This is a genomic window from Lyngbya sp. CCY1209 (assembly GCF_055795065.1).
The window spans coordinates 1-57,112 of the sequence record NZ_JAYFER010000548.1; the positions used below are offsets into that span (position 1 = coordinate 1).

The following is a 57,112-nucleotide window of genomic DNA, read 5'->3' on the forward strand; positions in this document are numbered from 1 at the left end:
TTGGTGTTCCAAGCCGAGCACAACATCCTGATGCACCCCTTCCATATGCTGGGAGTTGCCGGTGTCTTCGGCGGTGCGCTGTTCTCCGCGATGCACGGTTCTCTGGTGACGTCTTCTCTGGTGCGTGAAACCACCGAAACCGAATCTCAAAACTACGGTTACAAATTCGGTCAAGAAGAAGAAACCTACAACATCGTGGCGGCTCACGGCTACTTCGGTCGCCTGATCTTCCAATATGCTTCGTTCAACAACAGCCGCGCCCTGCACTTTTTCTTGGGTGCCTGGCCGGTGATCGGCATCTGGTTCACCGCTTTGGGCGTGTCCACGATGGCCTTCAACCTGAACGGATTCAACTTCAACCAGTCCATCCTGGACTCCAGCGGTCGGGTGGTCAACACCTGGGCTGACGTGATCAACCGCGCCAACCTGGGTATGGAAGTGATGCACGAGCGCAACGCTCACAACTTCCCCCTCGACTTGGCTGCAACTGAAGCCACTCCCGTGGCGCTGGTTGCCCCCGAAATTGGCTAATTGAGAGCCACCACTCAAAAAACGCTCCCCGAATGGGGGGCGTTTTTTTTGGTTTCCCGTTCGTCCCGATCCGCTGGAAGTCCCGACGAACAGTGAGAGAGAGTCAAGTCGCTTCGGGCAAGGCGATTCGGTCTCGGGCTACGGGGCTGGACTCCGACCGAAAAACGTAATACAATCCACATCGGTTTGTGAGGATGGCGGGTTTGGCTGTCGGGATTGGGGTTGTCAAAACCGATCCGGTTAACTTGGCATTGCATTCTCCTGTTGCGGGGGAAATGTGCAAAACTGCTAGGAAGTCTTCTTAGCGAGATTAACTGTGTCGCAATCAAACGTCAACCCAATTGAGTAAATGATTGGTTTGGATTTCCAACCGGGGTGCAAGTTTGGCCCGGTTGCAGACAGCCCGAAAGCGGCAGCGCGTTTTTTTCAAATTGTGATTTAGCATTCAAGTGTGGGGGCGTAAACACCAGTGGGCTTTTTTAATCGCTTTTCCTTATCGCGGGACATGGGTATCGACTTGGGTACGGCCAACACCCTCGTCTATGTTTCGGGAAAGGGGATCGTTTTGCAAGAACCGTCCGTCGTGGCGATCGACCAGCAAGACAAGACCCCCCTGGCGGTCGGAAACGATGCGAAGAAAATGTTGGGGCGCACGCCAGATAATGTAATCGCCCTGCGGCCGTTGCGGGACGGGGTGATCGCCGATGTGGACGCGGCCGAGCAGATGCTCAAACTGTTTATCCGCAGGGTTCACGACGGTCAGACCCTGATCGCCCCCCGGATCGTGATCGGGATTCCGAGCGGGGTGACGGGGGTCGAGCGGCGGGCGGTGATCGAGGCGGCGACCCGCGCCGGGGCCCGGGACGTGCGGCTGATCGACGAACCGATCGCCGCGGCAATTGGGGCCGGACTGCCGGTGGCGGATCCGACGGGGAACATGATCGTCGATATCGGGGGTGGGACGACGGAGGTGGCGGTGCTGAGTTTGGAAGGAACCGTGTTGAGCGAATCCGTGCGGGTGGCGGGGGACGAACTCAGCGAGGCGATCGTCGGGTACATGAAAAAAGTGCACAACCTGGTGATCGGAGAGCAGACGGCTGAGGAGATCAAAATACAGATGGGTTCGGCTTATCCCGGCGACGAGGATGAGGAGATGATCATGGAGGTGCGGGGGATTCACCTGCTCTCGGGGTTGCCCCGCACCGTCTCGATCAAAAGTTCGGAAGTCCGCGAGAGTATGTCGGAGCCGCTGACGGCGATCGTGGACGCGGTAAAAAGGACCCTGGCGCGGACGCCGCCGGAGTTGGCGGCGGATATCATCGATCGCGGAATCATGTTGGCCGGGGGCGGGGCTCTGATGCGGGGGTTGGACTCCCTAATCAGCCACGAAACGGGGATCGTCACTCACATCGCCGCCGACCCCCTCTCCTGCGTGGTGCTGGGAACCGGGCGGGTTTTGGAGAATTTCAAACAGTTCGAGCGGGTGTTCACGGTGCGATCGCGCAATTTCTAGCCCGCTCCGTTTAAATATAAGGGGAGCCGCGCCGGGATGATATCCCGTCGGCTTCCCGTCCGACGATCGCGAAACTTATGGGAATGGATACAAGAAGCTGGTGGAATCGATACGGTTCGCAACTCGCCCTGCTGGCCCTGGCCATTGTGACGGCGCTGTGGGTGCGGCAGACCCGAGGTGCCGCCCTATTTGAGGTTTATTATTGGCTACACCGCCCCTTTCAAGTCGCCCCCGAAGAATTCGTCGAACGGCAAACCCAAATTGAGGCAGCCGAGCCGCGGATTCAAAAGCTCGAAGCCGAAATCGAAGAGTTACAGCGAGAAAATGAAACCCTGCGGGAGCTGCTGGGCTACGTCTCCTCCAAACCCGACCGCACCGCGATCGTCGCTCCCGTCATCGCCCGCGGCGCGGACCACTGGTGGCAGCAGGTGACGTTGGGGCGGGGAGCCGACGCCGGCATCCGCCAAAATGCGCTGGTGGTGGGGCCGGGGGGGTTGGTCGGCCGCATCGTGGCTGTCACCCCCCACACCAGCAAGGTGCTGCTGTTGAGCGACCCCAGCAGCCAGATCGGCGTGGCGGTGACGCGATCGCGCCAGATGGGTTACTTGCGGGGCGACGAAAGCAATCAAGGGGTGCTGGCCCTGTTCAACACCGTCCCCGACGTGAAACCGGGGGACGTGGTGGCGACTTCGGCCTTCAGCCAGATCCTGCCGCCGGGGTGGCCGGTGGGCAAGGTGGTGTCGGTGGACATCAACAAGGCGACCGGACCCGAGGCGATCGTGGAATTTTTCACGCCCCTCGACACCCTGGAATGGGTGGCGATCTACCCCAACGAACAACAGGCTCCGGAGTCCCCCGACGGGACTTCAGACTGATTTTTTCTAGATGCTCTCCCCACGCCAATTCTCATGTATATCAACACCCGTCAACTTCTCAACTGGATGGTCACCGTCACCTCCGCGATCGCCTGCCTGTTGCTGACCCTCGTCCCCATCCCCGGCATGGAGCTGTTCGGCATCGGCCCCAACTGGCCGTTGATCTGGCTGGTGGCTTGGAGTTTGCGGCGGTCGCTATGGGAAGCGATCGCGGCCGGGTCGGCGATCGGCCTGCTTCTGGACAGCCTCACCGCCCCCGACCCCAGCCACGTTTTCCCCTACGTCGGATCGGCGGTTCTGACGGTGTTCCTGTCCCAATTGGTGATGAAAAATATTCAGGAAGATTTCATCTCCGTGGCGCTGATCGTCTTCGGGATGGCGATCTGGGTGGAACTGTTCCGGGCGCTGCAATTCGGGGGGGGGAATTGGCAAACCCTCCAGACCGACTTGGCCGAAATTTGGAGCGATCGCCAGCGCATCGCCCTCAGTTGTGCCCTGCTCAGTAGTTTGTGGGCGCCCGTCATCTATTTTCCCCTGAGCCGGTGGTGGAAATTTCAGAATTCCTCCGAGCGGAGTTTTGATAATTGATAATTGATAATTTTCAATTGCGATCGCATTTCGACGATTGACCTCAAACATCTTCCTCTGCCCCCACTGCCCTCTGTGCGCTAAAGCGCAACAACGAATCACGGTTGTCGGGCTTTAGCCCCCCACTGCCCTCTGGTGCGATCAATTGATGAATGGTGTGGGAACGCACCGCAAATTGACCACTACAATTGTAGAATATATTGCTTCAATATCGATGACATCACATAAACTTTGTCAGTTTTTTCCAGCCAGCAACGACGGCAGAGCGATTGTAGTGCATCGAGTAAATCTGACAAGGGCATTTGTGTCGTTTCTAATAACTTGACGAGAGCGATCGCATCATCTTCTCTTGCCAATTGAGAAAGCAACTCTGTTTCTGTTTCCGATAGATAAGCAAATGATTGTCGCAGAATACCTTTCAAATCCTGGGGTAACACCGGCTGTTTGTGGAACAAATCTGTGACATTTAATCCCAACTCAAGGATAAAATGAGCTACAATTTTCAACCATAACGGATTGCCCTGATAAAAGTCAATTAAATTTTTCCATCGGTTGTCAATTTCCAATCCTTGATCTGCTAGAACACGACTAGCAGAGGAGGAGTCCAAACCGGCGATCGTGAAGTGGGGTATATTCTTTTGTTGAATTTGAGCAATGTCTCGCGGTGCTTCCCAACCCACGAGGAGAAAGCAGCTTTGGTGGGATAAATCAATAATTTTTTTAAAAAAACTGCGATAATCTTCATAACACAGTTGATACTGACCTGCTAATTCTTCCCGCATAAACAGATTATGGATATTATCTAAAATAATTAAACATCGATGTTTTTGTAAATATTTAATTGCCGACATCTGTGATAATTTCTTGTTGTCATTATGGGCAAATAAATTTATGATATCTGTCTTTAAATTGCTGGCAGCATAACCGGTTTCCAGGTTGCGCCAAACCACACATTCAAATTCATGCTTAATTTCTTGTACCAGTTTTATAGCCAGTGCCGTTTTGCCGCTCCCGATGATACCCGTAATAGTGAGGAGTTGTACTTTGTCTGTTAGGATTACTGTTTTGATGCGTTCCAGTTCATCAACACGATTATAAAAGTTGCCGAGTCGTGGCATTTCACTCAAATCGTGATTGAAGGCTGGGTTAGATCTAGCTTGTGTTTCTTGATGGGGTTGAGATGAATGAGGCGGATGTCGGCTTTCTCCACAATAATTAATGCAACCAATTTGAACCGAATCTTGTCGTGCAAAATATTGTGAATCAATCGAAAATTGCAATCTCTCCATTGTCGGTCTAAAATTTGATTTGGTGACTTTTTCTCCCAACTCGTCTGAAAGAGTCTGCCATAATTCCATTCCCACCTCTCTAACACGAGCTTCCGACAGATTAACCTGCTTGGCAATTTCCTTGTAATCCTGATGTTGCCATGTTCCGCGCAGAATAGTATCTTGCACGTCACTGAGATGCTGACCTGTCCGAGCAAACACCAGTTCGTCTGCGAGTTTCACCACTTCCTGAAGGTTCATAGAGCCGGGTAGATGTCAGGGATTCTCGCATTTTACCAAAAATTTCCCAATAGTTCCCGACATTTCCCAACATTTCCGGCTTTTCCATTCAGTCTTCAACTGAAAAAAGCCCAACAATGACCCCATATTTTGTAAAGGCAAAACGAAAAAATTTTGTTATTCTGAACAAAGAACAAATATTTTACTCTACAGTCATCAGGTGTTCTTATGCGACGCCCCAAAATTATCGGTTTACTTGTAGTCCCCTTATTTTCTTTCGGCTTGGCTTGTTGCCTTCCCCAAAAAGCAACTGCTGAGGAGGTCAGGTTGATAATTGGCCGAATACCAGTTTTGTGTAATACTGTTTCCCAAAGATGTTACACTCCCAGTCCTACTCCCGACGGAAATGTTGTCTGGCTCTATTTCAGCCCCATAAGTGATATACCTGAGCATCAAGGGAACGCTAGGAGGTGTCAAAATTTAGTAGGAGACTTGGCACCGGCAGCAGCAGCTTACTACCGTTGTAGTCTTTACGGATATTCTGAAGAGCCTTATGATAGAATATCATGAGAAGAATTGATCGATTCTTTCCGTAATTTAGGGCAATAGTAATTAGTCTCGTAGAGTGCGTTCCCCGCGTCACTGACTTCACCGCCGATGAATGGCGTGGGAACGCACCGATTTGACGGTGAACTTCCCGGCGGGCGATCCTGCAACACGCGGTTATCTCTCGCAGGAGAAACTAATTAAGAGGAAATCAAATGTCACTAATAGTCATGCTCAAAACAGCTCCAACGATCTGGGTTGCAAGTTGTGTGGCACCCGGTCCCGTACAATGGATGGCAATTATTGCATTGATCTGTGGTTCTGGTGTCTTGATTGTATTTGCTAGTACATCGCTCCTTGGTGTAGCCACGACCTTTGCTTCTGTCGTAGTACCAATGATTCTAGCTGGTGCGACGATATCAGAAATCATAGCCGTGATCACGGGAAGTGATTTATTTATTCTCAGTGGTAGTATAGAGGCATTGACAGGTTTAATTGCTGCCATTCAGAGTCTCTTGAGCTGCTAACAATAATTTTGGCTAGAAAAAATCTGACCCTGCTACGGGTACGAAGGTGAATCACCCAATCAATACTGAAAAATTGAGGTTGATTCACCTCCGCATTGGATCAATAAAATTTCCCCGATCATTTCCCATATTGGGCAATTGTAATGACCGAGAACTCGGCCGGGTGGGAACGCACCGAAAATTGACTCATGTCAATCAGCCTGCGATCGCCGCTACAATTATCGAGGCTTGGTGTCTCCGATCAGGCTATGCGGCTGGTTTGTTATCAAAGTCTTTGACTCCCAAGGCTCATCAATGGTGGTATTTCCTCGACCCTCCCCAAGTTCCACCCGATAACAATCGGGCGGAACGAGCATTGCCTCTGGCGGTGACTCGGCGCCAAGTGGCGGGTGGCGACTCTGCTCCCTCCGCCTCCTGGTGCCCTCTGTGCGATCGGCAATTTGCAGCTAAAATCTAAAAGCGAGATTCTAACATCGAACGCCCATGCTCAAACACAGCGATTTTGCCCGCTCCGACGAAACCAATCGAGTCAAGATCCTCAGCGAGGCCCTCCCCTACATCCAAAAATTCGCCAACCGCACTATCGTCGTCAAATACGGCGGCGCGGCGATGAAAGACAGTTCCCTCAAAGAAACCGTCATGCGAGACATCGTGCTGCTGTCCTGCGTGGGAATTCGCCCGGTGGTGGTACACGGCGGGGGGCCAGAAATCAACACCTGGCTGGGAAAACTGGGCATCGAACCCCAATTCAAAAACGGCCTGCGGGTCACGGACGCCCCCACGATGGACGTGGTGGAAATGGTTCTCGTGGGCCGGGTCAACAAGGAAATCGTTTCCCTGATCAATCAGGTGGGGGGGTCGGCGGTGGGGTTGTGCGGCAAGGATGCCAACCTGATCCGCGCCCGTCCCCAGGGAGACGAGGGGATCGGCTTCGTGGGAGAAGTCACCAGCATCGACACCAAACTGGTGGAGGCCCTGGTCGATGACGGCTACATCCCCGTGGTTTCCAGCGTTGCGGCGGACGAAACGGGGCAGGCTTACAACATCAACGCCGATACGGTCGCGGGCGAAATTGCGGCGGCGTTGGGCGCCGAAAAATTGATTTTGCTGACCGATACCCCCGGAATTTTGGAAGATTACAAAAATCCCGACACCCTGATCGCCAAATTGGACATTGGGGAAGCCCGAGCGTTGATCGAAAAAGGTATCGTGGCGGGGGGGATGATTCCCAAAGTGACCTGCTGCGTGCGGAGTTTGGCCCAGGGAGTCCGCGGTGCCCATATTATCGACGGCCGCCTCCCCCACGCCTTGCTCCAGGAAATCTTCACTGATGCTGGGATCGGGACGATGTTGGTGGCGTCCGAGTTCATGAGTTAGATGGGGAATGGGGAATGGGGAATGGGGAATGGGGAATGGGGAATAAATTCCCGACACCCGACACCCGACACCCAAAATTTCCTGATATCATGCTCCCAGGTTCGCGTGTGGTGAGGAGAGAGGATGGTTCGACTTTGGCCGGGGAATCGGAAATCGGGTTTCTCGAAAACGGTTCGGGCGTCAAATCGGTTTTTGGCGACGATCGCGATCGCGGCGGGGATCGGTTTGACCCAAACGTTGCCCATGCTCGGGTCATCGTCCGAGTTGTACGGGGCCGGTTCCCTGAACGAGTTGGTCGCATTGCGCGATCGCCTGGTGGAAAGCCTGGAAAATCCCCCGGAATCCCGTCAAGTTCCCCAGTTTATCCCGATCTTCTCCAATCGCCCCCCGGAACCTCGAAAGGATGTCCTGGAAAAGCTGCGGGCTGTGGAACTGCAAATTCTGATCGAACGGCGGGCCAACGACAGTTGGAAGCAGGGGATCAGTTTGGCGACCCAGGCCGTGGAGACGGGCAAGGTGTCGGAGATCTCCTGGGAAACCCGGGAACAGATGGCCCTGCTGTGGGAGCGGGCGATCGCCAATTTGCAGGAAATTCCCGAAGAATCGTTCCTGAAACGGCAGGCGACGGAGAAAATCGGGCAGTATCGGGATAATCTCAACCGTTTAAAGCAAGACCTGCAAAATGTCCAGGCGGAAATTTTGGAGGAAATTCGCCAGGACAGCGGCCTGTCCCGACAGGCGACGATCAGCGTCTGTAACTTCAACCGCCACTGTGCCAGCCTGCGGGGGGACGTGCCTCCCGCGAGTCCGGCGAGTCTGATCAAGGTTCCGGTGGCGATCGCACTATTGCACAAAGCCAACGCGGATAAAGTCAGCTTCGAGGAATCCGTTTATGTGGAGGGGGGAAACTTCACTGAAGATGCCTCCGACATCCGCGCCCGCAAGTCTTACCCCCTGAAGATCCTGATGGGCCAGATGATCGACCACAGCAGCAATATCGCCACCAACCAACTGATCGACTATCTGGGCCACGATTACATCAATTCGTTCCTGGAAGGGCAGGGGTTCACACAAACCCGGGTGCGGTTCAAACTCATGGGCGATCGGATCATGCCCTTCCGACCGGGCAAGGGCCGAAATCGCCTCACCAGCGACGAACTCACGGAAATGATGGTGAAAATCTACAATTACGAATACCCGGACTCGGAATTGCTGATCGAGGCTTTGAGCCAGCAGTACGATCGCGAAATCGGTTACATGGCGTTGGATGGATTAAATGCCCAGTGGCTGGGGGAAAAAACGGGCCAAAATTCCAAAATGATCGGCACCACGGTCGCGGCCAGCATCGACGGCGAACGCTACGTCATCACGATCACTGATAACTACAGCGGCCACATCCCCCAAATTCGGCGGGCGATCGCGGGAATCGTCGATCACGTTATCCGCAACGGTCAGATTTAATTGGGGGAGTCGGTATTAGGGGAATGTCATTTTTTGGGAAGGGGAAGGCAACAGATTGGCCCAATTTTTTTTAATTTTTGCCGCGATCAAAGCCGGGGAGGGGTTGACAGGGGCGGCGATTTCCGGTAAACTATTGACATAATGCTTCATAATCGGGTGGTTGCAAAAATTTTATTTCCGTCACCACTCCCATTATATAAAATAATACCGGAAGTCAAGCGAAAAAGCAACGATCCTGGAAAAAAAGTCGAAATTTTTAACATTTCTTAATTTTTTTAATTTTTGCCGCGATCGAAGCCGGGGAGGGGTTGACAGGGGTGGCGATTTCCAGTAAACTATTGACATAATGCTTCATAATCGGGTGGTTGCAAAAATTTTATTTCCGTCACCACTCCCATTATCTAAAATAATACTGGAAGTCAAGCGAAAAAGCAACGATCCTGGAAAAAAAGTCGAAATTTTTAACATTTCTTAATTTTTTTTTAAAAAATGATTAATTCTTGGCGCTAATTTGATGCAACTTCACCACTCGATTGGGGGAACCGGATTTCCGATCCTGTGCCTTCACGGCCATCCGGGGTCTGGGGGATGTATGTCGGTGTTTTCGGAGCATTTATCCCAGCGATTTCGGACGATCGCGCCGGATTTGCGGGGATACGGGAAAAGCCGGGTGAGTGGGACGTTCGAGATGTCGGATCACCTCCTCGACCTGGAATCATTGTTGGATCGCCTGGGGATTGATCGCACTCTAGTGTTGGGGTGGTCGTTGGGGGGAATTTTGGCGATGGAATTAGCCCTGCGATCGCCGTGGCGGGTGACGGGCCTGATCCTGGTCGCCACCGCCGCCCGTCCCCGGGGCAGCCATCCGCCGATTTCCTGGCAAGACAACCTGTTCACCGGACTCGCCGGGGTCGTGAATTGGGTCAAACCCGGATGTCGGTGGAATATCGACACCTTGGGACGGCGATCGCTATTTCGATACTTGCTGGGACGGCAGAGCCCGGAAGCCTACCGATACATCGCCCGGGAGGCCACCCCCGCCTACTTGCGGACTTCCCCGACGGCGACCCGAGCCCTGCGTCAGGCATTGCGGGCCGGATACGATCGCCTGGGGGAATTGGAAACCCTGACCTGTCCGGCGTTAGTTTTGGCGGGGGAACGGGATCGGCACATTACCGCCGCATCGAGTCGGGAAACGGCCGGCCGCCTCCCGAACGCGGAATTTTACTGCTATCCCGACACGGCCCATTTGTTACCGTGGGAGATCAGCGATCGCATCCGGGCCGATATCGACCGCTGGCTCGACGCCCATCCCGAAGTCCTGCGGCCCTAAGCCCATTTGAGTGGGTTGTCAAAATTCGGGCCGAGATCCTCAGCCACGGTGAGATATTCCGGTTGGCAGCGTTTGACGGCGACGTGCAATCCCTCGGCGCCCTCGCCTTCAATATCTTCGATGTAGCCCGGTTCCGCTTCCTGAGCTTCATCTTCGGTGAGGAACGGTCCAAAGTAGTAGGTGCACCGGGGGATTTCAGTCATAATTTCTACCCAAAATGCCAGCCCGAGGGAATTAAATTGATTGATGACAAATTCTTTCATCTTGATCTGTTCCATTGGGGGGTGTGATGTCAACAAGGGGCGGAGTCCTCAACGTCCAACTCTGCGATCGCGATCGCGCCTAAAATCGTTCTGAATTTTTACACTTTGTTATACTCTGTCGCACTTGATTTTTCAACGACCCAAACCCATTTTGTTGTCGGGGGCGATCGTCGAGATTTTCGTCACGATCAAAAAAACCCCTTCCTCGCGGATGGGTTGGACTAAGTACCGATCCCCCAGGTCGAAGTCAACTCGGCGTACAAAGACCCTTCGGAATTGACCTCAATTTTAGCTCGAATCGCCAGATGTCGCAGCGTAAAGCTATACCAATTCACTTGGATGGGTGTGCTAATCTGGCAGATTTTTCCCGAGCCGTCCCGTCGGGAATCAGAACAACTCCGGAGCGACCAAAAACTGGCTCACCACTTCGGGTTGGCGGCCGATCACTTGTGCGGGAACCGTTTCCACGTCGATTTGAGAATAGGGTTCGACGCCGTAAGTCGTCACGAGAAGCTCTCGGGTATTCTCATCGACCACAAACTCCGTCCATCCGAAGGTGTGAACCGCCACATAAGGAGCCGGGATCACCTCTCGAACGTCAATTCCCGACCCCTGCAACCCGACGGGATCGTACCCCAAAGCCACGAGGCGCGAGTCGAGAACATCTCGGATCAACTCATCCCGCAGCGATCGCGTTTCCAAGGAATCATAAACCGCCTTCGCCTCCCGCGTCAGCACGTCTTCCGGCGTATTTGCCACCGTCGCCGGACCCAAGGGGGCGCCCGTCAATCCGTCGCCCAAATCTTCCTGAACCGCCACCGGACCGACGGTAATTTCCATCGCATCGACCGGAATTTGTCGCCCCCCAAACCGTTCCTGATAGGTCAAATTGTTGACCACCGTCCCATCCAACCCCGCCGACACAAACACCACGTTATCAATATCATTTTCATCGATAAACTTGAGGATCTCGCCACGTTCCGCCGCGTATCCTTCCCAGCGGTCTGCCGCCCCCGGAATCCCCAAATTTTGCATCGGGACCGGAGAAAAAATGAACTTCCAGGTCAGTCCCGCCGCCTCGGACGCCAACAAATCCCCCCGCAACCGCTCCAACTGGGCCGATCCCAACATCGTGCGATTGCGATCGAAACTGGCGGCCAAAAACCCATCGATCTGCTGTTGAGGTGCCGCTTCCGACACCTGCGGCAGGGGGGCGTCCCGGAACGATCGCACGTCCAACAGAAACGCCGCCGCGTCATCCCCGAACGTGACGGCCCGGTACAGTTCCTCCTCCCCCGCCGTGCGGGGATCGCCCGTCTCCCCGTAGACCTCCCGGCGGCGGGGGTTGTAGTCCGAAAACGCCTCCAGCGCCGCCTCGAAGACGGGGGTATCATTCACAAAACCCCCCCCCATCCCGAACAATCCCGGCGTCTGGGGAGACAAAGCCGGCGCCGTCCCCCCGGCAAAATTCTCCGTCAGTTCGCGATCATTCCAGGTCGAGAACACCGAAGTCGAAGCCCGCAAATTCCCCCAGGGATTGAAATCGAGCCGTGGGGAATAGATCTCGTTGTGCTTGGTGCGAAATTCCTCCCAACTCGCCGCCTGTTGCACTCCCGGCACATCCGGAGACTCGGTATCCGCCGAAATGCTATTGCCCAATTCCACAAAAAAATCCAGGTTCCGTTCCGGCACATTGCCCACGGCTACATGGGGCATCAGTTCCCCCTGGCCGTCACCGGTGGCCCCGAATCGCAAGCCCCCCCGAATTCCCGGCGGTTCCGGCGTGCGGAAACTGCCCAGGTCCGACTCTCCCCGGGCATTCGTGACCCGGTAAAAATATTGCGTCCCCGGCGTCAGCCCCGACAGGGACACCTGGGACGGGAGGGTGGGGTCGAGGGCGATCGTCGTCACCGACGAGACGATATTGGTAAAATTGGGATCGGTCGCCGTTTCAAAGGTCAGGGGGCCGGCGACGGTGCTGCGGGCCATCAGGGTCGTGCCGGTTTGGGTGGTGTCCCCGCTGGCGACCCGGTTGGGAAAATTCGACCCGTCCGGTTCCAGAAACGGGCTGAAATCCCGACCCTGGGCCGCCCCGATTTCGAGATAGTGTTCGATCCCCGTCACCTCGCCCCGGGCGACATTGGCGGCGACATCCGGATTTCGGGCCAGATAATAGTCGGGGTTGTAGACCGGACTGGGGCGGAAATCTGCAAATTGTCCGAATTTGACGAAATGCTCGATCGCGGTCACATCCCCCGCCAAAACCGCCGGTTCCAGAAACGGATATTCTTCGAGATAGAACGCCGTATTAAATAAGATGCTGGGATCGCGCCCTTCAAATTGACCGGCGTTGATAAAGTGTTGGAACCCGCTCGCCATCGCCCCGCTGTTGACGGCTTGGGCGACGTCGGGGTTGGTGGCGAGATAATAAAATTCGTCGTAGAGCGGCGTGGGCTGGCGGACCTGAAACTGACCCGTTTCGATGAAATGCTCGAACCCACTTTCAATAATGCCGGCCTCGACAGCGAGCTCGACATCCGGGTTGTTGGCGAGGTAAAACGACTCGCTGTAAAGGTCTTCGGCGCTTAACATAAATTGGGGTGTGCGGGCGTGGGGTGTGGGGAAAATTGATCATTGACAATTGATAATGATCAATTCATACCCCTGCCCCCCTAATACCGACTCTCGACTGCCGACTCCCTCACTTCACTCGTGCGATCGCGGTCCGGAATAATTAATTGTCAATTATTAATGATTAATGATTGATCATTCCACCTGTGCGATCGCGGTTCGGTGGCGGGGGCTGTTGCAGGTGACGGCGGGGGTTTGGAAACCCGCGTCTTTGAAGGTTTCCGCCAAATCCAGGCTCATGTACTCGTCGAGATAGGGTTCGGTACTCTTGAGTAACGTCAGGACGAAGGGGGGCATTTGGGCCAAGACCTCGGATTGGGGGTTCATGTCCATCACCGCCAGGTGTCCGCCGGGACGCAGCAGGCGCCGGGCTTCCCGGAAGATGTCGCGGGTGGCCCGTTGGGGGAGTTCGTGGCAGACCAGGCACAGGGACACCAGGTCGAAACTGGCGTCGGGCAAACCCGTGGCTTCGGCCGCGGCGTGCACCCAGGTGGGGGGGTTGGCGGTCTGTTTTTGGGCGGTATTGTAAGCCGCGATCGCCAAAAAGTAGGGGGACAGGTCCAGGCCCGTCATCGAGGCCCGGGGGTAAATCTCCTGGAGGGTGAACGTACTCAACCCGACGCTGCAGCCGAGGTCGAGAATATTTTCGGGATCTTTAGGCAACCGGGCTTTCAGGACGTCGTGGTAACTCTGCCGCAGCCGGCTATCTCCGGCGACCCCCGCCTCGGGCCAGATTTTGGCGTGGACGGCTTTGGCCGCCACTTCCACTTCGACTGCGGCCCGCCAGCTCATGTTCCCGCTGTCGTAGGCGTGGAAGGGTTTCAAGTAATAGTCGGGGTAGGTGAGGTGGGGATCGTTGACCTGCTCGAATTCCCGGGTCCAGTCGCGGGAGAGGAGTTCGTCGGCGTGGCGGCGCCAGGGAACGCCCATGTCTTCGGCGCGATCGATCATCATCTGGCGGGCGCGATTTTTGGCCCAGTCGGCCAGAGGTTTGATAGAAAGGACGCCATTCACCAGTCGGGAGGCGAGTCCGGCGGGAGCATTTGCGGTTGCTGTCATGGTTTGTTTGGGGAGCAGGGAGTAGGGAGTAGGGAATAGGGAATAGGGAATAGGGAATAGGGAATAGGGAATAGGGAATCGACCCGAATCGGTCATCTGTGAAATCCGGCTCATCCGCGATCGGGAGTCGGGGATCATGAATTGATAATTATTAATGATCAATGATCAATGATCAATGATCAATTATTCCCACACAGGCCGAGTCTTTTGTCGCGCGATCAAGGTCGGGATCGCGGTCTTTGACGATCGCGTACAGGTTGACGTCGGTTTCCAACAGGCAGGCGTGGCCGCTGTCGGGGAGGACGACCATCTCGGCGTCGGGCAGTTCCCGAGTCAGGAATTGAGCTTCCGTTACCGAGGGTAGCAGCCGGTCGGACCCGCTGGCAATGATGAGAGCGGGCAAACTGAGTTGGCGGAGTTGCCGGGGTTCGACGTGGAACGATCGCAGCAGTTCCAGGCGCCAGATCGAGGTCGGTTGGGGGACGGACTGCATGGCGTCCAGAAGGGCGCGGCGATCGCTTTGGGTGATGCGTCTCAACGCCGCGAGAAAGGGCAACATTCCCGTCACCGAAACGGGGTAGAACCAACTCGGCAGCCAGTGGGTGAGGTAGGAGCCCCACTGCACCCAGGGCCTCTGTTTAAAGGAGGAGGCGGGGTTGACCAAAATCAGGCGTTTGAGGCGGTGGGGAATTTTGAGGGCGACTTTCAGGGCCAGACAGCCGCCGAAGGACTCGCCGCACAGGAAGAGGTCGCGATGTCGGTTGCGTTCGAGTTCGGCTTCGATCAGGCCGACGGTGCGATCGACCAAGATCTCCCAACCGGAGAGATCTTCCGGGGGGATGCTCAGACAGCGCAGGTCGAAGCTGCGGGCGAGTTGGGGCTGTTGAGTCCGCAGCAGGCGGCCCGTGCCGTCCATGCCGGGGAGAAAGCAAAATAAAGGTCGGTTCGGTTGGGGGGAAGTGGGGCTAAAAAAATGCATGGGGGTTTTGAATGCGGTTAATTCTATCTGGAGATGGATTCGGAAATGTTGTCTGTCGGGCTGTTTTTTTGATATAAAGCAAAGTCTGCTCAGAAGCATCCCCCGCGCAGCAGGTCGGCGATTTCGGCTTCGCAGTAGCCGGTGAGGTCGGCGACGGCCGCTTTGGCGGTTCGACCCCGGTATTGACCTTGCAGTTGCGGTTTCACCCAGTAGGGGCGGCCGACGAGGACGTTGACCTGGCGGTAAACGAGGGCCGGATGGGAACCGGGCTGGTCGAACTGGGGTTCGTCCGGGTCGAACCAACCGAGGACTTTGATAGGGATGCCGGAGGAGATGTACTCTTCCTCCACGCTCGCGATCGCCACCGGCAACAGGGCCAACTCCCGCACGGGCGCCCGCAGGGCCAGGTGGGCGAATCCCCGGTGAAACGAACCGACCCGGTCTGGGAGGGTAGGCCGCAACATCGGGGCGGCCCCTTCCGGGAAGATCCCCACCATTTCCCGGGCCCGCAGCAGTCCGGCGGCCCGTTGAAAAAACGGTTTGGGACGGTGGTCGAGGGGAAAGGCGCCGACGGCGGCGATGGTTTCCCGCAGCAGGGGGACCCGGCCCATGAACGGGTGACAGGCGAAGCGGATCGGCCGGTCGAGGGTGGCCATCAGGACGATCGGATCGAGGAAACTGCGGTGGTTGCTGACCATTAGGACGGCGCACTCTGGGGGGATGCGATCGCCGTAGTGCAGGAAAATGCGAGTTCCCAATCCGGCGAGAAGCCCGCGAGAGGTGAGCTGAATTCTGTTGGAAACCATAGGTCACAATAGAGAGCGAGTGGTTTTTCGCGCCGTCGGGTTCGCGATCGAGAGTCGCTTAACATTACTTTACCTTATCGGTGAAGTGACCGGGATCAATCGATCGGGGCACTTCGACGACCGGGATCGGAAACGGAGGCGGTCCGACATTTTTGACGCGATCGCCCGAAATCTTCCCCCCATGCCGTCCGTCGCCTTCAGAGCCGCCATGAAAACTTAAGACTTCGTTGAGAATTTTTGAGATTTTTTAAAAAAGCCTTATGATTTATAAGCTCGGTTTCAAATTTTTAAAACGGTATCAAATGGGTACTGTTTTGGACGGCGGGGGACTCGTACCCGGCAGTCAAAACGGCGAATTTCCGACGTACCATTAAGTTAAGATCGACACCAGTTTAAGTCAAAACAATCTAGATCGTCATGGATGTGACAGAAACAACTCAAAAGACATTCGCTTTAACGACTCCCCTGTATTACGTCAATGATGTCCCCCACATCGGCAGCGCCTACACGACGATCGCGGCCGACGCGATCGCCCGCTTCAAACGCCTGCAGGGAAATTCGGTCTTGCTGATCACCGGAACCGACGAACACGGCCAAAAAATTCAGCGCACCGCCGAGGCAGCCCGGTGCGAGCCCCAAGTCCACTGCGATCGGATCGTCTCGAGTTTTGAAGATTTGTGGAAGCAGCTCCAGATCCAGTACGATCGCTTCAGCCGGACGACCGCTCCCCGCCACGAAGGGGTAGTCAAAGACTTTTTTCAGAGAGTGTGGGACAACCGGGACATTTACCTGAACCAACAGCAGGGATGGTACTGCGTCTCCTGCGAAGAGTTCAAAGAAAAACGGGAACTCGTCGATGAAAAATACTGTCCAATCCACTCGAACAAAGAAGTGGAATGGCGGGACGAGCAGAACTATTTTTTCCGCCTGTCTCGATATCAAAAGCAGTTGGAGAAGCTGTACCGCGATCGCCCGGACTTCATCCGGCCGGAAAGCCGCCGCAACGAAGTGATAGCCTTTGTCGGGCAAGGATTGCAGGATTTCTCCATTTCTCGCGTCAATCTCGACTGGGGATTCCCCGTGCCCATCGATCCCAGCCAAACCCTCTACGTCTGGTTCGACGCCCTGTTAGGGTACGTCAGCGCCCTCCTCGGTGCGGACGAAGAACCCACCTTGGAGAATGCGATCGCCAAGTGGTGGCCCATCGACCTGCACCTGATCGGCAAGGATATCCTGCGGTTCCACGCCGTTTACTGGCCGGCGATGCTGATGTCGGCCAATTTGCCGTTGCCCGGCCGTATCTTCGGACACGGTTTTTTGACCAAAGATGGGAAAAAGATGGGGAAGAGCTTGGGAAATACCCTCGATCCGGTGGCATTGGTCAACCAATTCAGCCCCGACGCCGTCCGCTATTATTTCTTAAAAGAGATAGAATTTGGACAGGACGGCGATTACAATCAGACGCGATTTATTAATATCCTCAATGCCGACCTCGCCAACGATCTGGGCAACCTGCTCAACCGGACGGTCAAAATGGCTCACAAATACTTCGACGGAACCGTTCCGGCGATCGCGGCCGAGGCAATTTCCCCGGACAACCCCTTAAAATCCATCGGCGATTCCCTCACCGACAGCGTAGCTCAGTCCTACGACGCCCTGGCATTCAGCCAGGTGTGCGAAGCGATCCTCACTCTCATGCGGGCGGGAAATAAGTACGTAGACGAAAAAGCGCCGTGGGCGCTCTACAAACAAGGCGATCTCGAAGCAGTGGGAGAAGTGTTGTATTGCGTCCTCGAATCCGTCAGACAGGCAGCCTACTTGCTCTCACCCATCGTCCCCAACCTCTCTCAGGCGGTTTACGAGCAGCTCGGATACGCGATCGACTTCCACGACCGCCGCGTCGGGGAAACGTCGGCCCCCTTCGACACCCACGGCCGCTGGGGCATCTTGCCCCCAGAGCAACCCCTGGGGAAACCGCAACCGGTCTTTCAAAAGCTGGAAATGCCGGCCTCTACCGAGTCCTAGGGCGATCGCGCCGCCGATTCAATTCGCCGACCCCAGCATCTCAAATTGACGGTTTCATTTTTCAAAATCCGATTTTTCCATCACCCAAATCCGATTTTTCCATCACCATAGATAATAAACGAGGTATAAAAAAATCATGTTGAATCATATCAACAGTGGAGAGATATTTACGCCCGAGCAAATCTTAGAAAATCGAGGTCGGGTGGCGATCTTCATCGACGGGTCGAACCTATTTTACGCCGCCCTGCAGTTGGGGATCGAGATCGACTATACCAAGTTGCTCTGCCGCCTGACGAGCGGTTCGCGGCTGCTGCGATCATTCTTCTACACCGGCGTCGATCGCTCCAACGAAAAGCAGCAGGGGTTCCTGCTGTGGATGCGGCGCAACGGCTACCGGGTGATCGCCAAAGATCTCGTCCAACTGCCCGACGGCTCCAAAAAGGCGAACTTGGACGTCGAAATCGCCGTGGACATGATCGCCCTGGTGGGGGCCTACGACACGGCGGTACTGGTAAGTGGCGACGGGGATCTCGCCTACGCCGTCGATTGCGTCAGCTACCGGGGGGTGAGGGTGGAAGTGGTCAGCCTGCGATCGATGACCAGCGACAGCCTGATCAACGTCGCCGACCGCTACATCGACCTGGAAGCGATCAAAGACGACATCCAAAAAACCCCCCGGGGCCACAACTACAACTACCGCCCCCTGTCGAGCATGAGTTTGCTCGACGGAAAGGCGGAAGGATCGTGAGGGGACATGGCTCGAATCCCGCACTCACCCTGCACGATCCTGTTGCCCCTCGCCCTGCTGGTGGCGGGGTTGGCGGGGTGTCGGCCGGCGACGCCGGAGGATGTCGCCGTGGAAGCGGAAACGGAAACCGAGTCAGAAGAGATCGAAAATACCCTCACCCTCGATGACGTCGTGCTCGAACAGGCGGACGAAGAGGGGCAACTGCTCTGGCGCGTCCGGGCTAAACAGGCGAGTTACAGCCCGGACAACAAGGTAGCCACCGTCATCGAACCCCAGGGAGAATTGTTCGCGGACGGGAAGTTGCGCTATCAAATCGAGGGGGACACCGGCACGCTCCACCAAGACGGCAAGCGGCTGTTTCTGCGGGGTTCGATTGTGGCCGAGGACTTGGAAAATGGCATCGTGTTGCGGGGATCCGAGCTCGAATGGATCGTCGATCAGGAAATTTTGATCGCCCGCAACGGGGTGACGGGGGAACACGAGAAAATGCAGGCGGTCGCCACCGAAGTTCAGGTTTTCGACGCAGACAAGCGGGTGGAATTTTGGAACCAGGTGGTAGTCAACTTTAAAGAATCCGGGGTGCAGCTACGGAGCGACCACATCATCTGGCGGTGGGAGGAAGAAAAATTTGTCGCCGACCGCCGGGTAGAACTCGATCGCTTTGAAAATCAAACCCTGAGCGATCGGGGCGTGGCCAAGGCGGCGGAATTGGACTTGAAGGCCCAAGTCGCCACGTTGAAGGATAGCGTCCAGGTAGCCCTCTCCGACCCCCCCCTGCAGGTGTCGAGCGACGAGTTGCGCTGGAACTACGAAAAGGAAACCCTGGAGTCCCCCAAACCGATCACGGTCATCGATCGCAAAGACCAACTCACCTTCTCCGGCGACAGCGGTTGGGGAGATCTGAACGCCGAAATTTTTCACCTGATCGGCAACGTCCTGGGGGTCGGCCAGAAGCAGCAGGCCCAAATCAACACCGATCTGCTCACCTGGTACGTCTCCCAACAAAGCTTCAAGGCGGAAGGGGATGTCATCTACCGCCAAGTCGATCCCCCCATGACCCTGCGGGGGGAAAAAGCAACGGGCCGGTTCGACAATCAGACCGTCGTGGTGACGGGAAACACCCCCGGCGATCGGGTCACGACGCAATTCGTACCGTAAAATTCGGGAGTCGGTATTAGGAAGTCGGGAGTCGGGGGACGGAAAATCAATGGTCAGTTGTCAATTGTCAATGATCAATTCTCCCGTCCGGATGGGAAACCGCGATCGGAGAACAAAGGATTGCGACGACCTTCGGACTGACGGGCGATCGCAGCCCTTGTCTTGACGGTATCCGATCCCATATTCTGAATTCTCAACTGAGTTGTGCCTTCAACCCTCGAAACCCGACAGTCCGTTAGAACTGCCATCAACTCTCATCGCGGTCGGGCGCGATCGGGCCGGTTCGTCGAGGCGAACCCCCGATCTGAAAGGTTCTCGATTGGGGTCACGAAACGCAATCAACGGAGCCACAGCCTTGAATTGAGGAGTGAGAATGTGCAACGATCGCCAAAAAGCCTTTTTGAATCGAATTTTTCCCGATTCCATCCCGACCGGCATCGCCCTCGCCCTGATTTTGGCCCCAACGCCCCTGTCCGCCCAAACCCAACCCCAACCGCAACGACCCCTGCCGGACGCCATTCCGACACTGCCGGAACGTCCCGAGCCCGAACCCGACCTCCCCGCGCCGCTGCCCCCCCTCGAGGAGTTGCTGCCATCTCCCCTGCCGGCTCCCACGGACTCCGGAGAACCGCCGGATGAAGCCGTCACCGTCGTGGTGGAACAATTCGCCTTTGAAGGCAACACAGCCTTCAGCGACGAAGAACTCGCCCGAGTCACCGCACCCTTTCTCAACCGCCCCATCACCTTCGCCGAACTGCTGCTGGCCCGCTCCGCCGTCACCGACCTTTACATCCGCAACGGCTACATCACCTCCGGCGCCTTCATCCCCCCCCAGGAACTCGAGGGGGGCACCCTCACCATCCAGATTTTGGAAGGGGAAGTCGCCGAAATCAACGTCGAAGCCGCCGGACGCCTCGATCCCGACTACGTCCTCCGCCGCCTCGCCGCGGCCACGTCCGGTCCCCTCAACCAAAACCGCCTCCTCGAAGCCCTGCAACTGCTGCAACTGAGTCCCCTCATCGAAACCATCCAGGCGGAACTCTCCGCCGGGACCCGTCCGGGGGAGAGCATTTTGGACGTGGAGTTCAAAACCGCCAAAACCTTCGGCGTCAAAATCTTCGCCAACAACTACCGACCCCCCAGCGTCAGCACGTTTCAGCGGGGGGTGGAAGTCACCGAAGCGAACCTCCTCGGACAGGGGGACGCCCTCAGCCTGTTTTACAGCAACACCGATGGCAGCAACGTGGTGGATGTCTTTTACGACTTTCCCATCAACGCCAGCAACGGCACCGTCGGGTTTTACTTCAACTACACCGACAGCAATATCGTCGAACCCCCCTTCGACGAACTCGACATCGAGGCGGAAAGTGTGACGTTTGAACTGCGCTACCGCCAACCCATCATCCAAACTCCGACGGAGGAATTGGCCCTGGGGGTGAGTTTGGCCCGTCGGGAAAGTCAGACCTCGATTTTGGGGGTGGGGTTCCCCCTGGCGCGGGGGGCGGACGACGAGGGGGAAACGCGCCTGTCAATTTTGCGGTTGTCCCAGGAGTACACGAGCCGGGGGACTCGGCAGGTGTTCGCGGCGCGATCGCAATTTAGCATCGGTTTGAATTTCCTCAATTCCACGGTTAACGACTCCGCACCCGACAGCGAATATTTTGCTTGGCGGGGACAGGCGCAGTGGTTGCGGCTCTTGGCGCCGGATACGGTGGTATTGGTGCGATCGGATGTCCAGTTGGCTACGGAGGAACTGGTGCCGCTGGAACAGGTGGGGCTGGGGGGGTTGGACAACGTGCGGGGATACCGCCAAGATGCCCTGCTGCGGGACAATTTTATCTTCGCCTCGGCGGAGTTGCGCTATCCGATCCTCCGCATCGACAATAATAAGGGAATTTTACAACTGACGCCGTTCGTGGATTTCGGCACGGCTTGGAGCAGCAGCCCGGACGAACAATCGCAGTTGTCGTCCGAGACGTTAGTTTCCTTGGGGTTGGGCCTGCGCTGGCAGTACGGGGACAATTTTCGCGCCCGGTTCGACTGGGGAATTCCTCTCACGGATTTGGATTCTCAGGACCGAACCTGGCAAGAACAGGGACTCTATTTTTCGGTGGAGTGGAATCCGTTTTAGGGATGGGGTGTGGGGAGAAAAAACAAGTCAGACAACAGAAGTGAGAAGTGAGGAATATCAATGTCAAATTTTATACCTTTAAAACCCCTGATGTCTCCGGGAATTTACAGAGTTTGGGACACGATTGTTGTCTATAGCGCTGTGCGCTGGCCTAGTTACACGCCGGACGGGTGAGAATTGTCAATCCCTAGGACTGACGACCGACTCCCTAGGACAGACTCCCGTTTCTAGAGCTTGTAACGACACGATCGCGCACTGCTATAAAATGCCCGGACGGGAATCCGGTCTTTTGTCGGTGCGATCGCGGCAGTGTTAACTTGGTGGACAAAGCAGTGTAATCAATATTACAATGAGGGGTGAGACCCCCCAAGAGTCTGCGGTCGAATTTTAAAGCATCCGAAATCTCCAAACTCTCCCCCGTAATCCTTTACTGTGCCGCCGAGACGCGATGATACTGGAGCATCTCAAATTGTGAATGACAAACCGATTCCATCCTTTCAGTCCCAGAACGTGGCGCCGCCGGCCGATCACCATTCACTTTTGGGCGGTTCGGCGTCGGGGGTATCGGGGGAGCAATTATTTCGTCAATTTCTGGAGTCCACGCCGGCCGCGACGGCGATGGTCGATCGCCAAATGCGCTGCGTCGCGGTATCCCGGCGGTGGCGGGACAAGTATCGGGCCATCGGGGACGACCTTTCCCCAGGCGATCGCTTCCCCAACCTGCCGGAACGCTGGTATCGGAATGCGGCGGCATCCCTGGCCGGAGAGCTCGACCGCTGGGAATTGGAAACCTGCCTCCCCCCAGAAAACGGGACGGTGGAATGGGTGAAATGGACGGTGCAGGCCTGGAAAACCGACTCGGGGATCATCGCGGGCCTGATCGTGCAAGTCGATACGATCACGGAATGGAAGCTATTTGAAAATGCCCTGCAACTGACCCAACTGGCGATGGATCGGGCCGGCGATGCGGTGCTGTGGATCACGTTAGAGGGGCGGTTGTGCTACGCCAACGACACTGCCTGTCACCTGTTGGGCTATTCCCGGCCGGAACTGCTGCGGCTGACCATCCACGATATCGATCCCGACCTGCCCCCGGCCATGTGGTCGTCCCACTGCGAGGAGATCAGACACCGGGGTTCCCTGACCTTTGAATCTTGCCACCGCCACAAACTCGGCACCATCGTCCCGGTGGAAGTCAACGTCAACTATTTGGAAGTCGATCCGATCGCGCCGGAGGACGCCGGCCCGGTATCGCGATTGCGCGAAGCGCACCGGCAGAGCCGATCATCCGATTCCCCCAGGTTGCCCCTGCTGTGTTGGTTCGCCCGCAACATCTCCGACCGCAAGGCCGCCTCCTCCGCCATCACCGAGTCCCGGGACCAACTCGAAGCGGTGCTCAACGCCGTACCGGGGTTGGTGTCCTGGATCGGGTCAGACCGGCGCTATTTGGGCGTCAACCAGCACCTCGCCAACGCCTACGGCGTACCCGCCCACCAATTTATCGGCCGGGAAGTGGGGTTCCTGCAGACGAGTCCCGAATTCAACCAATTCGTCTACGCCTTTTTCGACAAAGCCGACTGGACCGACTCCCGGGAAATTATCGCCGATGTCAAAGGCGAGCCCCGCACCTATCTGATCGTCGCCCAAAAGTACCTGCGGGGGGCGGCGGCGGTGTTCGTGGGGTTGGACATTACCGAGCGTCGCAACATGGAAATCGCCCTGCGGGAGAGCGAGGAACATCTGGACCGCCGTCGGGCCGAATTGGAAACCGCTTTGGTGCAGTTGCGGCGCACCCAAACCCAGTTGGTGCAGACGGAGAAAATGTCCTCCCTCGGACAACTGGTGGCGGGGATCGCCCACGAAATCAACAATCCCGTCAATTTTATTTTCGGCAACCTCACCCACGCCCGCAACTACATCGAAGACCTGGTGGGGGTGATGGAACTTTACGCCGAATATTACCCCGAGCCGATCTCCGAAATCGAGGAAGAACTCGAAGAGATGGGGTACGAGTTCATGAAAAAGGACCTGCCCAAAATGCTGGAGTCGATGAAAGTGGGGGCCGAACGCATCCGGGACGTGGTGCGATCGCTGCGATCGTTCACCCGCGTCGATGAGGGCCGGATGAAACCGGTGGATATCCACGACGGACTCGAAAGTACGATCCTGATCGTCCAGAACCGCCTGCAAGCCAAGGGCGGGCGATCGAGCATCGAATTGGTGAAAGACTACGCCGACTTGCCCCGGGTGGACTGCTACCCCGGCCAACTGAACCAGGTGTTCATGAATCTCCTCACCCACGCGATCGACCGCCTGGAAACGGCCATGACGGGGGAAAATCGCCTCGAAAACCCGACGCTGCGGGTGCGAACCCAACTCCTGGAGGGCGATCGCGCCATGATTTCCATCGCCGACAACGGCCCGAGTTTGAGTCCCGAGGACTGTCGCCGGGTGTTTGAACCCCTCCTGGAAGCCCCGACGACGGGCCAGGGGACGAGCCTGGGACTCTCCATCGCCCACCACCTGATCGTGGAAAAACACGGCGGCCAGATCGCCTGCATCTCCGACCCCCCCGAAGGCGTGGAATTTCAAATTCACCTGCCGATCGTTGACAATTAATAACTATCAATTATCAATTATCAATTACAACACCTGGTGGGTGTAGGCGTGTTGTTTGACGTTATCTTCGGTGCTGACGATGTTTTCGGAGTTGAGGAGGCGCTTGCGTTCCGTGGAGAAGTTGAACTCCCGGAATGCGGTTCCGACGGGAATATGAGATTGGGCGACTTCGCGGCGCTTGTAGGTGCGGGCCGAGGCGATCGCCCGTTCGGCAAATTCGTCGCAGAGTTGGGTTTCGGGGGGGAAGCCTTCAGGAAGGGTGACGGACTCGCCGCCGAGCACGGTTCCCAGGGTCGTCCCGCAGGCGAACTCGTAGGAGGTGGGAATGCCCTTGAGGATGGCTTCTAAGGCCGCCGAGGGGATCGGTTCGGCGACCGTCACCGGCAGGAGTTCCCCATCGTCTTTGATGAAGCAGTGGGCCAAACCCACGACGACATAATCATCGGCGGTCAGGTCGGGGGCGTTGGAAAGTGCGGTGGCAGAGGTCATAGTGATTTTTGAGAGTAAATTTTGTGACGGTTATAGCGCTGCGCGCGGGAGTCGAGAATCGGGAGTCGGGAGTCGGAAAAACTCAAAGCCCCTTTAAATCGAGGTTTTAAGTTTTCGTGGTTCCCTCGAGCAAGTGAACACACGAGCGCTCATTGCCGTATCGGAAATTCTGACTGTTGACACTCTCCGCGAAGACAGCGACGGAGATTCTTCTTTCAACGAGCCGACTTACCCTGACAGGCTTTCGCCAGCCAAGATAGAGGTTGATTCTCCAGAAGCGTTGCCTGCATCCAGTGCAGAGGTTCCGACGTGCCCCGTCGTACCCAGTCCTGAGTTAAGGATGTTCAGCGCGGCATTGTGGTCACTATCCAGCCTGCACCCACATTGGCAAATATGCGTCCTTGTGGATAGGGACTTCTTGACCACAGTGCCGCAACTAGAGCATTTCTGGGAGGTGTAAGCAGGATTCACGGCAATGGTATTTTATCAACAGTCGGGGTGGGGAGAGTGTTAAATTTCAGATGGTAGGGGCGCAAGGCTTGCGCCCCGATTTTAGATTCTCGGAAACGCCCCCAATTCCACGCCTCACGGCCTTTTCCGACTGCCGATTCCCGACTCTCGACTCCCGATCCTTCCGGCCCATTTCGTTACAAGATGTCACAAAAATTTAAAGAAGGGGTTGAGTTTGCACACAGGCCTCCAAGTCCAGGCGGGCGAGTCGTTCGTAGGCATCGGCGATCGCGAATTGTCCCCGCAGAGCCCCGATGCTGGCGCCGGGGCAGATCCAGTGCAGAGTTTCCGGGGAAAATTTGTCCAGGAGGGCGCGGATGCTGCGAATTTGTCGGGGCCAGTGGAAGGTTTTGGCGGTTCGCAGGGGGTGGGGGCATCCGTCGCGATCGGGTAGCAGGTGGCGCCCGGAAAACAGTATACCCCCGTGGACGGAAGTGTAGACGCACGACGAGCCCGGCGAATGACCGGGAGTCCAGATCATTGTCGTTTGGGGCGAAATGGAAAATTCCCGTTCAAACGGCGTCACCTCGGCTTCGGGCAACAGGTAGGCTTCCTGTTCCTGGCACAAAATCCGACATCCCTCGTCCTGCTGGATTTTCCGGGCCTTGCCCATCCCCCCCCGGTGGGTGAGGGCCAGCCATTTCACGCCCCCCCGGTCCCGGACGAATTGTTGCTGAGTCTCCGTCCAAGCGGGGGCATCGATCAAGATGTTGCCCGAGTTTTCTACAATAAAGTAAGCCGTGCCGCCGAGGGTATCTCGATTCGGTGAAAATGCGTAGATATTTTCAAGGACCGGTTTGGGTTGTTTGGTTGCAGGATGCTGCTGGGTCATTGAGATCGTTCCACTGTTGTTGCAATCCGCGATTTTTGATTTTATCTCTCAAATCCGATTATTGAATCATGCTATTATTGCTGCTCATTTTGGGACTGGTGACCTATTTGATTTTGCGTCGGGGCGTCACGCGCATCACCCGCACGCCGATTTGGCTGTTGTGGTTGGTGATGATGGCGCCGGCCCTGATTTGGAGCGCCTGGATGCTCGTGCACGGGACCCAGACGCCGATCCCGTCTTGGCTGGTGGTGATTCCGTTTGTCGCCTGTCCCTGCCTGTACTGGGTGCTGGTGCAAATGGGCCGCCAACCCCCCCCGGAAGGGGAAACCGACGATCGCGCCCCATCCCCCACCGCCGATGCCGCGACTCCTCAACCCGCCATTCCCAAACTGCCGGAAAAAGCCGCTCCCCCGCCGCCGCCGATCACCCCCAAGGAGGAGGAAAAGCTGCGGACCTGTTTTCCCTGGGCGGTGTTCCCGTTGCAAAATTTGGAATATCGGCCCCAGGCGGTGATCTGTCGGGGTCAGTTGCGATCGCAACCGGAAGTCGCCTACAAAACCGTCCGGGAGAATATCGAGGCGAATTTCGGCGATCGCTTCCTGATCGTGTTTCAGAAAGATTTCGGCGACAAACCGCTGTTCGCCCTGGTGCAAAATCCCTACCGCCGCACCGCAGGGCCCCCGAAACCCGATCGCGATTTGTTGACCCAACCCCTGCTGGCCCTGGCTTTGCTGGTCATTACTCTATTTACCACGACCGTCGCCGGAACCGTTTTGATGGGGGTGACGAATCAGGATTGGCAGGCTGATCCAGCCCTGCTGGGGACGGGACTGCCCTATGCCCTGGCCCTGATGGCGATCCTGGGGGTGCACGAGGGGGCCCACTACCTGAGCGCCCGATCGCACGGCATCAAGGTCACGCTCCCCTATTTTATCCCGGTGCCCTTTTTCCTGGGGACCTTCGGGGCCTTCATCCAGACGCGATCGCCGATCCCCAACCGGAAGGCCCTGTTCGATGTCAGCATCGCCGGCCCCTGGGCGGGGCTGCTGGTGACGATCCCCCTGCTGATCTGGGGGTTCGCCCATTCCGAGGTGGTCTCGGTTCTGCCTGAAGAGGCGGGTATTTTGACCTTCAATGCCCTCGATCCCAGCTTTTCGATTCTGCTGACGGTTTTGGGCAAAGTCGCCTTGGGGGACGCGCTGACGGCGACCGGGGCGATCGATCTGCACCCGGTGGCGATCGCGGGATATATCGGTCTGGTGGTTTCGGCCTTCAATTTGCTCCCCATCGGCCAGTTGGACGGCGGCCACATGGTCCACGCGATGTTTGGCCAGCGCACCAGTTTGGCGATCGGGCAAATCACCCGGTTTTTGGTGTTATTCTTGGCTCTGGTACAGCAAGAATTCCTGATTTTGGCGGTCCTGCTGTTCTTCTTGCCCCTCAACGACGAACCCGCCCTTAACGATGTCAGCGAACTCGATGACCTGCGGGATTTCATTGGCCTGATCACCTTGGGGGTATTGCTGACGATCCTGTTGCCCCTGCCCAACGCACTAGCCCAGTTCCTGAACTATTGAATGTTTCAGAAACCGGATTTCTACGGCAATTGGGGATGGGAACCCGAGTTCCTATCAGAAACCCGGTTTCTTTGAATTTCCCCCGATCGCACGAACGATTTGGGGGAAGTGAAACTTTTGGCGAGATCTTATCGTTTAAATTATGGGAGGCAAAGCCGATCGCGACCGGTTCCTTTGATCGGATCGGGTTCGGGTGGGCGATCGCCAATTTTTTTCGGATACAAGGAGTGAAACCATGTTAAATTTGATCGGACGGACGGGCTGTTTTTGGGCGCTGACTTGGGCGATCGCAACGCCGTTTGTTACCGCCGGTCAGGCGATCGCGTCTCAACCGCTTTCGGTCATTTCTGTCGATATCCCCGGAGACACTCTCGCCGTGAAACCTGCCCTCGCTGGAACCTCTTGGACGCTTGTATCTTGGGGCGACCCGGATTCCCCCAATGACCGGGTAGCGGACACCGAAATTACCCTCGCATTTGAAGAAAATCGCATCAGCGGAACATCGGGTTGCAATCGTTTCATGGCATCCTATACCGCCGAAAATTCCAAATTGGAAATCGGAGTCGCGGCCGGGACGCGGATGGCTTGTCCGGGAGAGATTATGAATCAAGAATTGCAATTTTTGGCGGCTTTGGAGGGGGCGCGGGAATACGCGATCGCGGATGGTCGATTGACCGTTAATTATACCACAGATGAGGGTTCGGGAGTCTTAATTTTTGCAGCCGACGGGGGAGCCGGTCAGATGCCGACTCAACCCCCCTCGGTCACTTCCGAAATGCCCCTAGCCGGAACCTCTTGGACGCTGGCATCGTGGGGCGACCCGGACTCCCCCAATACTTTGCTTCCGGACACCGAAATTACCCTCGTCTTTGACGAAGACCGTCTCGGCGGTTCTTCCGGCTGCAACAGCTATACCGCACCCTATACCGCCGCTTCATCCGGGTTGGAAATCGGAATCGCCGCAGGGACGATGATGATGTGTCCGGAAGAGATCATGGATCAAGAATTTCAATTTTTGACGGCTTTGCAGGGGGCGCAAAAATACGCGATCGCGGACGGTCGATTGAGCGTCAATTATACCACCGACGAGGGTGCGGGAGTCTTGATTTTTGAGCCGGCAGAAACGGCGCAGGAATCCGAGAATCAGAAAACCATTTATGTCGCCTCTCAGATGGCTGACTGCGTGGGAGTTGGGCCGCAAAAATGCTTGCAAGTTCGGGGAGAATCGGATGCCGATTGGCACTTGCACTACAGCGGCATCGAGGGCTTCGAGTACGAACCGGGCTACACCTACACGTTGAGAATTCGGGAAGAAGCGGTCGAGAATCCGCCCGCCGATGCCCCCTCGATCCGGTGGATTTTGGTGGAGATCGTCGATCAAACGGTCGAGTGACGGGGGCGACGCCAATTTTAAGATTCAATTGCACGGGGACTGGGAGATTCAACCCAGTTCCCGTTTGCGTTTGAATGGGGAAACGCGATCGCATCCGCCAATTCACGGATCGTCAGAACTTCCATCACTTTACAGAGGGGTAAAATTTCGGATGATCGGATAATAGTAATCGATGAGAGGGCCTCCCATTTTTGCAGGTGCATTGATTCACGGACAGTGCGACTCGACTTTCGAGGGTTCACCCCCCGGGGTTTCGGGTCGCGAGTCACGAGGCCGACCTGCATATTTGGGATATTTCAAACCCACTACTCATTTGAGGAAATCCGGTCAACCTCATCGACGATCGCACCGTCGATCCCAGATCGATCGCGCGATCGCGAAATCTGACCGCCGTTTAGAAGACAAGCCAAGCGACAATGAATAATCTGAGTCAATTTACCAAACATTTCCTGGGTGCGAGTGCCATCGGGACGTGCCTTTTACTGGGTGCGACCAATACCGCCCACGCGGCCAGTTTATACTTCGGGGAAGACGATCCCGATGCGGGTACGAATTTCGCCGGAAAAGCCGAACTCGACTTTCTCAGCAACTTTATCGCCGCCGATACGGAGGATTTTGAGGATTTTGATGCGGGAACGACATCTCCGCTCACACTCGAAATTGGTGGCAATGAAGCCGAACTGGTTGGCGGGGGAGCAGTTCGCGACGATGACTTCGAGGGATTACACGCCATTTCGGGCGAAAAATACTGGAGTTTGACGTTCGGCGAACTGGATCAAGACACCTACACGATCGCATTTGATACGGCTCAATCTGCGGTCGGATTTTATGCCACCGACATGGGTGATGCCGGAGTGAATGACTTCAAACTCAAGTTTTTCTTCGAGGACGGCACGACGGCCATTGAAAACATCCCCCACACCCAAAGCGCCGATGCAAATGCTTACGAATTATTCTTCGGCTACATCAACCCCGATTTGTCATTCACACAAATCGAATTTTTAGCCAACGGTCCCATTCCGGAAGATGGTTTTGGTTTGGATGATATCACCATCGGGCGCCGCGAACAGCTCCGGGCTTCCGTTCCGGAACCGACATCAACTCTCGCACTGTTCGGCGTTGCCGCGATCGGTTTGTTCTGGCGAAACAAACGTCGCGTCTGATAATTTTGACCTCGGCGATCGCCGAGGTCAATCCTGATTTAAGGTGTGAAGTTTAAAGATCATAACCCTCAAGATCGATGGCTTTTGTCCCCCAATTTTTACCGGGTCAAAAGCCATTTTTTGGATTTAAAATGAGAAGGAGAATTGATATCAAATTCGGTTCAATTCCCGAACATCGGGCAACCCTATAAGGTTTCCCCCACGGGGAGCCGACCTCCCACCTTACACGGCGATCGCTCGGCGGTCAAACCGGCAGATCTGATGGATGACCGGAGGAATTTGAGATTAATATGGATGAAACCCGATCAATAAAATGACAAATGTGGAGTGCTGAGATCGACTCGCTCAATTCCGGGCGAGTTCAAAAATTTTCCCTGTTCCGCGAAGAGGGTGCGATCGCCCATTCTGAAGCCATCCGACTCTGGGAGTGCGATCGCGATTTTCGCCGTTTTTTCATCACCTTACTCGCCAAAGTTCCGTTCGAGGCCTATTTCTGGGAAACCCCACCCGTCACCACCGCTTCGGCCGGACAACCCTTTGAATTTGTAGTGGTTGAAAGTCCGGCTTTAGCAAACGTCCCGCCCGACGATCGCACGTTCGGCGACTATTTTGATACCGCCCCCCCCGACAAAGCGATCGTGTCCTTTCCCAGTCTGCACAAAGATGCCCTATTAATCGCCCCCTGTCCGATTATTTCTCCTTCCGCCTACCCCCACCTCGCCAAATTTATCCGGGAAGCCCCGGAAGCCCAGCAACAGGAATTGTGGCGGGAAGTGGGAACCCACCTCGCCCGACGGTTGGGCGAAAATCCGGTCTGGGTGAGCACCTCCGGCTTGGGCGTTTATTGGCTGCACGTCCGACTCGACTCCCGTCCGAAATATTATACGTTTGAGCCCTACAGGCGATCGCCTTAATTTGGGGTGTGGGGTGTGCTCGGTGGGGATTTTAGATTTCCCGACTCCCGACTCCCGCTTATTACAGCACTTTGCGCGGTAATGAGGCACAGCCGGAAAAGATCCCCCCTAACCCCCCTTGGAAAGGGGGGAATCAGAAAGTCCCCCTTTTTAAGGGGGATTTAGGGGGATTCGATCATATCGCAGCAGATAGACAACCGCCATATAAATGAAATTTTCCCCATTCCCCATTCCCCATTCCCCATTCCCCATTCCCCATTCCCGACTCCCGACTCCCGACTCCCAAAAAAATCCCCCGAACGGCTTCGGGGGAAGTTAGGACGATATCCAGAATCAATCACGTCCGTTGGTTAATAGGGGCGGATTGGGATGCCCATGCAATTTTTCAATCCAACTCCGATTCCAGAACGGTCGCGATCGCCTTTTTAGCGTTATCCTGGAATTCGCGGATGTTGACCCGGCTCAGGAGTGCGATCGCCACGACCATCCCGATCGCCTGAACCGCGAACACAGTCCCGTAAGCCAGCACGGGGGCGGAAAACAGGAATCGGCCGACATCCAAAACCGCCCCCCCCAGCACCGTCGCCAGACCCCGCGCCATCGCTTGAGCCAGTCCCCAGGCACCGATGAAGGTACCCGCCGTCTCCGCCGCCGTCAGGTCCAACATCAAACTGATGGCACCGGCCGTCAGGATGCCGGAAAACAAACCAAACAGCAGCAGGGAACCCTTGAGCATCTCCGGGTTAGCGGTAAACCCGGCGCCGATGAACAGCGTCAGACAGACGGCGGTCCCCAGGCAACCCGTCCGCACTGTATTTTTCTTGCCCAGGCGGGGGATCACCAAAAAGCCCGTCGAGCCGATGCCGACGAGGGTTCCGGTTCCGAAGAAAGCGTTCAACTTCGCCGTCTCCGAGACACACATCCCGAACACCTCCCCGCCGTAGGGTTCCAGGACGGCATCCTGCATGAACAGGCTGATGCTCATCACCAATAGAAACGTGAAAAATAGCCCCGTCTGGCGGTTGGCGGTGAGGATTTTCAGGGCGCGGCCGAGGGTGATTTGGTCTTCCCGGTCCGTCACCGTCGATCGCTCGGTGTAGCGGGAAAACCGCTTTTCGACCCCCCAGGTGGAAACCAAACACAGGGCGAAGACGATGGCGGGGACGATAACGAATAGCGGGTTGATGGTCGCCCGCAGGGTGGGGATGTCAGCCGCTCTCGCCCCGGCGGCGGGGCTGTAGGAGAGGATGTCCGCCCCGCAGATCTCCGGTTGGTTGAGAATTTGAGAACTGATGATGGCGCCGACGACGATTCCGATCATCAACATGGACCAGACGATGCTGATCAGTTTGGAGCGGTTGTCGTCGTCGGAGACATCGAACAGGAGGGCGGCGAAGGGGGTGGAACTGGCACTGAGGGCCAGACCGTACAGAGCGAAGACCAGGGCTAACAGGCCGGCCCAGAGGTAGCTGATCCCCGCCATGCCGTTATTTTGGATGCTCTCCCCCAACTGCCAAGCCACCTGCAGGGCGAAGAAAGAGGTGGCGGTGAACAGAACCGCCCCGATCCAGACGTAGGTGCTGCGGTGAAGGCCGAAAATCGGCTTTCCGTCCGAGAGCTGGCCGAACCAGACCCGGGCGGGGGAAACGAACTGGTGCATGGCGATCGCACCGGCGGCGATCAGTGCGGGGACTTTCAGCTCGTCGATCATGACCCGGTTGATCACGCCCAGGGTGAGGAGGGACATGATCCCGAGTCCCATCTGAAACAGGCCCAATCGAAACATGGTCGGCAAGCCGACTTTCGGCTTCAGTTTGCCCTGCGTCGCTTGCGGAGATTTTGACTCCGGTGGGGTGTCGATTGCCATGGCATTTCAAGAAAATGATACGAAGTTTACCATTTTAACTAGACTAGCAAAATGTCGTTCCCAAAAGGAACCGGACGTTCCCGCCGCCCGCCGTCCGGATTTTTAAAATCTGTGCATGGGTGGGTGAATCTTCTGATATCGATGCGATATGATAGGGTGATGTTAACTCCAATTTTAGAGTTTGCATACTGTTTCATATATTTAATTTTCTCAAATGATGAAGCCGAATGTTATCTCCCGATCCATCGCGGTTAAAAATAAAAGGATTCATTACTTGGAGGGAGGCGATCGCGATGCCCCCCCCGTCCTGCTCTTACACGGGGCGAGTTTCTCCGCCAAAACCTGGCAAGAAATCGGCACGTTAAAGCAGTTGGTCGCCCAAAATTATCGCGTCGTCGCTGTAGATTTGCCCGGTTACGGGACTTCGGAAGAGATCGCCTGCACGCCGGTACAATTTTTACTGAAACTCGTGGAGGGGCTGCGGTTGCAGGGGGCGGCGATCGTTTCCCCGTCGATGAGCGGCCGCTACAGCCTGCCCTTCATCGTCGAACACGCCCAGTCCCTGCGGGGGTTCGTCGCCGTGGCGCCCGTCGGCATTTTGAAGATGAGCCAACAATTGCAGGGCAATGACATCCCCACCTTGGCAATTTGGGGCAGCAACGACACCATCGTACCGCCGAGTCAAGCCGACATTTTGACCGAAGTCCTGCCCAATTCCAAAAAAGTGATCCTCAAAAATTCCGGCCACGCCTGTTACATGAAAGCGACCCACAAATTTCACGAAAATTTGATTCGATTTCTCGACAACGTGTCGAAATCTTAGGAGCCAAAAATTGGAGGTGTTGACAGTGGGAAATGGGTGGAAACCGGAACCGGGGAGGCCAAAAATTTGTATCCCGGAACACCGAAATCACGTCGCCCCCGTCCGGCCATTGCCAGCTTCGAGAGAATCCGGCACGGCGACCGTCGGGTTATATTAGAGGAGATCGGAAAGTCGGTCGAGACGGTTGCCGACCGCCACACTCCGCCAAACCCCAAATTTAAAGATGGACGACAGACCCAAAAAGGCACTATTTATTCTCGGTGGATTGGATGACGATGACCTGCGGTGGATCATCTACAAAGGCAAAGTACAAACCCTCCCCGCCGGCGAAACCCTGATTTACGAAGGGCGACCGATCGCGGCTCTCTACATCGTCTTGAGCGGGACCCTGCGGGTTTCGATCCACCCCAACGGCGATCGCGAACTGGCCCATCTATCCCAGGGAGAAGTGGTCGGAGAAATCTCATTTTTGGACAACCGCGCCCCCCTCGCCACAGTCCAAGCTTTGGAAAAAACCCAACTGCTGGCGATTCCCCGCTACGAACTGACCATGAAACTCCGCAACAGTTCCAAATTTTCTTCCCGATTTTACCAGGGAATTTGTCTGTGTCTGGCCAATCGAATGCGGGGGACCGTCCGGCGCCTCGGCTACCAACTCGACGAAGAAGATCCGGATTTGTTATTCGGGGACGACTTCACCCAAAATATGCAAGATTTCCTCACCCTGGCGGAAGCCAAGTTCAACTGGCTGCTCTACAATCTGAAGTTGATCAACTGAGGGAGGGGAATTTTAGATGTTAGATTTTAGATTGTAGGGGCGCAACGCTTGCGCCCTGATTTTAGATCCGGGGAAGAGCGGGAAATGAAAAGTTCCCCATTCCCCATTCCCTAATACCGACTCCCGACTCCCTCAATCGCAGATCGTCCGCAGCGTCCCCACGAAATCCGGGTAGGAAATCGCCGCCGCTTCGGCCCGATGAATGGTTGTGGTTCCCGTCGCATTTAAAGCCGCGATCGCCAAACTCATCGCAATTCGGTGGTCTGTGTCGCTGTCCACCTGTGCACCCTTGAGGGCAGATCCGCCGGTAATTTCCAACCCATCCGGCCGTTCCGAAATGTTCGCCCCCATCTTTCCGAGTTGAGTCGCCATCACCGCGATGCGATCGCTCTCTTTCACCCGCAACTCTTCCGCGTCCCGAATCCGGGTCGTCCCCTTTGCAAACGCCGCGGCCACCGCCAAAATCGGGATCTCGTCAATCAAACGGGGAATCAGATCCCCCCCAATTTCACAGGCTCTCAGTTGAGAATGGCGGACCCGCAAATCCGCCACCGGTTCCCCCGCCACAATCCGTTCATTTTGCAACTCGATGTCGGCCCCCATCATCGCCATCGCCTCCAAAATCCCCGTCCGGGTGGGGTTGACGCCGACATTTTCGACCGTCAAATCCGACCCCGGGACGATCGCCGCGGCCACCAGCCAGAACGCCGCCGAACTGATATCGCCGGGGACCACCACCGCCTGACCTTTCAACTGGGCCGGTCCGGTCACGGTGACGCGGCAGGCGTCCGGATCGACGCTCAATTCGGCCCCGAACGCCCGCAACATCCGTTCGCTGTGATCCCTCGACAGGGCCGGTTCAGTGACCGTGGTGGACCCCTCAACCATCAATCCGGCCAATAAAATACAGGACTTGACCTGAGCCGAGGCGACGGGGGAATGGTAGTGGATCGGTTTCAACTTTCGGCCCCGGACCGCCAGCGGCGCGAGGGATCCCCCCCGGCGCCCCCAGATGGTCGCCCCCATCTCCGTCAGGGGCCGGATCACCCGGTCCATCGGCCGTTTGACCAGGGAACTGTCCCCGGTAATGGTAAACAGGCGATCGGGGTGGGAGGCCAAAATGCCCAACATCAACCGCATGGTGGTGCCCGAGTTGCCCGCATCCAGGACGCGATCGGGTTCCTGTAACTGCCCGAGTCCGCACCCCTTCACCTCCACCCGCTCCGAATTCAACTCGGAAATTTCCGCCCCCAGGGCCGAAAAACAACGGGCGGTACTGCGCGGGTCGGCCCCCAGGAGCAGGCCTTCGACGGTGGTGACTCCCTCCGCCAGGGCGCCCAACATCAGGGCACGGTGGGAGATGGATTTGTCGCCGGGAATGCGGATTCTGCCGTGGAGGGACGGACCCGATTGGGGGGGCTGTATCTTGAGCTGCTGCTGGCTTTCGAGATTTTCTAGGGTGACAACCGTGGATGGCATTAGGATAGATTGAGAAAGGATACGACGATGCGATCCTATCGCTTTCCTCGTCCCGAATTTCGACCGGGACCGGAAATCATCACGACGGAAAGATATCTTATGCTCACCCACCACCGCAAGCCCGTTAGTTTATCTTGGATTTCCACCGATTTACCGCTGCGATCGCACATTGAGACGGCGGCGACGCTGTACCAGAAAGACAAACAGCAATTTCACTTTCTGCTCCACGAACCCGAGCTCTGTGCAGGGGAATTTGAAGGGAAAGATGACGTCGCGGCGGACGGGACGTCTCAGACTCGCCCCTCCCGCCTGCTGTGGCTGGAAGTTTCCCCCTACCGGGCGGTAATGACCATGCAGGGAAACGGCCATTTCAGCTACCGCCACCTCTGGCAAAAGGGGATGTACGGGTTGAGCCGCTACTACCTGCACGGCGCCTCCGGCTCGTTGCCCAACCAGCTCCGACTCCGCAATTTTACCCGAGATTTGACTGTGGTGGGTTGCGCCCTGCCGGAATCGTTGCGGCTCGAATACGAATTGTGGTCGGAAAAGGTGCGGCTCGGACACTACGTTTTACTGCTGAAAATTCACCACTGATCTGGGAGGTACGGCGGCGGTGCGATCGCCGATATCGACCGGGGTTTTCAGGTGGATTCGCCGAGTTCAAGTTGACCGGATCGCGATTGGCTTACCGTCACCCATCCTCGTCGGTTTCGCCAAAAACAGGGATCAGTCATGTCAATGATGAAGAAATACTTAACTTCACAGATGACAGCAAAATCAAGGATACAATATAAACATTGATATTGTCTTCTAAATTTCAGGGTATCGATTTCATGGATAATTATATCCGAGAAAGCGGTGGACTCCTGCAAATACCGCATGGGGATCTGAAAAAGAGAATCGTCCAACACCAATTATTTGGGCTGGATTATCTACAGGAACATCTGTTCCAATTTTGTCGATCTGTAATGAGGGCAGATGCTCCTAGAATTAAAAACTTTGTTTTTTACGATCTAGTCCCTTCAGTGCTTCTCTTTGGCCCACCAAATACGGGTAAAACAACTCTATGTTATTTACTGTTTGATCGCCTAAAAAAAGAGGTCGATAACGAGATAAACTTTTATACGATTGATGTCGGAAAGATGCTAGATCCGGCTCTAGGACAGTCATCTCGTAATCTGGAGCAAGCATTTGAGGAACTACGAAAAGTTTGTGCTAAAGGTTCCTTTGCATTTCTCGTCTTGGATGAGTTAGATTCCTTTTGTATGAGTCGTAGTCGGGTTCAAGAACATGATGCTATCCGCCGAGCCATGACAACTTTAATGCTGGAGCTTGACAAATTGCATCCATCCTCAACTCAAAAGCTTATTTTATTTGGAATTACCAATGTAGACAGTTTGATAGACACGGCAGTGGTGCGACGTTTTTCACTCAAGCGTCTTGTCGATCCGGAACTTTCTATTGATGATTTTTTTGCTTATATAAAATATTTGAGTAAACCGATCGAATACAAGCCGCAAGAAGATGAGTTAAAACAACTCTATGAAGTCTATCGACATCGAAATTTTAAACCGGGCGACATTAAAAATGTTTATAAAATTTTATTTATCGATCTAATTTGCCAAGACAAAAATCAACCTGATCGTGAACAATTTATCAAAGATAGGTTGTTGAAGCTGTTTAAGGAAGAATTCTCAACTGAAGAGCATTTGGCTGGAACTTATGGAGGCTTTACAAATGGTAGATAGAAAATGGGAAACAGATGAAGATAGAATGATGAATCGACTGGAAGCTCACAGAGACTTCATTACTTGGTTGATTAAAAAACTAAAAGCGGAGGGTATAGAATGCGATAGAACAACCGGCAACGATCCGAATGGTGACATATTGTACTACAATCCTGAAGATGAAGAAAAAGTCAAAAAAATTGTTCGAGAAATAAATTCAGAATACAACTCGGACTGATAAAATTTGATAGGATGTTACAGATATGCCGTTTATCGAAATCAAAGTTCGCAAACAGATTGACTCTACCTTGGCAAAAAAGATTATTAACAAAGATTGTGTGTCAGCCGTGTTGACAACAGGAAAAATAACAGGTCCAGCCAAGGATCTTTTTCGTGAGAATGATATAGCATATGCGGAAAATGTCCCCGAAAAACTTTTCATGGAATCCGAGGCTCAGGAGGAAGGCTAATGGCGCTTGATATTTCATTTTATTCTCAAGATATAAATCGTGTCAATACCATCGACATTTCCGATGATTTTTATGAATGGTTGGCTAAATCAGAGTTTTCCAAAATCGGTGTAGCTGAAAAGAAAGACATAGAAATAGATGGTGAACCGGAACAAGTTGATGTCGTTGTCCTAGACTGGGAAACTCGTCGCAAGTATAGCGATTTCTTTCGCGATGAAATTGTCAAAGAAGGTGACAAGGTGTTAGAGCAATTGGGAGATTCACCCTCGAAGGAGGAATATTCACCATTTTATTCTCGGCTCAAACTGTTGCAAGATCTGCGAAAACAGATAGAAAATGAAACCATCAAATATTTGGGTCGTTTGGAATAAAATTTTGCAGAAACTTGCCGAGCAGGATGGGATTTCGACGGATCAATTTGTGACGCTGGCGATCGCCGAGAAAATTTCGGCGTTGACGGCGGAAAGTTACCTGCGAAAACGGGCCCGGCGGAGCGATCGCTCGAAATACGAAGCGGTTCGGGCGAAAATACCCGACACAAACCGGAGCGATCGGAGGGATCGCCACCAGCGGAATCATTGTAGTTGGCAACCGAAAACAAGGGTTCGATCCGAACCCAATGCCAACTCAGATCACATCCGGTTGATGACCTCGAATGCGAAAACAAGGCTCCCGCCATACCGCAGGTTGGCGGCGGGAGTCTGTCAATTGGTCGGGCAATAACTGATCAGTTGCTGGGTGAGGGCATCGGTGCGATCGGCTGCTTGGTTGGCGGCTTCGGTTGCTTTTTCCATGCGTTCTTTGGCTTGGTTGAGTTGCTGGCGTCCATCGAAGCTCACCGGGATCGTCTCCCCTATCTTCAAAACTTGACCCATGTCGTCCAGGGCTTTGGCCATCTCGCCGAAGTTCTCCCCGTAGCCGGTTTGCATCTCTTTGAGGGTCTGATTTCCCAAATTGAGGCTTTTCATCTGCTCGGCGATCCCCTCCAGTTCTGTGGCCAACTGTTTGGTGGTCGCGGCATCGAAGCGATCGCGTTTGGCGGTAATGAGGGAATTGCCCCGGTGGACGACATCCATGAGTTTGGTGCACTGGGCCGATTTCGTCCAGGTACACCCGGTTACGGTACTCAACAGGAGGCCGAACGCCAACCTGGAAAGGATTTTACGAGAGAACGGTAGAGTTTGCGATCGCGCCACGGCAGTTAAATTTTGTTTCGATAAGGTTTCGGCTACCGATTATTCCAAAAAATGTCCCGGATTGCAAGTTTGAGGGGTCGGCATGGGGTCGTCGGTACGAGTCAAGAAATGTTACAATGATGATTCAAAAACGGATCGGATGATATCGGCGATCGCTCGCCGTGTCATTGTCAGCCGCTGAATCCGATGGGGAACTGATAGATATATCCCGTTCTCAAATGATGGGTTGAAAATGGGAGGGGCATCAACCCCGACTCGGAGAAAACTCGTCCGATGTCAATATTTGAATTTCCAAAAGTTGCGGAGGTTATTGATGAAAAAAATTGTGGTCGGTCTTTCCGGTGGCGTTGACAGTTCCACCGCCGCGGCGATCCTCCACCATCAGGGTTACGAGGTGGAAGGTTTGACGCTGTGGTTGATGCGGGGCAAAGGTCAGTGCTGTTCCGAGGGAATGGTCGATGCGGCCCACATTTGCGAACAACTCGGCGTCCCCCATCACATCGTCGATAGCCGGGATTTATTTCAAACGGAAATTATCGATTATTTGGTGGAAGGATACGGCTCCGGAATCACCCCCCTACCCTGTTCCCAGTGCAACCGGGCGGTCAAGTTCGGCCCGATGTTGAATTATGCCCGCACCGAGTTGGAGATTCAACAGGTGGCGACGGGTCACTACGCCAGAATTTCCTACGATCGCGATCGCGATCGCTACCAGTTAAGACGGGCCGTCGATCGCGGCAAAGATCAGTCCTATTTCCTTTACGATCTCACCCAAGAATTGCTCTCGGGAATCGTCTTCCCCTTGGGGGAAGTGGAGAAGTCCGAAACCCGCAAAATTGCCACCGAATACGGGTTGAAAACCGCCGATAAACCGGAAAGTCAAGACCTCTGTTTGGTGGAGGCTAACGGCTCCATGCGGGCGTTTTTGGACAAGTACATCACGGGTCAAAAAGGCGACATTGTGGATGCCGAAGGCCGGGTGTTGGGGCGGCACGACGGCATCCACCACTACACCATCGGCCAGCGTCGGGGCCTGGGCATTTCGGCACCGAACCCGCTGTACGTCATCGGCATCGATCCGGGTCGAAATCGGGTGATCGTAGGCGATCGCGACAGCGTCACCCAAACCGAGTGTACCGTCCGGCGGGTGAATTGGGTATCCGTCGCCCCCCCCACTGCGCCGATCCGGGCAGAAGTCCAAATCCGCTACCGCACCAAGCCGTTGCCGGTGACGGTGGTTCCCTTTTCTTCGGAGGACGAGGGCGAAGCCGCTCCGAAGGTCGGATGGCGGGTGAAACTGATTTTTGACGATCCCATTTTCGGCATCACCCCCGGTCAGGCGGCGGTCTGGTACGACGGCGATTTATTGCTGGGCGGCGGGGTCCTCGAACGGCCGAATTGAGAGGAGAGAGGAGAGAGGAGAGAGGAAAGAGAAATTCTGGAGTCCCCTGACTTCTCCTCTGTGTAAATAGGCCGGCGCTCGTTGCTATAATTCTCCGGATTTGATATAGCAATTTTCAAGTCCGCGAGGTACGCTTGCAAATTCAAAATCCCCCTTTTGAAGGGGGATTTAGGGGGATCGTCCGTCTCTCAAAATTCAAAGTCCCCCTTTTGAAGGGGGATTTAGGGGGATCGTCCGTATCTCATCGGATCGAAAACTGCTATATAGCAATGAGCGCTGGCGTGAGTTCTGTTCGGAAGACAGAATCCGAAACCCCCATGTCAAGGCAGTTTCTATTCCCTACACCCTACACCCTACACCCTACACCCGCACGCAGCGCTATATTATCGATTCTGCAAAACGCCCCCAAAAACGGCGGCCAAAATCGCCACGCCGAAGGCCAGCCGATACCAGACGAAGATCCAGGTGCTCCGGGTTTGCAGGTAGCGGATCAGCCACGCGATCGCCAAATAAGAAAATACCGCCGAAGAAATCAAACCGGCCACCAACGCGGCTGGACCAATATTCGTCAAACCGCTGTCGATCAACCCCTTCAATTCCACCAACCCCGCCAGGGTAATCGCGGGAATCCCCAACAGGAAGGAAAAGCGGGCGGCGGTGGCTCGTTGGAGTCCCATGAACAACCCGGCGGTGATTGTGGAACCGGACCGGGAGACGCCGGGAATCAAGGCCAACGCCTGGGCGAATCCCATCAACACCCCGTCTTTGGCGTCGAGTTGTTCAAAGTTGCGTTTTCGGGCGCCAATTTTTTCGGCTAGTCCCAGCAGGATCGCCATGACGATGGAGGCGATCGCGATCGCGACGGTACTCCGCAGGGGGGAATTGTCGAAGTCGGGGATAAAGATTTTGATCAGCAACCCGAAAAAGACGATCGGCAGGGTTCCCAAGGCGATCCCCAAAGCCATGCGAAAGTCGGGGGATTGGTAGTCGGATTTGGCGATCGCCCGCACCGATCCCATTGTCACCTGTTTGAGATCGGCCCAAAAGTACCATAACACCGCCGCGATACTCCCGAGTTGGATGACGGCGGTGAACGCCACCCCCGGATCGCCCCACCCCAGGGCCACGGGAACCACTTTCAGGTGGGCGGTGCTGCTGATCGGGAGAAATTCGGTCAAGCCTTGCACCAGTCCCAATATGACGGCTTGGAAGATATTAATTTGAGATTCCGCCGGGACGCCGGGAACCTCCACCGTCCCTTCCGTCACCACGTCGGCGAGGAGGGGAAAAAAAGCCTGAAACGGCATCGCCGAGGGCAATTGGGTCGTTAACTCCATGTTTGAATTGACAGCCTACAAATTGCCACAAATTTAGCATTTCCGCCCCCCGAACGGCGAGATCGGCCGGGGCGATCGCGACACAAATCTTAAAAAAAGTCGAAGTCATACCCCCCCGGGGGGGATAAAAAAAACCGTGTTATAATGAAATCAGGATGCCCCCCCGGGGGATAAATCCTGTGATATCTTAAATAAGATGAACTAAAGTAACAAATCTTAAAGTAACCTTGTTTAGCAATATTCTACTGGCATACATCCTGACAACAACTCAGCCCACCTGGCCCCAGAAGGAGCCGGGGGTGGCTTTGATGAGAAAAGTTCGGGAGAGTCGGCGGTGGCTTCCCTTCGCGATCGCCGTCTTTTTAGTTTCCGTCCCGGTGTTCTTCCAAGCCCCCCTCGTCCGCATCTGGCCGATGTTGAGCATGGTCCTGACGGGGGGATGGCTGGGGGCCAGCCTCTACCTGCTGCGGCGGAAAGAAACCGAGTTGTGGGGGGATCTGCTGCTGGGGTTTAGCTGGAGTTGGCTGACGGGTTCGATTTACTGGGGTTGGCTGCGGTGGGAACCCCTGCTGCACCTGCCGGTGGAGGCGATCGGGGTTCCCTTCGCGATCGCCTGCCTGTGGCGGGGGTGGGGCAAAGTCGGGAACTGGTTTTATCTGGGTTCGCTGTTCGGGACCGGCGTCACCGACGGATATTTTTACATCGCCGGACTGATGCCGAGTTGGCGGCAGTTGATGCAGGCGGACCCGTCGATGGCGATGCCGATTTTCCAGGATGCGATCGCCCGCGTGAGTACCCCCTGGGGCATCAGTTGGGCCGTGGGGTTGGCCCTGGTGCTGTTCGGGGTGGGCGTGTTTCCGCTGCAGTCCAAAGAATCCCACTGGTGGGTCTTCGGCGGCGCGGTTTTGAGTACGATTTTGGTGGACAGCCTGTTTTTGGTCGCGGCCTGTTTCGCGTGAAAGAAAAGGGGGCGGGCGATCGAAGTCAAAATTCAAGTTCGACTATGATTGAGAGGCGGAGTTCGACCCACGGCGATCGGCGATGGGGATGACCCCTCAATTCCCGTGAGTTTTCGACCTTCGAGATCCGAATTGTTGAAGCCTCGTATCTTTCGCGGACGACTGTGACCTCAGAACTCACCCCTCACCTGCTCGTGCGAACCGAAGTCGGCCACCGCTACCTTCCCCTGATCGGGAAAAGCTACTGGACTCTGGGACGGGGTAGGGACAATAATATCGTATTGCGCGATCGCTGGATCTCCCGAAATCACGCCATGTTGCAGCAGATGGACCGGGGGGAATTTTTTTTGATCGACCTGGGAAGTCGCAACGGTTCCTTCGTCAATGATCGCCGCGTCACCATCCCCGTTTCCCTCAAAGATGGCGATCGCATCCGTTTCGGAGGGACCGAATTGGAATTTCACGCCCCTTCCCCTTCAGAAGACTGCCGCACCCCGGAAACCGACGCTGAAGACTTCACCTCCACCCTCAAATTCCGCTGTCTGGTGTCCGTGATGGTCATGGATATCCGGAATTTTCCGACCCTGACCCGTCAACTCGACGAGGAAATTTTATCCGAAGTCATGGGGGTTTGGTTTCGCCAAGCTGGACAGATCGTCCGAGATCACGGCAGTTGGGTCGATAAATACATCGGCAACGCCATCATGGCCGTCTGGTTCCACGGGACCCGGGAGGTCAACCCCCAAGAACTGTTGCTGCTGTTTTCGGCCGTCAGCAACTTGAACCGAGTCGCCGTCCGCCTCACCCACACCTATTCCCTCCCCCGCCCCTTTCGGGTCAGTGCGGGGGTGAACACGGGTTACGGCATGGCGGGCAGTCGGGGGGGGGAAGACACCTCCGAATATACCGCCCTCGGCGATACCGTCAACGCCGCCTTTCGCCTGGAATTATCGACCCGGGAAATCAACCGGGACATCGCCGTGGGAGAGACGACGTACCGATATTTGACCGCGTTGAATCCCGGCCCCACCTTCCCCGCCTATACCCTGCAACTGCCCGGTGATGATGCCCCCACCGTGGCTTATGCGGGGGAGTTTGCGGCGATCGACGCTTTTTTGGGGCAGGCGGACGCTTGAGGTGGGAAAGCCACGCCGGCGAAATGTTGGGTTAGAATACACGGCTAACACAAGAATAATGCTACAGCCAAAACTGGCGATCGCCTTCCAGCAAGCTACTGGGATAAATGCCTTGCAGTCTCAACCCGGCAACCCGATCGGCTCCAAAAATTGGCATGGGTAGGCGGGGAGCTTTTAACGCTCCATGATGGAGTAATGTCAGTTTAAGCGTCGTGTCCAGCACTTGTTCGATGGGTGCAGATTCCCCCGATTCGTGAACCGTCAAACGAATCGGTTTTGCCAAGCCGACCCTTTCAGACACTTGCGTTGTCACCAGTAAAGCTTCCCGAGAAGATAAGATCAATCCCAACCCCGGCACTGGAGCAGCCAAAGTTTTTTGATTTAAATTGTAAAGCCTCGGAACGCCCGATTTTTTGCACTCAACCAGAATAAACTTTGCTCCGATGGCTTTCGCCCTGTTTAACAGGTGGGGTACTTCTTGCCCGCAAAACCGACCATCCCGATAGATGAGAACGGTCTGACCTTCCAGGGTTGCTGGTAACAAACGCTCTAACAGGCGTTGAGGTATTTCCTCTCCCTCCAGCAAAGCATCTTCCAAAACGTAGCGGATAAATTCTCCTTGCTTGCCATAAAGCCGAATGCTGGCACAAGCATTGAGGGTTCCGGCAAGTTTGACTTTTGGAGAGCGGGAAATATCGAGTCCGATGAAATAATCCGCAATTTGTAAAGGTTCAGCCAAAATAAAGGGCAAATTTCCCAGCTTTGCCAGTATACCCGGAACGACCTGATTGATAATTTGTCCGCGATCGACGCTTTTTAATGTGTCATCATAAATGACTTGACTGGCAATATTACGTCGCAGCAGAAGGGAATAAATTAAGTGATAAAAGCTGCCGCCATCCTCATCATCCGCCGCGCGATCGCGTCCCGGCAAAAATGTCAGCACAATATCAACCGGAACAGTGATCAATTTATTCACGGCTTTTTCTACAGAAGCCCTGGCAGAAGCCGGATCTAAATCTTCCAGGGAAACTTGTTTGCGATCGATAAGTTCGCTATCGAATCCATATCGCTTGAGACGCTCTTGAGTGGCTTTTACAAATTGACCGACCTTAAAATCGCAAAGCTTAAAAACTGCAATCCGAATAGTGCCGGGTTGAAAATGGGGATGACGACTGTAAACTCCTCCTCGGGACAATCCTTGTAAAATGCGTCCCCGAATCCCCGTTACATTCCGACCGAATAGCAGAGAGGTTTGATCGACAGCAACATGGGGTTGCCAGAACAGTTGGGGGTACTGCCGACTATTGAGGCTCCGTTCTATCCGAAAACCGTAACGAGCTAATGCTGTAGTGGCTTGCTCTTTGAAGGTAGCCAATACTTCCTGACGCTCTTGGTAGGGAATTTTGGTAAACTTCAGAAGTTGCCCGTAGTCAAACCCGAACTTTCCAGCCGTTTCCGCCGTGATAGAAGGTCGAAGTGCTGAGAGTGGATAGTGGAATACTTTTTTCCCTTTACCAAATTGAAGCCCAACAATTAGCTGGTCATCCGGAGCCTGTTGAATTGCCCGTTGAGTCAACCTGCCAGTTGCCAGTTTTAGTAGTCGATCGCGATGTTCTGCTACTGTTCCAATAACTCCAACGATACTCCCCCCACTGCCGAGATCCAAATCTTGGACGGGCAAGCCAATGAGAAGACTTTCAGGGCTTTCGATCGCAGCATTGCTGGCATAAAAATCTGCCAAATTGCCCTTGAAGGTAATGTCGGTACGAACCGTCAACCCCAGTGCGGGGCAAATCTGCTCTTGCAACTCAACTGTTTCTGCCCAAAACTTAACCTTGCGAATCACTGTGAGTTTGTCAACTGAAGTCACAAGTTTGGGTGTAAATGCTCCTTGGATTCTCAGAATTTGAAACGCCAGTTTAGAGATAACAGTTGGAGTTGCCGGCGAGCGCTCGACTTTTTGGAGAACCAGGGGGCGATCGCCGATATCCGGCAAATCCCGTTGAACCGCAGCGAGAGCTTCTTGGCACCGGGCAGCGTTCGGTTCTGTTCCCCCGGTGGAAGTGAGTATCCAAAGCTTTTGATCCTGCCAAATGGCGATGGTTTCCTCCATAGCCCGACAGAGATGATAGCTCAGACGGTTGCCGGACTCTCGATCGAGATCTGGGAAGATGGAACAACAGGTAAGAGTCGGTCGAGCAAGCGATAATGGAAAAACTTCGCTGAAAAAAATTTGTTTTTGTGATTGTGCAACGGTCATGGTAGTCATCTATGAAATCTCCCTGGTAGAAAACTGACAAATGCGATTGAACTGGCAATGTTTGCACTGAAAGCCGGGATTGGGGGGAAAAATGCGTTCAAAATCAACTGGATTCTTCCGATATTGCTTTTTCTCCCATTCATGGCGTTGAGCCAACCGCATCAATTCGATCCGGACTGCGTTGAGCTGGCTGGCCGTCGCCGTAATCGGCTCTGACCATTTGCACAGTTCGAGGTTGTAAAAAGAAGCGATCGCCCGACGTTGGGGGTAGAGATAGCTGGCAGCCAGCAAATAAACGAATGCTTGCCGTTCATCAAAATCCGACCGACCCGTTTTGAAATCTAAAATGTGCAGCGTACCGTCTGGTTCAAGAAAGATGCAGTCAATGGCAGCAAAGAGATGAAAAGCATAGTTGCCACAACGAATTCTAATCGGCTCTGGAACACCTTCATCCCCTCGACTAAGACTGAAAATCCTTTTGCCCAAGAGAATAGGATTTTCGCAATATTTACTCAAAATTTGGTTTAAACGCTCTTTTACTCCATGAGATTCTTGTTCGAGCCTCAAAATTTGAGAAACCTGCGCTAGACCATCATCATTTGCCAAACGTTGCGCATCGGCATGAAACTCATAGACTCCTCGTTGAGCCAGCAAACCAACCCGTTGAGGCTGAGTATCTTCAGCCAAAATCGCAGTGACTTCAGGTTCTCGCTTGCGAACCTTAGCATAGCCTCGCTTCATATCACAGTACCAACGCTCTTGGCCAACAGGCGGAGCAAATTGAGACCAAAGGTTATAGCTCGCAAACGGCAACCATGCTTTTCCCATTCCTACTACCTCCTACCAACAGTTCCGGTGTCCCCCCTTTGAGAGCCGATTTATAAATGAAATCGTAAGAAGCCTAAATCCTTTGCCAGCAGTGGATTTCGGCGACTTGAGCAATCGGCTCTGATGCAGATTTTGCGTGAGGCAACCGATGTCGTCATTGACAAAACAAAATTGTTGTGTTACCAATAGTAGCATGGTAACACAAACTTTTCGTTGTGTCATGCTCCCTACTTTTGACGAGAACGGACTACTACCACCTGGAATTCATGTGGCAGACACATGGCAAGAGTTTGCCTCGCGGTTCGGACAAACCTCCCATCGGCAGAGTCTTCTCTTGGGAATGAAGTCTGCCCTAGGGGTACTGCGACAAGCTAGATGCCAGATGGTGTATGTCGATGGCAGTTTTGTAACATCGAGGGAGCATCCAGATGACTTTGACGTTTGTTGGGATACCACTGGAGTAGATGGCGATCAACTTAAGCAACTTGCCCCACTTTTGTTGAAAGTAGACAAAGGCGGTTGGGATGCTCAGAAGTTGAAATATCGTGGCAAATTTTTTCCGACTCAAGTCATCGAAGGCGGAAGTGGGAAAGTATTCTTAGAGTTTTTTCAAATTGATAAGACGACCGGAAACCATAAAGGCATTGTTGCCCTAAAACTGCGGGAGATATGGTCATGATCAAAAACGAGCGGCAATATCGAATTACAAAGGCGCAAGTTGAGAAATTTTCAGATGCTTTAGCACAACAGTCGGTTCATGCGCAACAGGATCGATCGGTTCATCCCTTGTTGCGAAAAGCTGAAAGAGAAGCTCTCGAAGCTCAACTTGCCGAACTGCGTACTCAAGTTGAAGAATATGAGGCATTGAAGGCGGGACGATATGCAGTGCTGGAGCTAAATTCCCTCGAAGAATTGCCACCTGCCTTGATTAAAGCTCGCATTGCCGCCGGCTTGACTCAAAAAGATTTGGCGCAACGGCTTGGCTTGAAAGAGCAACAAATCCAACGCTATGAGGAAACCGAATACGCCTCTGCCAGTTTTACCCGGTTAGTAGAGGTGAGTCATGCGCTTGGTGTCCGGATTCGAGAAGATATTCTTCTGCCTCAGATTACACTCGGAAATTTGTTGAATCGCTTGAGCGAAGCGGGCATTGATCGCAAATTAATTGTTCGGCGTTTTTTGCCTTCCTTGAGAGCTATAGATTCGCGTTCAGAAAGCAATGAATATACCGATAATTCAGTGATCTATACAGTCGCCGCATTGAAAAGAGTTTTCGGTTGGTCATGGGCGGATATCTTTGGTTCCCAGCCTCTTCAGTTGAGTACGGCGGCTCTCGGTTCTGCCCGTTTTAAGGTAGGTGCCAGAACCAACGAACGGCGACTGAGTGCATATACGGTCTATGCTCATTTTTTGGCTCTTCTTACACTGGAAATTACATCTGACTTACCGAAGCGACCAATACCCACTGACCCGCTTGAGATCCGAGATGCAATATTCTCTACATACGGCTCTCTAACTTTTGAGAATGCACTGCGTTATGTTTGGAGTTTGGGCATACCCGTACTGCCCCTTAAAGATTCGGGTGCATTTCACGGTGCATTCTGGCGTATGAATGGACGTAACGTAATTGTTCTCAAGCAACAAACCCCTTTTATTGCCCGTTGGCTGTTTGATCTGTTACACGAACTGTATCACGCCGCACAAGAACCGGAATCGAGCGAACGCACAATCATAGAAGAGGATATCATGTCCGAGGAAAGACGAGAATCTGATGAGGAAGTCGATGCCAGCGAGTATGCTGCTGACGTTGTTCTAGATAACCGTGCCTATCAACTATTTGAGATGTGCCTTGAAAAGGCAGAAAATAATGAAAAATATGATGTAGCAAGGCTCAAAGGAGTTGTCCCAAAAATTGCACAACAGGAGAATGTTTCCACAGGTGCACTTGCCAATTATGTGGCTTTTTGCTTGTCGCTGATGGATGACCAAAAGATTAATTGGTGGGGGACGGCTAATAATCTTCAAGTTCGAGATGAAAAGATCTGGGAAACTGCACGAGATATATTTCTGGAATATGTAGACTTTGGAAAGTTGAATGAAATGGATCGAAATCTTCTATTCCGAGCGCTATCTGATAATGAGGAGTGATAAAATTTATGTCTAAGAAGCGATCTTTAAAAGACAGAATTAAATCGCTCGAAAGTGAAAAAAAGATTACTTGTACGAGTTCGGATTGCAAGAATGGATTGCACTGCTTTAAACCTGATCTTAGAAAGAAGGTCAACAATTCGGCTGGAAAATGTCGCTCTTGTCAGGTGGATGCTCCTTTTGATTGGGAACGCATTCATAAATGCGACTCTGGAGATATTGAGTATATTGTAGCGGCGCTCAAAAACGAATTGATCAGAAAACACTACTGGACCAATGAAATTCCTGAAAAAGTTCAAAATTATGCGCGTAGAAAAGGAACAGTGAAAATGAAGGAAGCAATTGAAAAACGGATTCGCAAGTACATTGCTCCGCCGGAAGGGAAATATGACGGTCGCCAAACTCCGGGAGAAACTTCAAATCAACCCAACGCCGTTCACTTTGCCCAACACGGGACGGCATCTTGTTGTCGCAAATGTGCTGAATACTGGTACGGAATCCCTCGCGATCGCCATATGACAGAAGCAGAAATTGACTACTTGACCAAACTGGGAATGCGTTACATCGGGGAGAGATTTCCACTTCTGACAGAGGGTGGTGAATACATTCCACCCATTCGTAAAAAAAAATCAAAAAAAAGTGAGGATCGCTCAAATGACGATTAATACAGACACTTTATCGGCACACTATCGAGCTGCATCTGCTGACATCATTAATAAACGTCTCCTGATCACAAATTTTCATAATACTCATCAAGAACAAGATTTTACAGAGCCTTCTAACTGTCATGGATTCGGACGAATCAGGCATTTCCAGAGGCGAAGTGGCAATTTATTTCCACCCAACCCGCTGCCAATTGACCCCGCCTGTAAAGCTTTGGGATTGCCAAAAGTTGACATGATACGTGCACAAGTCTTTCAAAATGCGGCGTGCAATTGGCGATGTTGGTACTGTTATGTTCCATTTGAGTTGCTTGCTGCCAATCCTAAATACTCCGATTGGATCAGTCCATCACAGTTGATTGACCTGTATCTAGATCAACCCGATCCGCCACCAATCATTCATTTTCTCAAGACACTTCCCAGCGTTGACCCAATTTTTACCTTCAAAGCATTGCAGAAACTTGGTAAGAGTTCGGCGACAGCTCAAAACCTGCTGAATCGAATAGTTAACCCAACGAGACGGGAGTTCGGTCAACCACCTTACTCTGATTATCAAACAGGGTTGCCATTACCGCATCCACTCGATTTTGACTGGCGATTTACCGATGCAACGGCGGACTATATACTAAAAATTTCTGAGAAGTTTACAGCACCAAATGAGACTGTAGCATTACTTGGCACGCCCAGTTTGTTTCGAGCGGGTACGAGGACGACCTATCGGCGACAAATGATACTGCTGGAGGCAAATTTAACCATGACAAATTACCTGACCTTAGAAACATCTGGTTTTCAAGTTATTCTATGCAACTTGTTGAAAGATGATTTGCCCGATTTATGTGCTTCTTTTGTAATGTTAGATCCTCCCTGGTATCCCGAACACATTAAATCATTTTTATGGGCTGCCAGTCAGCTTTGCTGCCTGAATGGGTATATTTTGGTCTGCTTGCCTCCGGTAGGTACCCGGCCCGGAATTGAACGAGAGTGGGAAAGCACGGTAGCTTGGGCCGAATATCTTGGGCTTCAGCTTGTTCAACTAGAGAAGTTGGCGCTTTCATATCTAACTCCAGTTTTTGAACGCAACGTTTTTAGAGCGGCCGGCCTCCCCAGCGTCGGGGAAAGCTGGCGTCATGGAAATTTAGCAATTTTTTCACGAACCCGTCTGACCAACGTCTCCCGCCCAAATATTGATATCCGGGACCATGATTGGCTGGAGGTAAACCTTCTCGGCGTTAAAATTCGGGTTCGTCCCTGTCAACAAACAGAATTTGTCGATCCGAGGCTGCAATCGGTAGTCCCCAATGATATACTTACTTCTGTTAGCCGTCGAGATCCACATCGCAAGCTTGCTGATGTCTGGACTTCTGGAAATCGAATCTTCGGTTGCTCCGGAAGAAGTATACTTTGGCAGATTCTTGAAGCGATATCGAATGGATTCTCGCCTTATGAGGCGGTGAAAGTCTTTCTGGGGCGCTCCCTGGCTCTTCAGGAAGTGAAGCTCATCTCTGAAACTACTGAGCAAATTCTCACCTTGATTAGCACCGAACAAAAGGAGAACCTACTCTTTGCAGATTGCTGGAATGATTCAAACTTCGCTCTTGCCCCTGATTGATGAACTCTTGTTGGGTGTGCAAGGAGATAATTTTTGGGAAAACTATTTGAAACAATTGATGTCTCAGGATGCGGTTCCATTCTCACTACATCTGGCAATCTTTGTAGAACCTTATCTTCAGTTTGTTCTTGAGGGAAAGAAAACAGTGGAATCTAGATTTTCTACCCGACGTTTTGCTCCTTACAATAAAGTTCAAAAGGGTGATGTTGTTTTACTGAAGCGCTCAAGCGGTCCGATTTTGGGGATTTGCCAAATTTCTTACGTTTGGTTTTATGAGCTCGATCCCCAATCTTGGCACACTATCCGACAAGAATTTTCTCAAGCGCTATGCGCTCAAGATCCCGAATTTTGGAAGGCGCGAGAAGCTGCATCTTATGCAACTCTAATGCGAGTAAACAATGTAAAGGCTATAGAACCAATTAAATTCACCAAGCGCGACCGCCGAGGTTGGGTCGTCTTGCACAAATCATCGGGTCAGCTAGAACTGAATCTTAAGGAAGTATGGAACCAATAATTATTGCTTTATCGGGAAGGATTGCCAGTGGTAAGACTGCCATCTCGAAAGCAGTTGCAGAAAATTTGAATTTGCCTCGCGTCAGCTTTGGGGATTACGTTCGATTGGTTGCCCGACAGAGAGGACTTCCGGAATCACGAGAGTTTTTGCAAAGGATTGGAGCTGACTTGGTAGAACGAAATGTAAAGCAATTTTGCTATGATGTCCTGGCTCAGGTCAACTGGCCACATAGAGAATCAGTAATAATCGATGGTATTCGGCATATCAAAGTTCTCAATACTTTACGAGAAATAACTGCTCCAGTGGCAGTTTATCTGATTTTTATCAAAGTTGACGAGACGGTAAGAGAAGCCCGATTGCTAAAAAGAGAAGAAGAAAACTCGATCAAGTATCAACGGCATCTAGAATGGGACTCGACGGAGAATCAGGTTAAAGGCGAGTTGGAAAAAGTCGCAAGCTTAGTAATTTATAATTTTCATTCCTTAGAAGATATAAAAATGGAAGTAATTGACTGGATTAGAGGAACTGTAATGACTTCCAAAGAAGAATAAAAATTGGATAAATTTACCAAAATTTCAACCTCGTTTTGAGTTTTGGTTACGTTTTATAGCGAGCAAAGGAATTAATCTTTTTTTAAACTCCGGTGGTAATCGCACCATGTTATGCTGTTGACAAACGCTATTTTAAATACTCAGATGTCCGGCATTCAACTGGCGGTCTTCGACATGGCGGGGACGACGGTCAAAGATAAAAATGAAGTTCAAGATTGCTTTTTCCAGGCAGCGAAACAAACCGAACTCAAGGCAGAGAGCGATCGCATCGTTTCCATGATGGGGTGGACGAAACGCCGGGTGTTTGAAACCCTGTGGGCTCAACAAATCGGCGGCGACCATCCCGACTATCGCGATCGCGTCGAAGCGTCCTACCATCGTTTCAAGCAAGTTTTAGAACATCACTACCGGACGCAACCCGTGGAACCCACCGAAGGATGTTTGGAGGTGTTTGACTGGCTCAGATCTCGGGGAATTAAAATCGGGTTGAATACGGGATTTTACCGAGCTGTTACTGATATCATTTTAAATCGTCTGGGCTGGGATGAAGGATTGGGCGATCGCTATGTCGGCTCCGACGAATCCACCATCCAGGTTTCCGTCACCCCCTCGGAGATTTATAATCAAGAAGGTCGCCCCGCCCCCTACATGATCCAAAAAGCCATGTATCAGGTGGGCGTCAGCGATCCGAAATCTGTTATCGTCATTGGTGATACGCCGTCGGACTTGGCGGCGGGAATGAATGCCAGTTGTCGGTTATCTTTGGGCGTCACCAACGGCACCCACAGCCGGGAACAGTTGCAAGGATATCCAAATCATGGCTTGCTCGATTCTTTGTGGGAATTAAAAGACATCATTTCGGGGTTGTAAATTATGGCTGAAAATCGCGCAGATGTCATCGTTATCGGTGCCGGAATCGTCGGTTTAGCTCACGCTTTGGCGGCGGCGAAACGGGGGTTTAAAGTGGTCGTTTTCGAGCGCAACTTGCAGGCAGTTGGGGCATCGATCCGCAACTTCGGGATGCTGTGGCCGATCGGACAACCCCGGGGAGAACGCCGCGATCGCGCCTTAAAAGCCAGAGAAATTTGGTTGCAGGTGGGAAGCCAAGCCGGATTTTCCTTAGATCCCTGCGGTTCCCTCCACCTCGCCTACCGCCCCGACGAAAAAGCCGTCTTGGAAGAGTTCGTCGAAACGGCGGGTAAAAAAACCGATACCGTCGCCCTATTGACCCCCGATGAAGTGGCAAAAAAGAGTCCGGCGGTGCGGACGGAGGGGCTGCTGGCCGGGTTGTGGAGTTCCACGGAAATCATCGTCGATCCTCGGGAAGCGATCGCCAAAATTCCCGGTTTTCTCAATCAAAAATACGGGGTAAAATTTCACTTCGGGACGGTCGTCACGGAGATTTCCGATGCCCGGGTCGTCGCCGGCGGAGAAGTCTGGAAGGGCGATCGCATTTTCCTCTGTAGTGGCGCGGATTTTGAAACCCTTTATCCCGACATTTACGCCGACAGCGGCCTGACGAAAGTCAAATTGCAGATGATGCGAACCGCCCCCCAACCCGGCGGTTTTCGCATCGGTGCGGCCCTGTGCGGGGGGTTGACTTTAACCCATTATGAATCGTTTGCCCACTGCCGATCTTTGCCGGAATTGAAAGCGAGAATCAAGGGAGAAACGCCCCAATTTCCTCGGTGGGGAATTCACGTCATGATGTCGCAAAATGCAAAAGGAGAATTAATCATCGGCGACTCCCACGAATACGGACTCAATCCCGACCCGTTCAACCGCGCCGAAATCAATAACCATATTTTGGACTATTTAAAAACCTTCGTCCGCGTCCCCTCCCCCGACATCGCCGAAACCTGGAACGGCGTCTACGCGAAACTGGCGGGACAGACGGAATTTATCGCCCGCCCCGAACCGGACGTCACCATCGTCAATGGTTTGAGTGGCGCGGGGATGACCTTATCTTTCGGCTTGGCGGAAGAAGTGGTTTCCGGGCGGTTGTAAAGATAGCAATCGGAAACCATTTGTAAATCGTCGCGCCCCCAAACCCCCAATCCTGGGGGCTCTTACCCTGTAGTTTTCACTCATCATTTCACATCGCTAGATCAAATTTTATCGCCCATCTCGAACGGAATCAATCGCTCGTGAACGCCAACTCACCTTCACCCACCCTGAAGCAGATTCTGGAACGCTTAAACGAAGCGCTGCCCGAACTCAAAAAAAACTACGGTATTACCCAAATCGGCGTGTTCGGTTCCTACGTGCGCGGCGAACAAACCCCCGACAGCGACCTCGATCTTTTGGTCGAATTCGATCGCGACCGTCGCTTCGGTCTTCTCACTTTTTGCGAACTGGAAAACCGACTGAGCGATCGCTTGGGGGTGAAAGTCGATCTGGTGATGAAAACCGGACTCAAACCCCGCATCGGCGAACGAATTTTAGCCGAGGTGCGATATCTATGACTCGCGACGCGACCGACTATCTGCAAGATATTCTCGAAAATATTGATATTGCAAACGAGTTTATCGCCGACCTAACTTACGAACAATTTCGAGAAGATAAACGCACCCTTTATGCCGTCACCCGCGCCATTGAAATTATTGGCGAAGCCACTAAAAGCATTCCTCAACCGATCCGCGATCGCTATCCGACCGTTCCTTGGCGCAGCATGGCTGGAATGCGCGATAAGATGATCCATCAATACTTCGGGATCGACTATCAAATTTTGTGGGATACCATTCGACAAGATCTTCCCACAATCAAATTGATCGTCTCTCAAATCCTGACCGATCTTGAGTCCGAATGAACGGGATTTGGAGCGATCGCATCGTCGGGCGCAAACTTGGCACCCCCACGCGATCGCCTTTCGTCCTCACATCAGTACCCCGCCGCCTTAATATATTGCAGGATACCCTGGGCGATCGCCTGAGCCATGCGGCTGCGCTGTCCCGGGTCGGCGAGGACGCTGGCATCGTAGCTGTTGGTCAAAAAACCCACCTCCACCAAAGCCGCCGGCATGGCGGTATTTCTGAGTACATAAAATCGCGCCTGCTTCACCCCCCGATTGGTCATCGAGAAGTTTGCCAAAATGCTGTTTTGAATGTACTGAGCGAGGCTGTAGCCGCTCTGGTAGTAGAAGGTTTCGATCCCCGTCGCCCCGGCGCGGTAGGCGGCATTGGCGTGGATGCTCACGAACAGGGTAGCCCCCATGCGGTTGGCCATCGCCACCCGGGGTTCCAACTCCACCGTGCGATCGTCGAGGCGGGTCATCACGGCCTGCACGCCGTTCTGTTCCAAAATCTGCGCCACCTGCTGGGAAATGGGGAATACCACATCCTTTTCCCGGAGGCCGCCGACCCCGACGGCGCCCGGATCGCTGCCCCCGTGTCCCGGGTCGATAATGACGACGACCCGGGTGTTGGGGATTCGGTTCGTCGGCGGTTGTGGCGTGGGACGGGGGGGGAAAGGCAGGGGCGATCGGTTGGCGGGGGGATCTCGGCGGGGCGGCAATAGAGGTCTGGGCGGGTCGTTGCGGGGCGGGGGAGGTGCCGGATTGCTGGGGGGGGGCGGCGTCACGGATGCCACGTTGATGCCCATCGGCAGGGCGAGATCTTGGGGGCTATTTTGGGTGATCTGCCCCACCTGAACCCGGGTGGCCGGTTGAAATAAGACCGTAAACGTTTCCGGATCTTCCTGGCGCAACTGGGAGGAAATGATCGGTCCGCCCACCTCCCGCCGGGGCAATTGTACCCCGTCGGCGAGTCGGGCCGAGAAAAAGGTGATGCCGTAGGCTCCGGTTTCCGA

General features: G+C 54.0%; 54 protein-coding genes and 2 pseudogenes (1 of these 56 cut by a window edge). 39 read left to right on the top strand and 17 right to left on the bottom strand.

Features of this window, described 5'->3' with window-relative positions; translation table 11 throughout:
• The 4 genes from AC0QHF_RS18900 to mreD all read left to right on the top strand — a co-directional run.
• Nucleotides 1-531: photosynthetic reaction center family protein (locus AC0QHF_RS18900; protein ID WP_473113734.1), on the top strand; the 531-nt coding region annotated here is incomplete at its 5' end.
• 505 nt (nucleotides 532-1,036) lie between these two features.
• Nucleotides 1,037-2,044, top strand: a complete 1,008-nt coding sequence (locus tag AC0QHF_RS18905; protein ID WP_324705792.1) for a rod shape-determining protein — start codon at nucleotides 1,037-1,039, stop codon at nucleotides 2,042-2,044.
• Nucleotides 2,045-2,127: 83 nt separating this feature from the next.
• Entirely contained in the window at nucleotides 2,128-2,919 is a 792-nt protein-coding gene (mreC, locus tag AC0QHF_RS18910; protein WP_324705793.1) for a rod shape-determining protein MreC, read from the top strand.
• Between the two features lie 33 nt (nucleotides 2,920-2,952).
• Nucleotides 2,953-3,507, top strand: coding sequence for a rod shape-determining protein MreD (gene mreD, locus AC0QHF_RS18915; RefSeq protein ID WP_324705794.1), 555 nt, complete (start codon nucleotides 2,953-2,955; stop codon nucleotides 3,505-3,507).
• A gap of 182 nt (nucleotides 3,508-3,689) precedes the next feature.
• On the opposite strand, the gene AC0QHF_RS18920 is transcribed toward mreD, so the two are convergent.
• On the bottom strand, nucleotides 3,690-5,036 hold the full coding sequence (locus tag AC0QHF_RS18920; RefSeq protein ID WP_324705795.1) for a helix-turn-helix domain-containing protein: 1,347 nt from the start codon (nucleotides 5,034-5,036) through the stop codon (nucleotides 3,690-3,692).
• Nucleotides 5,037-5,776: 740 nt separating this feature from the next.
• On the opposite strand from AC0QHF_RS18920, the gene AC0QHF_RS18925 reads away from it, so the two are divergent.
• From AC0QHF_RS18925 to AC0QHF_RS18945, 5 genes and pseudogenes are all read left to right on the top strand, one after another.
• Nucleotides 5,777-6,088 carry a hypothetical protein gene (locus tag AC0QHF_RS18925; protein ID WP_324705796.1) on the top strand — a complete coding sequence of 104 codons (312 nt, stop codon included), beginning with the start codon at nucleotides 5,777-5,779 and terminating at the stop codon, nucleotides 6,086-6,088.
• 244 nt (nucleotides 6,089-6,332) lie between these two features.
• Nucleotides 6,333-6,482 (top strand): annotated as a pseudogene (locus AC0QHF_RS18930) (IS66 family transposase); the annotation flags it as partial.
• An 89-nt stretch (nucleotides 6,483-6,571) separates the two neighbouring features.
• On the top strand, nucleotides 6,572-7,465 hold the full coding sequence (gene argB, locus AC0QHF_RS18935) for an acetylglutamate kinase (RefSeq protein ID WP_324705797.1): 894 nt from the start codon (nucleotides 6,572-6,574) through the stop codon (nucleotides 7,463-7,465).
• Nucleotides 7,466-7,588: 123 nt separating this feature from the next.
• Nucleotides 7,589-8,926, top strand: coding sequence for a serine hydrolase (locus AC0QHF_RS18940; protein ID WP_324705798.1), 1,338 nt, complete (start codon nucleotides 7,589-7,591; stop codon nucleotides 8,924-8,926).
• A 514-nt stretch (nucleotides 8,927-9,440) separates the two neighbouring features.
• Entirely contained in the window at nucleotides 9,441-10,259 is an 819-nt protein-coding gene (locus AC0QHF_RS18945; RefSeq protein WP_324705799.1) for an alpha/beta fold hydrolase, read from the top strand.
• Here AC0QHF_RS18945 and AC0QHF_RS18950 read toward each other — a convergent pair.
• The 5 genes from AC0QHF_RS18950 to AC0QHF_RS18970 all read right to left on the bottom strand — a co-directional run bounded on the left by AC0QHF_RS18950 (nucleotide 10,256) and on the right by AC0QHF_RS18970 (nucleotide 15,997).
• Nucleotides 10,256-10,522 carry a DUF1816 domain-containing protein gene (locus AC0QHF_RS18950; RefSeq protein WP_324705800.1) on the bottom strand — a complete coding sequence of 89 codons (267 nt, stop codon included), beginning with the start codon at nucleotides 10,520-10,522 and terminating at the stop codon, nucleotides 10,256-10,258. The two genes, AC0QHF_RS18945 and AC0QHF_RS18950, sit on opposite strands and share 4 nt — an antisense overlap.
• Nucleotides 10,523-10,909: 387 nt before the next feature.
• Nucleotides 10,910-13,114 carry an alkaline phosphatase D family protein gene (locus AC0QHF_RS18955; protein ID WP_324705801.1) on the bottom strand — a complete coding sequence of 735 codons (2,205 nt, stop codon included), beginning with the start codon at nucleotides 13,112-13,114 and terminating at the stop codon, nucleotides 10,910-10,912.
• A gap of 174 nt (nucleotides 13,115-13,288) precedes the next feature.
• A complete protein-coding gene (locus tag AC0QHF_RS18960) occupies nucleotides 13,289-14,212 on the bottom strand; it encodes a class I SAM-dependent methyltransferase (RefSeq protein WP_324705802.1) in 924 nt (307 codons plus the stop codon).
• A gap of 172 nt (nucleotides 14,213-14,384) precedes the next feature.
• Complete coding sequence (locus AC0QHF_RS18965) at nucleotides 14,385-15,191, bottom strand: alpha/beta fold hydrolase (RefSeq protein ID WP_324705803.1); 807 nt, start codon at nucleotides 15,189-15,191, stop codon at nucleotides 14,385-14,387.
• An 89-nt stretch (nucleotides 15,192-15,280) separates the two neighbouring features.
• Nucleotides 15,281-15,997, bottom strand: a complete 717-nt coding sequence (locus tag AC0QHF_RS18970; RefSeq protein WP_324705804.1) for a lysophospholipid acyltransferase family protein — start codon at nucleotides 15,995-15,997, stop codon at nucleotides 15,281-15,283.
• Between the two features lie 417 nt (nucleotides 15,998-16,414).
• On the opposite strand from AC0QHF_RS18970, the gene metG reads away from it, so the two are divergent.
• The 3 genes from metG (at nucleotide 16,415) to lptC (ending at nucleotide 19,928) form a co-directional block, all read left to right on the top strand.
• A complete protein-coding gene (gene metG, locus AC0QHF_RS18975) occupies nucleotides 16,415-18,022 on the top strand; it encodes a methionine--tRNA ligase (RefSeq protein WP_324705805.1) in 1,608 nt (535 codons plus the stop codon).
• Nucleotides 18,023-18,158: 136 nt separating this feature from the next.
• Nucleotides 18,159-18,770, top strand: a complete 612-nt coding sequence (locus tag AC0QHF_RS18980) for a LabA-like NYN domain-containing protein (RefSeq protein WP_324705806.1) — start codon at nucleotides 18,159-18,161, stop codon at nucleotides 18,768-18,770.
• A 6-nt stretch (nucleotides 18,771-18,776) separates the two neighbouring features.
• Nucleotides 18,777-19,928, top strand: coding sequence for an LPS export ABC transporter periplasmic protein LptC (gene lptC, locus AC0QHF_RS18985; RefSeq protein WP_324705807.1), 1,152 nt, complete (start codon nucleotides 18,777-18,779; stop codon nucleotides 19,926-19,928).
• Between the two features lie 74 nt (nucleotides 19,929-20,002).
• On the opposite strand, the gene AC0QHF_RS18990 is transcribed toward lptC, so the two are convergent.
• Entirely contained in the window at nucleotides 20,003-20,176 is a 174-nt protein-coding gene (locus tag AC0QHF_RS18990; protein ID WP_324705808.1) for a hypothetical protein, read from the bottom strand.
• 125 nt (nucleotides 20,177-20,301) lie between these two features.
• Between AC0QHF_RS18990 and AC0QHF_RS18995 the strand changes: the two genes are divergently transcribed.
• Together AC0QHF_RS18995 and AC0QHF_RS19000 are read left to right on the top strand one after the other, a co-directional pair.
• Entirely contained in the window at nucleotides 20,302-22,059 is a 1,758-nt protein-coding gene (locus AC0QHF_RS18995) for a ShlB/FhaC/HecB family hemolysin secretion/activation protein (RefSeq protein WP_324705809.1), read from the top strand.
• A gap of 471 nt (nucleotides 22,060-22,530) precedes the next feature.
• Nucleotides 22,531-24,678: a PAS domain-containing sensor histidine kinase gene (locus AC0QHF_RS19000; RefSeq protein ID WP_324705810.1), complete on the top strand. Its 2,148-nt coding sequence runs from the start codon at nucleotides 22,531-22,533 to the stop codon at nucleotides 24,676-24,678.
• 24 nt (nucleotides 24,679-24,702) lie between these two features.
• Here the strand turns inward: AC0QHF_RS19000 and AC0QHF_RS19005 are convergent, their stop codons facing one another.
• The 3 genes and pseudogenes from AC0QHF_RS19005 to AC0QHF_RS19015 all read right to left on the bottom strand — a co-directional run bounded on the left by AC0QHF_RS19005 (nucleotide 24,703) and on the right by AC0QHF_RS19015 (nucleotide 26,509).
• Nucleotides 24,703-25,167, bottom strand: coding sequence for a hypothetical protein (locus AC0QHF_RS19005; RefSeq protein WP_324705811.1), 465 nt, complete (start codon nucleotides 25,165-25,167; stop codon nucleotides 24,703-24,705).
• Between the two features lie 228 nt (nucleotides 25,168-25,395).
• A pseudogene (locus AC0QHF_RS19010) lies at nucleotides 25,396-25,647 on the bottom strand (zinc ribbon domain-containing protein); the annotation flags it as partial.
• 187 nt (nucleotides 25,648-25,834) lie between these two features.
• A complete protein-coding gene (locus AC0QHF_RS19015) occupies nucleotides 25,835-26,509 on the bottom strand; it encodes an MBL fold metallo-hydrolase (RefSeq protein WP_324705812.1) in 675 nt (224 codons plus the stop codon).
• Nucleotides 26,510-26,577: 68 nt separating this feature from the next.
• On the opposite strand from AC0QHF_RS19015, the gene AC0QHF_RS19020 reads away from it, so the two are divergent.
• From AC0QHF_RS19020 to AC0QHF_RS19035, 4 genes are all read left to right on the top strand, one after another.
• Nucleotides 26,578-28,086: a site-2 protease family protein gene (locus tag AC0QHF_RS19020; RefSeq protein WP_324705813.1), complete on the top strand. Its 1,509-nt coding sequence runs from the start codon at nucleotides 26,578-26,580 to the stop codon at nucleotides 28,084-28,086.
• 235 nt (nucleotides 28,087-28,321) lie between these two features.
• On the top strand, nucleotides 28,322-29,479 hold the full coding sequence (locus AC0QHF_RS19025) for an META and DUF4377 domain-containing protein (protein ID WP_324705814.1): 1,158 nt from the start codon (nucleotides 28,322-28,324) through the stop codon (nucleotides 29,477-29,479).
• Between the two features lie 416 nt (nucleotides 29,480-29,895).
• The gene (locus AC0QHF_RS19030; protein WP_324705815.1) at nucleotides 29,896-30,642 is read left to right on the top strand and encodes a PEP-CTERM sorting domain-containing protein; all 747 of its coding nucleotides are present in this window, start codon (nucleotides 29,896-29,898) and stop codon (nucleotides 30,640-30,642) included.
• A gap of 320 nt (nucleotides 30,643-30,962) precedes the next feature.
• Nucleotides 30,963-31,556, top strand: a complete 594-nt coding sequence (locus tag AC0QHF_RS19035) for a DUF6940 family protein (protein ID WP_324705816.1) — start codon at nucleotides 30,963-30,965, stop codon at nucleotides 31,554-31,556.
• 385 nt (nucleotides 31,557-31,941) lie between these two features.
• Here the strand turns inward: AC0QHF_RS19035 and AC0QHF_RS19040 are convergent, their stop codons facing one another.
• The gene (locus tag AC0QHF_RS19040; protein WP_324705817.1) at nucleotides 31,942-33,423 is read right to left on the bottom strand and encodes a BCD family MFS transporter; all 1,482 of its coding nucleotides are present in this window, start codon (nucleotides 33,421-33,423) and stop codon (nucleotides 31,942-31,944) included.
• 214 nt (nucleotides 33,424-33,637) lie between these two features.
• Here AC0QHF_RS19040 and AC0QHF_RS19045 point away from each other — a divergent pair, with 214 nt between their 5' ends.
• Together AC0QHF_RS19045 and AC0QHF_RS19050 are read left to right on the top strand one after the other, a co-directional pair.
• Nucleotides 33,638-34,246, top strand: coding sequence for an alpha/beta fold hydrolase (locus tag AC0QHF_RS19045; RefSeq protein ID WP_324705818.1), 609 nt, complete (start codon nucleotides 33,638-33,640; stop codon nucleotides 34,244-34,246).
• Nucleotides 34,247-34,469: 223 nt separating this feature from the next.
• The gene (locus AC0QHF_RS19050; protein ID WP_324705819.1) at nucleotides 34,470-35,024 is read left to right on the top strand and encodes a cyclic nucleotide-binding domain-containing protein; all 555 of its coding nucleotides are present in this window, start codon (nucleotides 34,470-34,472) and stop codon (nucleotides 35,022-35,024) included.
• A gap of 132 nt (nucleotides 35,025-35,156) precedes the next feature.
• On the opposite strand, the gene aroA is transcribed toward AC0QHF_RS19050, so the two are convergent.
• Nucleotides 35,157-36,503, bottom strand: a complete 1,347-nt coding sequence (aroA, locus tag AC0QHF_RS19055) for a 3-phosphoshikimate 1-carboxyvinyltransferase (RefSeq protein WP_324705820.1) — start codon at nucleotides 36,501-36,503, stop codon at nucleotides 35,157-35,159.
• A gap of 99 nt (nucleotides 36,504-36,602) precedes the next feature.
• Between aroA and AC0QHF_RS19060 the strand changes: the two genes are divergently transcribed.
• From AC0QHF_RS19060 to AC0QHF_RS19085, 6 genes are all read left to right on the top strand, one after another.
• A complete protein-coding gene (locus AC0QHF_RS19060) occupies nucleotides 36,603-37,097 on the top strand; it encodes a hypothetical protein (RefSeq protein ID WP_324705845.1) in 495 nt (164 codons plus the stop codon).
• Between the two features lie 239 nt (nucleotides 37,098-37,336).
• Entirely contained in the window at nucleotides 37,337-38,251 is a 915-nt protein-coding gene (locus tag AC0QHF_RS19065; protein ID WP_324705821.1) for an ATP-binding protein, read from the top strand.
• A complete protein-coding gene (locus AC0QHF_RS19070; protein ID WP_324705822.1) occupies nucleotides 38,226-38,468 on the top strand; it encodes a hypothetical protein in 243 nt (80 codons plus the stop codon). The genes AC0QHF_RS19065 and AC0QHF_RS19070 overlap by 26 nt, the downstream gene beginning before the upstream one ends.
• A gap of 25 nt (nucleotides 38,469-38,493) precedes the next feature.
• Nucleotides 38,494-38,700: a hypothetical protein gene (locus AC0QHF_RS19075; RefSeq protein ID WP_324705823.1), complete on the top strand. Its 207-nt coding sequence runs from the start codon at nucleotides 38,494-38,496 to the stop codon at nucleotides 38,698-38,700.
• Nucleotides 38,700-39,071, top strand: coding sequence for a hypothetical protein (locus AC0QHF_RS19080; RefSeq protein WP_324705824.1), 372 nt, complete (start codon nucleotides 38,700-38,702; stop codon nucleotides 39,069-39,071). Before AC0QHF_RS19075 ends, AC0QHF_RS19080 begins: the two co-directional genes overlap by 1 nt.
• A complete protein-coding gene (locus AC0QHF_RS19085) occupies nucleotides 39,037-39,423 on the top strand; it encodes a hypothetical protein (protein WP_324705825.1) in 387 nt (128 codons plus the stop codon). The genes AC0QHF_RS19080 and AC0QHF_RS19085 overlap by 35 nt, the downstream gene beginning before the upstream one ends.
• Here the strand turns inward: AC0QHF_RS19085 and AC0QHF_RS19090 are convergent.
• Nucleotides 39,405-39,896 (bottom strand): hypothetical protein, encoded by a 492-nt coding sequence (locus AC0QHF_RS19090; protein ID WP_324705826.1) that lies wholly within the window; start codon nucleotides 39,894-39,896, stop codon nucleotides 39,405-39,407. The two genes, AC0QHF_RS19085 and AC0QHF_RS19090, sit on opposite strands and share 19 nt — an antisense overlap.
• A gap of 232 nt (nucleotides 39,897-40,128) precedes the next feature.
• On the opposite strand from AC0QHF_RS19090, the gene mnmA reads away from it, so the two are divergent.
• Entirely contained in the window at nucleotides 40,129-41,298 is a 1,170-nt protein-coding gene (gene mnmA / locus AC0QHF_RS19095; protein ID WP_324705827.1) for a tRNA 2-thiouridine(34) synthase MnmA, read from the top strand.
• Nucleotides 41,299-41,681: 383 nt separating this feature from the next.
• Here the strand turns inward: mnmA and AC0QHF_RS19100 are convergent, their stop codons facing one another.
• The gene (locus AC0QHF_RS19100) at nucleotides 41,682-42,605 is read right to left on the bottom strand and encodes an undecaprenyl-diphosphate phosphatase (protein ID WP_324705846.1); all 924 of its coding nucleotides are present in this window, start codon (nucleotides 42,603-42,605) and stop codon (nucleotides 41,682-41,684) included.
• Nucleotides 42,606-42,862: 257 nt separating this feature from the next.
• On the opposite strand from AC0QHF_RS19100, the gene AC0QHF_RS19105 reads away from it, so the two are divergent.
• Nucleotides 42,863-43,594: a DUF3120 domain-containing protein gene (locus AC0QHF_RS19105; protein ID WP_324705828.1), complete on the top strand. Its 732-nt coding sequence runs from the start codon at nucleotides 42,863-42,865 to the stop codon at nucleotides 43,592-43,594.
• Nucleotides 43,595-43,758: 164 nt separating this feature from the next.
• Nucleotides 43,759-44,730 (top strand): adenylate/guanylate cyclase domain-containing protein, encoded by a 972-nt coding sequence (locus tag AC0QHF_RS19110; RefSeq protein ID WP_324705829.1) that lies wholly within the window; start codon nucleotides 43,759-43,761, stop codon nucleotides 44,728-44,730.
• A gap of 61 nt (nucleotides 44,731-44,791) precedes the next feature.
• Here the strand turns inward: AC0QHF_RS19110 and AC0QHF_RS19115 are convergent, their stop codons facing one another.
• On the bottom strand, nucleotides 44,792-47,002 hold the full coding sequence (locus AC0QHF_RS19115; RefSeq protein WP_324705830.1) for a Piwi domain-containing protein: 2,211 nt from the start codon (nucleotides 47,000-47,002) through the stop codon (nucleotides 44,792-44,794).
• A complete protein-coding gene (locus AC0QHF_RS19120; protein ID WP_324705831.1) occupies nucleotides 47,003-47,821 on the bottom strand; it encodes a PD-(D/E)XK nuclease family protein in 819 nt (272 codons plus the stop codon).
• Nucleotides 47,822-48,041: 220 nt separating this feature from the next.
• Between AC0QHF_RS19120 and AC0QHF_RS19125 the strand changes: the two genes are divergently transcribed.
• The 10 genes from AC0QHF_RS19125 to AC0QHF_RS19170 all read left to right on the top strand — a co-directional run bounded on the left by AC0QHF_RS19125 (nucleotide 48,042) and on the right by AC0QHF_RS19170 (nucleotide 56,114).
• Nucleotides 48,042-48,500 (top strand): DUF6932 family protein, encoded by a 459-nt coding sequence (locus AC0QHF_RS19125; RefSeq protein ID WP_375341442.1) that lies wholly within the window; start codon nucleotides 48,042-48,044, stop codon nucleotides 48,498-48,500.
• Entirely contained in the window at nucleotides 48,497-49,969 is a 1,473-nt protein-coding gene (locus tag AC0QHF_RS19130) for a helix-turn-helix domain-containing protein (RefSeq protein WP_324705833.1), read from the top strand. Before AC0QHF_RS19125 ends, AC0QHF_RS19130 begins: the two co-directional genes overlap by 4 nt.
• A gap of 8 nt (nucleotides 49,970-49,977) precedes the next feature.
• Nucleotides 49,978-50,634 carry a DUF4186 family protein gene (locus tag AC0QHF_RS19135; RefSeq protein ID WP_324705834.1) on the top strand — a complete coding sequence of 219 codons (657 nt, stop codon included), beginning with the start codon at nucleotides 49,978-49,980 and terminating at the stop codon, nucleotides 50,632-50,634.
• A complete protein-coding gene (locus tag AC0QHF_RS19140; protein ID WP_324705835.1) occupies nucleotides 50,624-52,240 on the top strand; it encodes a hypothetical protein in 1,617 nt (538 codons plus the stop codon). The genes AC0QHF_RS19135 and AC0QHF_RS19140 overlap by 11 nt, the downstream gene beginning before the upstream one ends.
• Nucleotides 52,209-52,754, top strand: a complete 546-nt coding sequence (locus tag AC0QHF_RS19145; RefSeq protein WP_324705836.1) for an ASCH domain-containing protein — start codon at nucleotides 52,209-52,211, stop codon at nucleotides 52,752-52,754. Before AC0QHF_RS19140 ends, AC0QHF_RS19145 begins: the two co-directional genes overlap by 32 nt.
• Nucleotides 52,742-53,305, top strand: coding sequence for an AAA family ATPase (locus tag AC0QHF_RS19150; protein ID WP_324705837.1), 564 nt, complete (start codon nucleotides 52,742-52,744; stop codon nucleotides 53,303-53,305). Before AC0QHF_RS19145 ends, AC0QHF_RS19150 begins: the two co-directional genes overlap by 13 nt.
• Before the next feature lie 111 nt (nucleotides 53,306-53,416).
• Nucleotides 53,417-54,175 carry an HAD family hydrolase gene (locus AC0QHF_RS19155; protein WP_324705838.1) on the top strand — a complete coding sequence of 253 codons (759 nt, stop codon included), beginning with the start codon at nucleotides 53,417-53,419 and terminating at the stop codon, nucleotides 54,173-54,175.
• A gap of 3 nt (nucleotides 54,176-54,178) precedes the next feature.
• Nucleotides 54,179-55,312, top strand: coding sequence for a TIGR03364 family FAD-dependent oxidoreductase (locus AC0QHF_RS19160; RefSeq protein WP_324705839.1), 1,134 nt, complete (start codon nucleotides 54,179-54,181; stop codon nucleotides 55,310-55,312).
• A gap of 140 nt (nucleotides 55,313-55,452) precedes the next feature.
• A complete protein-coding gene (locus AC0QHF_RS19165) occupies nucleotides 55,453-55,770 on the top strand; it encodes a nucleotidyltransferase family protein (protein WP_324705840.1) in 318 nt (105 codons plus the stop codon).
• The gene (locus AC0QHF_RS19170) at nucleotides 55,767-56,114 is read left to right on the top strand and encodes a HepT-like ribonuclease domain-containing protein (protein WP_324705841.1); all 348 of its coding nucleotides are present in this window, start codon (nucleotides 55,767-55,769) and stop codon (nucleotides 56,112-56,114) included. Before AC0QHF_RS19165 ends, AC0QHF_RS19170 begins: the two co-directional genes overlap by 4 nt.
• A gap of 71 nt (nucleotides 56,115-56,185) precedes the next feature.
• Here the strand turns inward: AC0QHF_RS19170 and AC0QHF_RS19175 are convergent, their stop codons facing one another.
• On the bottom strand, nucleotides 56,186-57,112 hold the 3' end of the coding sequence (locus AC0QHF_RS19175; protein ID WP_324705842.1) for an N-acetylmuramoyl-L-alanine amidase. The gene runs 942 nt beyond the window's last position; only the last 927 of its 1,869 coding nucleotides appear in the window; the start codon falls outside the window, past its right edge — the gene reads right to left on this strand; it ends in the stop codon at nucleotides 56,186-56,188.

Coding starts and splice junctions, on each gene's coding strand:
- AC0QHF_RS18905 (WP_324705792.1), top strand. CDS start 1,037: ATGGGTATCGACTTGGGTACGGCCAACACCCTCGTCTATGTTTCGGGA.
- mreC (WP_324705793.1), top strand. CDS start 2,128: ATGGATACAAGAAGCTGGTGGAATCGATACGGTTCGCAACTCGCCCTG.
- mreD (WP_324705794.1), top strand. CDS start 2,953: ATGTATATCAACACCCGTCAACTTCTCAACTGGATGGTCACCGTCACC.
- AC0QHF_RS18920 (WP_324705795.1), bottom strand. CDS start 5,036: ATGAACCTTCAGGAAGTGGTGAAACTCGCAGACGAACTGGTGTTTGCT.
- AC0QHF_RS18925 (WP_324705796.1), top strand. CDS start 5,777: ATGTCACTAATAGTCATGCTCAAAACAGCTCCAACGATCTGGGTTGCA.
- argB (WP_324705797.1), top strand. CDS start 6,572: ATGCTCAAACACAGCGATTTTGCCCGCTCCGACGAAACCAATCGAGTC.
- AC0QHF_RS18940 (WP_324705798.1), top strand. CDS start 7,589: ATGGTTCGACTTTGGCCGGGGAATCGGAAATCGGGTTTCTCGAAAACG.
- AC0QHF_RS18945 (WP_324705799.1), top strand. CDS start 9,441: ATGCAACTTCACCACTCGATTGGGGGAACCGGATTTCCGATCCTGTGC.
- AC0QHF_RS18950 (WP_324705800.1), bottom strand. CDS start 10,522: ATGAAAGAATTTGTCATCAATCAATTTAATTCCCTCGGGCTGGCATTT.
- AC0QHF_RS18955 (WP_324705801.1), bottom strand. CDS start 13,114: ATGTTAAGCGCCGAAGACCTTTACAGCGAGTCGTTTTACCTCGCCAAC.
- AC0QHF_RS18960 (WP_324705802.1), bottom strand. CDS start 14,212: ATGACAGCAACCGCAAATGCTCCCGCCGGACTCGCCTCCCGACTGGTG.
- AC0QHF_RS18965 (WP_324705803.1), bottom strand. CDS start 15,191: ATGCATTTTTTTAGCCCCACTTCCCCCCAACCGAACCGACCTTTATTT.
- AC0QHF_RS18970 (WP_324705804.1), bottom strand. CDS start 15,997: ATGGTTTCCAACAGAATTCAGCTCACCTCTCGCGGGCTTCTCGCCGGA.
- metG (WP_324705805.1), top strand. CDS start 16,415: ATGGATGTGACAGAAACAACTCAAAAGACATTCGCTTTAACGACTCCC.
- AC0QHF_RS18980 (WP_324705806.1), top strand. CDS start 18,159: ATGTTGAATCATATCAACAGTGGAGAGATATTTACGCCCGAGCAAATC.
- lptC (WP_324705807.1), top strand. CDS start 18,777: ATGGCTCGAATCCCGCACTCACCCTGCACGATCCTGTTGCCCCTCGCC.
- AC0QHF_RS18990 (WP_324705808.1), bottom strand. CDS start 20,176: ATGGCAGTTCTAACGGACTGTCGGGTTTCGAGGGTTGAAGGCACAACT.
- AC0QHF_RS18995 (WP_324705809.1), top strand. CDS start 20,302: ATGTGCAACGATCGCCAAAAAGCCTTTTTGAATCGAATTTTTCCCGAT.
- AC0QHF_RS19005 (WP_324705811.1), bottom strand. CDS start 25,167: ATGACCTCTGCCACCGCACTTTCCAACGCCCCCGACCTGACCGCCGAT.
- AC0QHF_RS19015 (WP_324705812.1), bottom strand. CDS start 26,509: ATGACCCAGCAGCATCCTGCAACCAAACAACCCAAACCGGTCCTTGAA.
- AC0QHF_RS19020 (WP_324705813.1), top strand. CDS start 26,578: ATGCTATTATTGCTGCTCATTTTGGGACTGGTGACCTATTTGATTTTG.
- AC0QHF_RS19025 (WP_324705814.1), top strand. CDS start 28,322: ATGTTAAATTTGATCGGACGGACGGGCTGTTTTTGGGCGCTGACTTGG.
- AC0QHF_RS19030 (WP_324705815.1), top strand. CDS start 29,896: ATGAATAATCTGAGTCAATTTACCAAACATTTCCTGGGTGCGAGTGCC.
- AC0QHF_RS19035 (WP_324705816.1), top strand. CDS start 30,963: ATGTGGAGTGCTGAGATCGACTCGCTCAATTCCGGGCGAGTTCAAAAA.
- AC0QHF_RS19040 (WP_324705817.1), bottom strand. CDS start 33,423: ATGGCAATCGACACCCCACCGGAGTCAAAATCTCCGCAAGCGACGCAG.
- AC0QHF_RS19045 (WP_324705818.1), top strand. CDS start 33,638: ATGATGAAGCCGAATGTTATCTCCCGATCCATCGCGGTTAAAAATAAA.
- AC0QHF_RS19050 (WP_324705819.1), top strand. CDS start 34,470: ATGGACGACAGACCCAAAAAGGCACTATTTATTCTCGGTGGATTGGAT.
- aroA (WP_324705820.1), bottom strand. CDS start 36,503: ATGCCATCCACGGTTGTCACCCTAGAAAATCTCGAAAGCCAGCAGCAG.
- AC0QHF_RS19060 (WP_324705845.1), top strand. CDS start 36,603: ATGCTCACCCACCACCGCAAGCCCGTTAGTTTATCTTGGATTTCCACC.
- AC0QHF_RS19065 (WP_324705821.1), top strand. CDS start 37,337: ATGGATAATTATATCCGAGAAAGCGGTGGACTCCTGCAAATACCGCAT.
- AC0QHF_RS19070 (WP_324705822.1), top strand. CDS start 38,226: ATGGAGGCTTTACAAATGGTAGATAGAAAATGGGAAACAGATGAAGAT.
- AC0QHF_RS19075 (WP_324705823.1), top strand. CDS start 38,494: ATGCCGTTTATCGAAATCAAAGTTCGCAAACAGATTGACTCTACCTTG.
- AC0QHF_RS19080 (WP_324705824.1), top strand. CDS start 38,700: ATGGCGCTTGATATTTCATTTTATTCTCAAGATATAAATCGTGTCAAT.
- AC0QHF_RS19085 (WP_324705825.1), top strand. CDS start 39,037: ATGAAACCATCAAATATTTGGGTCGTTTGGAATAAAATTTTGCAGAAA.
- mnmA (WP_324705827.1), top strand. CDS start 40,129: ATGGGAGGGGCATCAACCCCGACTCGGAGAAAACTCGTCCGATGTCAA.
- AC0QHF_RS19100 (WP_324705846.1), bottom strand. CDS start 42,605: ATGCCGTTTCAGGCTTTTTTTCCCCTCCTCGCCGACGTGGTGACGGAA.
- AC0QHF_RS19115 (WP_324705830.1), bottom strand. CDS start 47,002: ATGACTACCATGACCGTTGCACAATCACAAAAACAAATTTTTTTCAGC.
- AC0QHF_RS19120 (WP_324705831.1), bottom strand. CDS start 47,821: ATGGGAAAAGCATGGTTGCCGTTTGCGAGCTATAACCTTTGGTCTCAA.
- AC0QHF_RS19125 (WP_375341442.1), top strand. CDS start 48,042: ATGCTCCCTACTTTTGACGAGAACGGACTACTACCACCTGGAATTCAT.
- AC0QHF_RS19130 (WP_324705833.1), top strand. CDS start 48,497: ATGATCAAAAACGAGCGGCAATATCGAATTACAAAGGCGCAAGTTGAG.
- AC0QHF_RS19135 (WP_324705834.1), top strand. CDS start 49,978: ATGTCTAAGAAGCGATCTTTAAAAGACAGAATTAAATCGCTCGAAAGT.
- AC0QHF_RS19140 (WP_324705835.1), top strand. CDS start 50,624: ATGACGATTAATACAGACACTTTATCGGCACACTATCGAGCTGCATCT.
- AC0QHF_RS19145 (WP_324705836.1), top strand. CDS start 52,209: ATGATTCAAACTTCGCTCTTGCCCCTGATTGATGAACTCTTGTTGGGT.
- AC0QHF_RS19150 (WP_324705837.1), top strand. CDS start 52,742: ATGGAACCAATAATTATTGCTTTATCGGGAAGGATTGCCAGTGGTAAG.
- AC0QHF_RS19155 (WP_324705838.1), top strand. CDS start 53,417: ATGCTGTTGACAAACGCTATTTTAAATACTCAGATGTCCGGCATTCAA.
- AC0QHF_RS19160 (WP_324705839.1), top strand. CDS start 54,179: ATGGCTGAAAATCGCGCAGATGTCATCGTTATCGGTGCCGGAATCGTC.
- AC0QHF_RS19170 (WP_324705841.1), top strand. CDS start 55,767: ATGACTCGCGACGCGACCGACTATCTGCAAGATATTCTCGAAAATATT.